The 55,385-nt window shown below is 65.6% G+C and carries 56 protein-coding genes (2 of these 56 only partly in view); 35 read left to right on the plus strand and 21 right to left on the minus strand.

The features are described 5' to 3' along the window. Together EJV47_RS20840 and EJV47_RS28940 are read right to left on the minus strand one after the other, a co-directional pair. On the minus strand, positions 1-1,179 hold the 5' portion of the coding sequence (locus EJV47_RS20840) for a PcfJ domain-containing protein (RefSeq protein WP_126695141.1). 129 nt of this gene lie to the left of the window's left edge; 1,179 of the gene's 1,308 nt are visible here — the first part of the coding sequence; the start codon lies at positions 1,177-1,179; its stop codon lies beyond the left edge, outside the window. Positions 1,180-1,488: 309 nt separating this feature from the next. Then, the gene (locus tag EJV47_RS28940; protein ID WP_279389069.1) at positions 1,489-1,611 is read right to left on the minus strand and encodes a hypothetical protein; all 123 of its coding nucleotides are present in this window, start codon (positions 1,609-1,611) and stop codon (positions 1,489-1,491) included. 467 nt (positions 1,612-2,078) lie between these two features. Here EJV47_RS28940 and EJV47_RS20845 point away from each other — a divergent pair, with 467 nt between their 5' ends. Genes EJV47_RS20845 through EJV47_RS20855 form a run of 3 tightly spaced genes read left to right on the plus strand, consistent with a single transcriptional unit; the run spans position 2,079 to position 4,065 of the window. After that, positions 2,079-2,477 (plus strand): NUDIX hydrolase, encoded by a 399-nt coding sequence (locus EJV47_RS20845; protein WP_126695221.1) that lies wholly within the window; start codon positions 2,079-2,081, stop codon positions 2,475-2,477. 12 nt (positions 2,478-2,489) lie between these two features. Continuing rightward, positions 2,490-3,107, plus strand: a complete 618-nt coding sequence (locus tag EJV47_RS20850) for a hypothetical protein (protein ID WP_126695142.1) — start codon at positions 2,490-2,492, stop codon at positions 3,105-3,107. A 55-nt stretch (positions 3,108-3,162) separates the two neighbouring features. Then, positions 3,163-4,065: a histone deacetylase family protein gene (locus EJV47_RS20855; RefSeq protein ID WP_126695143.1), complete on the plus strand. Its 903-nt coding sequence runs from the start codon at positions 3,163-3,165 to the stop codon at positions 4,063-4,065. A gap of 274 nt (positions 4,066-4,339) precedes the next feature. Here EJV47_RS20855 and EJV47_RS20860 read toward each other — a convergent pair whose 3' ends face one another. Both EJV47_RS20860 and EJV47_RS20865 read right to left on the minus strand, forming a co-directional pair. Next, positions 4,340-4,903, minus strand: coding sequence for a cupin domain-containing protein (locus EJV47_RS20860; protein WP_126695144.1), 564 nt, complete (start codon positions 4,901-4,903; stop codon positions 4,340-4,342). Between the two features lie 225 nt (positions 4,904-5,128). After that, positions 5,129-5,959, minus strand: a complete 831-nt coding sequence (locus EJV47_RS20865) for an AraC family transcriptional regulator (RefSeq protein ID WP_126695145.1) — start codon at positions 5,957-5,959, stop codon at positions 5,129-5,131. A gap of 192 nt (positions 5,960-6,151) precedes the next feature. On the opposite strand from EJV47_RS20865, the gene EJV47_RS20870 reads away from it, so the two are divergent. Further along, complete coding sequence (locus EJV47_RS20870; RefSeq protein ID WP_126695146.1) at positions 6,152-7,192, plus strand: hypothetical protein; 1,041 nt, start codon at positions 6,152-6,154, stop codon at positions 7,190-7,192. Positions 7,193-7,257: 65 nt separating this feature from the next. Here the strand turns inward: EJV47_RS20870 and EJV47_RS20875 are convergent, their stop codons facing one another. Then, positions 7,258-8,226, minus strand: coding sequence for an alpha/beta fold hydrolase (locus EJV47_RS20875; protein WP_126695147.1), 969 nt, complete (start codon positions 8,224-8,226; stop codon positions 7,258-7,260). A gap of 60 nt (positions 8,227-8,286) precedes the next feature. Beyond that, the gene (locus EJV47_RS20880; protein ID WP_126695148.1) at positions 8,287-8,886 is read right to left on the minus strand and encodes a TetR/AcrR family transcriptional regulator; all 600 of its coding nucleotides are present in this window, start codon (positions 8,884-8,886) and stop codon (positions 8,287-8,289) included. A 98-nt stretch (positions 8,887-8,984) separates the two neighbouring features. Between EJV47_RS20880 and EJV47_RS20885 the strand changes: the two genes are divergently transcribed. Beyond that, positions 8,985-9,404 (plus strand): DUF3592 domain-containing protein, encoded by a 420-nt coding sequence (locus EJV47_RS20885; RefSeq protein ID WP_126695149.1) that lies wholly within the window; start codon positions 8,985-8,987, stop codon positions 9,402-9,404. A gap of 100 nt (positions 9,405-9,504) precedes the next feature. On the opposite strand, the gene EJV47_RS20890 is transcribed toward EJV47_RS20885, so the two are convergent. Then, positions 9,505-9,972, minus strand: a complete 468-nt coding sequence (locus EJV47_RS20890; RefSeq protein WP_126695150.1) for a MaoC family dehydratase — start codon at positions 9,970-9,972, stop codon at positions 9,505-9,507. 66 nt (positions 9,973-10,038) lie between these two features. After that, on the minus strand, positions 10,039-10,836 hold the full coding sequence (locus tag EJV47_RS20895) for a LexA family transcriptional regulator (RefSeq protein ID WP_126695151.1): 798 nt from the start codon (positions 10,834-10,836) through the stop codon (positions 10,039-10,041). 151 nt (positions 10,837-10,987) lie between these two features. Here EJV47_RS20895 and EJV47_RS20900 point away from each other — a divergent pair, with 151 nt between their 5' ends. The 12 genes from EJV47_RS20900 to EJV47_RS20955 all read left to right on the plus strand — a co-directional run bounded on the left by EJV47_RS20900 (position 10,988) and on the right by EJV47_RS20955 (position 25,873). Next, positions 10,988-11,395, plus strand: a complete 408-nt coding sequence (locus EJV47_RS20900) for a YbjN domain-containing protein (protein ID WP_126695152.1) — start codon at positions 10,988-10,990, stop codon at positions 11,393-11,395. A gap of 152 nt (positions 11,396-11,547) precedes the next feature. After that, positions 11,548-12,276, plus strand: a complete 729-nt coding sequence (locus EJV47_RS20905) for a PspA/IM30 family protein (protein ID WP_126695153.1) — start codon at positions 11,548-11,550, stop codon at positions 12,274-12,276. A 28-nt stretch (positions 12,277-12,304) separates the two neighbouring features. Beyond that, positions 12,305-12,538: a hypothetical protein gene (locus EJV47_RS20910; RefSeq protein ID WP_126695154.1), complete on the plus strand. Its 234-nt coding sequence runs from the start codon at positions 12,305-12,307 to the stop codon at positions 12,536-12,538. 95 nt (positions 12,539-12,633) lie between these two features. Next, positions 12,634-13,275, plus strand: coding sequence for an OB-fold-containig protein (locus tag EJV47_RS20915; RefSeq protein ID WP_165903856.1), 642 nt, complete (start codon positions 12,634-12,636; stop codon positions 13,273-13,275). A gap of 189 nt (positions 13,276-13,464) precedes the next feature. After that, positions 13,465-15,627, plus strand: a complete 2,163-nt coding sequence (locus EJV47_RS20920; protein WP_165903857.1) for a flotillin family protein — start codon at positions 13,465-13,467, stop codon at positions 15,625-15,627. A gap of 168 nt (positions 15,628-15,795) precedes the next feature. Next, complete coding sequence (locus tag EJV47_RS20925; protein ID WP_126695156.1) at positions 15,796-16,227, plus strand: endonuclease domain-containing protein; 432 nt, start codon at positions 15,796-15,798, stop codon at positions 16,225-16,227. A gap of 39 nt (positions 16,228-16,266) precedes the next feature. Continuing rightward, entirely contained in the window at positions 16,267-21,288 is a 5,022-nt protein-coding gene (locus EJV47_RS20930; RefSeq protein WP_126695157.1) for a DNA repair ATPase, read from the plus strand. A 2-nt stretch (positions 21,289-21,290) separates the two neighbouring features. Beyond that, on the plus strand, positions 21,291-21,695 hold the full coding sequence (locus EJV47_RS20935; RefSeq protein ID WP_126695158.1) for a DUF3592 domain-containing protein: 405 nt from the start codon (positions 21,291-21,293) through the stop codon (positions 21,693-21,695). Positions 21,696-21,737: 42 nt separating this feature from the next. Then, positions 21,738-22,097 carry a DUF3592 domain-containing protein gene (locus tag EJV47_RS20940; protein WP_126695159.1) on the plus strand — a complete coding sequence of 120 codons (360 nt, stop codon included), beginning with the start codon at positions 21,738-21,740 and terminating at the stop codon, positions 22,095-22,097. Between the two features lie 76 nt (positions 22,098-22,173). Then, positions 22,174-22,599, plus strand: a complete 426-nt coding sequence (locus tag EJV47_RS20945; protein ID WP_126695160.1) for a DUF3592 domain-containing protein — start codon at positions 22,174-22,176, stop codon at positions 22,597-22,599. Positions 22,600-22,632: 33 nt separating this feature from the next. After that, positions 22,633-23,013 carry a DUF3592 domain-containing protein gene (locus tag EJV47_RS20950; protein WP_126695161.1) on the plus strand — a complete coding sequence of 127 codons (381 nt, stop codon included), beginning with the start codon at positions 22,633-22,635 and terminating at the stop codon, positions 23,011-23,013. Positions 23,014-23,113: 100 nt separating this feature from the next. Beyond that, positions 23,114-25,873 (plus strand): T9SS type B sorting domain-containing protein, encoded by a 2,760-nt coding sequence (locus EJV47_RS20955; RefSeq protein WP_126695162.1) that lies wholly within the window; start codon positions 23,114-23,116, stop codon positions 25,871-25,873. 102 nt (positions 25,874-25,975) lie between these two features. Here the strand turns inward: EJV47_RS20955 and EJV47_RS20960 are convergent, their stop codons facing one another. Continuing rightward, positions 25,976-26,260, minus strand: a complete 285-nt coding sequence (locus EJV47_RS20960) for a DUF3060 domain-containing protein (RefSeq protein WP_165903858.1) — start codon at positions 26,258-26,260, stop codon at positions 25,976-25,978. Here EJV47_RS20960 and EJV47_RS20965 point away from each other — a divergent pair. Then, positions 26,232-26,426 carry a hypothetical protein gene (locus EJV47_RS20965; protein ID WP_126695164.1) on the plus strand — a complete coding sequence of 65 codons (195 nt, stop codon included), beginning with the start codon at positions 26,232-26,234 and terminating at the stop codon, positions 26,424-26,426. The genes EJV47_RS20960 and EJV47_RS20965 overlap by 29 nt on opposite strands. A 92-nt stretch (positions 26,427-26,518) precedes the next feature. Here the strand turns inward: EJV47_RS20965 and EJV47_RS20970 are convergent, their stop codons facing one another. Together EJV47_RS20970 and EJV47_RS20975 are read right to left on the minus strand one after the other, a co-directional pair. Next, on the minus strand, positions 26,519-26,824 hold the full coding sequence (locus EJV47_RS20970) for an antibiotic biosynthesis monooxygenase family protein (RefSeq protein ID WP_126695165.1): 306 nt from the start codon (positions 26,822-26,824) through the stop codon (positions 26,519-26,521). A gap of 43 nt (positions 26,825-26,867) precedes the next feature. Further along, positions 26,868-27,341, minus strand: a complete 474-nt coding sequence (locus EJV47_RS20975; RefSeq protein WP_126695166.1) for an SMI1/KNR4 family protein — start codon at positions 27,339-27,341, stop codon at positions 26,868-26,870. A 148-nt stretch (positions 27,342-27,489) separates the two neighbouring features. Here EJV47_RS20975 and EJV47_RS20980 point away from each other — a divergent pair, with 148 nt between their 5' ends. Continuing rightward, positions 27,490-28,890 (plus strand): MATE family efflux transporter, encoded by a 1,401-nt coding sequence (locus EJV47_RS20980; protein ID WP_126695167.1) that lies wholly within the window; start codon positions 27,490-27,492, stop codon positions 28,888-28,890. Between the two features lie 205 nt (positions 28,891-29,095). Continuing rightward, the gene (locus EJV47_RS20985; protein WP_126695168.1) at positions 29,096-30,961 is read left to right on the plus strand and encodes a serine hydrolase domain-containing protein; all 1,866 of its coding nucleotides are present in this window, start codon (positions 29,096-29,098) and stop codon (positions 30,959-30,961) included. 241 nt (positions 30,962-31,202) lie between these two features. Here EJV47_RS20985 and EJV47_RS20990 read toward each other — a convergent pair whose 3' ends face one another. Continuing rightward, complete coding sequence (locus EJV47_RS20990; protein WP_126695169.1) at positions 31,203-32,744, minus strand: RNA-directed DNA polymerase; 1,542 nt, start codon at positions 32,742-32,744, stop codon at positions 31,203-31,205. A 31-nt stretch (positions 32,745-32,775) separates the two neighbouring features. After that, on the minus strand, positions 32,776-33,219 hold the full coding sequence (locus EJV47_RS20995; protein WP_207895947.1) for a hypothetical protein: 444 nt from the start codon (positions 33,217-33,219) through the stop codon (positions 32,776-32,778). 204 nt (positions 33,220-33,423) lie between these two features. Here EJV47_RS20995 and EJV47_RS21000 point away from each other — a divergent pair, with 204 nt between their 5' ends. Then, on the plus strand, positions 33,424-34,215 hold the full coding sequence (locus tag EJV47_RS21000) for a hypothetical protein (RefSeq protein ID WP_126695170.1): 792 nt from the start codon (positions 33,424-33,426) through the stop codon (positions 34,213-34,215). A 343-nt stretch (positions 34,216-34,558) separates the two neighbouring features. Here EJV47_RS21000 and EJV47_RS21005 read toward each other — a convergent pair whose 3' ends face one another. Continuing rightward, positions 34,559-35,500 carry a hypothetical protein gene (locus EJV47_RS21005; protein ID WP_126695171.1) on the minus strand — a complete coding sequence of 314 codons (942 nt, stop codon included), beginning with the start codon at positions 35,498-35,500 and terminating at the stop codon, positions 34,559-34,561. A 424-nt stretch (positions 35,501-35,924) separates the two neighbouring features. Here EJV47_RS21005 and EJV47_RS28945 point away from each other — a divergent pair, with 424 nt between their 5' ends. From EJV47_RS28945 to EJV47_RS21065, 12 genes are all read left to right on the plus strand, one after another. Next, positions 35,925-36,203, plus strand: a complete 279-nt coding sequence (locus EJV47_RS28945) for a DUF202 domain-containing protein (RefSeq protein ID WP_126695172.1) — start codon at positions 35,925-35,927, stop codon at positions 36,201-36,203. 870 nt (positions 36,204-37,073) lie between these two features. After that, on the plus strand, positions 37,074-37,379 hold the full coding sequence (locus EJV47_RS21015) for an STAS domain-containing protein (protein ID WP_126695173.1): 306 nt from the start codon (positions 37,074-37,076) through the stop codon (positions 37,377-37,379). A 377-nt stretch (positions 37,380-37,756) separates the two neighbouring features. Further along, the gene (locus EJV47_RS21020; RefSeq protein WP_126695174.1) at positions 37,757-38,092 is read left to right on the plus strand and encodes a hypothetical protein; all 336 of its coding nucleotides are present in this window, start codon (positions 37,757-37,759) and stop codon (positions 38,090-38,092) included. Positions 38,093-38,489: 397 nt separating this feature from the next. After that, a complete protein-coding gene (locus EJV47_RS21025; protein ID WP_126695175.1) occupies positions 38,490-38,882 on the plus strand; it encodes a hypothetical protein in 393 nt (130 codons plus the stop codon). Between the two features lie 456 nt (positions 38,883-39,338). Next, positions 39,339-41,888 carry an alpha-amylase family glycosyl hydrolase gene (locus tag EJV47_RS21030; RefSeq protein ID WP_126695176.1) on the plus strand — a complete coding sequence of 850 codons (2,550 nt, stop codon included), beginning with the start codon at positions 39,339-39,341 and terminating at the stop codon, positions 41,886-41,888. A 263-nt stretch (positions 41,889-42,151) separates the two neighbouring features. Next, positions 42,152-42,661, plus strand: coding sequence for a hypothetical protein (locus tag EJV47_RS21035; protein WP_126695177.1), 510 nt, complete (start codon positions 42,152-42,154; stop codon positions 42,659-42,661). Between the two features lie 142 nt (positions 42,662-42,803). Further along, positions 42,804-43,196, plus strand: a complete 393-nt coding sequence (locus tag EJV47_RS21040) for a SpoIIAA family protein (RefSeq protein WP_126695178.1) — start codon at positions 42,804-42,806, stop codon at positions 43,194-43,196. 64 nt (positions 43,197-43,260) lie between these two features. Further along, on the plus strand, positions 43,261-43,737 hold the full coding sequence (locus tag EJV47_RS21045) for a DinB family protein (RefSeq protein WP_126695179.1): 477 nt from the start codon (positions 43,261-43,263) through the stop codon (positions 43,735-43,737). A gap of 753 nt (positions 43,738-44,490) precedes the next feature. Further along, entirely contained in the window at positions 44,491-44,799 is a 309-nt protein-coding gene (locus EJV47_RS21050) for a hypothetical protein (RefSeq protein ID WP_126695180.1), read from the plus strand. A gap of 24 nt (positions 44,800-44,823) precedes the next feature. Beyond that, positions 44,824-45,111 carry a hypothetical protein gene (locus EJV47_RS21055; RefSeq protein WP_126695181.1) on the plus strand — a complete coding sequence of 96 codons (288 nt, stop codon included), beginning with the start codon at positions 44,824-44,826 and terminating at the stop codon, positions 45,109-45,111. A 126-nt stretch (positions 45,112-45,237) separates the two neighbouring features. After that, complete coding sequence (locus tag EJV47_RS21060; RefSeq protein WP_126695182.1) at positions 45,238-45,546, plus strand: hypothetical protein; 309 nt, start codon at positions 45,238-45,240, stop codon at positions 45,544-45,546. A 199-nt stretch (positions 45,547-45,745) separates the two neighbouring features. After that, complete coding sequence (locus tag EJV47_RS21065; protein WP_126695183.1) at positions 45,746-46,714, plus strand: SulP family inorganic anion transporter; 969 nt, start codon at positions 45,746-45,748, stop codon at positions 46,712-46,714. 19 nt (positions 46,715-46,733) lie between these two features. Here EJV47_RS21065 and EJV47_RS21070 read toward each other — a convergent pair whose 3' ends face one another. From EJV47_RS21070 to EJV47_RS21085, 4 genes are all read right to left on the minus strand, one after another. Beyond that, positions 46,734-47,120 (minus strand): DUF3037 domain-containing protein, encoded by a 387-nt coding sequence (locus EJV47_RS21070; protein ID WP_126695184.1) that lies wholly within the window; start codon positions 47,118-47,120, stop codon positions 46,734-46,736. Beyond that, positions 47,098-47,886, minus strand: a complete 789-nt coding sequence (locus EJV47_RS21075) for a HipA family kinase (protein WP_126695185.1) — start codon at positions 47,884-47,886, stop codon at positions 47,098-47,100. Before EJV47_RS21075 ends, EJV47_RS21070 begins: the two co-directional genes overlap by 23 nt. A 137-nt stretch (positions 47,887-48,023) precedes the next feature. Continuing rightward, positions 48,024-48,785: a hypothetical protein gene (locus tag EJV47_RS21080; protein WP_126695186.1), complete on the minus strand. Its 762-nt coding sequence runs from the start codon at positions 48,783-48,785 to the stop codon at positions 48,024-48,026. A gap of 65 nt (positions 48,786-48,850) precedes the next feature. Further along, positions 48,851-51,556, minus strand: coding sequence for an excinuclease ABC subunit UvrA (locus EJV47_RS21085; RefSeq protein WP_126695187.1), 2,706 nt, complete (start codon positions 51,554-51,556; stop codon positions 48,851-48,853). A gap of 111 nt (positions 51,557-51,667) precedes the next feature. Here EJV47_RS21085 and EJV47_RS21090 point away from each other — a divergent pair, with 111 nt between their 5' ends. Further along, on the plus strand, positions 51,668-52,660 hold the full coding sequence (locus tag EJV47_RS21090) for a hypothetical protein (protein ID WP_126695188.1): 993 nt from the start codon (positions 51,668-51,670) through the stop codon (positions 52,658-52,660). A 15-nt stretch (positions 52,661-52,675) separates the two neighbouring features. Then, positions 52,676-53,641 carry a carboxypeptidase-like regulatory domain-containing protein gene (locus EJV47_RS21095; RefSeq protein ID WP_126695189.1) on the plus strand — a complete coding sequence of 322 codons (966 nt, stop codon included), beginning with the start codon at positions 52,676-52,678 and terminating at the stop codon, positions 53,639-53,641. Positions 53,642-53,952: 311 nt separating this feature from the next. Here the strand turns inward: EJV47_RS21095 and msrB are convergent, their stop codons facing one another. From msrB to EJV47_RS21110, 3 genes are all read right to left on the minus strand, one after another. Beyond that, positions 53,953-54,417, minus strand: coding sequence for a peptide-methionine (R)-S-oxide reductase MsrB (msrB, locus tag EJV47_RS21100; RefSeq protein ID WP_126695190.1), 465 nt, complete (start codon positions 54,415-54,417; stop codon positions 53,953-53,955). A gap of 241 nt (positions 54,418-54,658) precedes the next feature. Next, entirely contained in the window at positions 54,659-55,192 is a 534-nt protein-coding gene (locus EJV47_RS21105) for a GNAT family N-acetyltransferase (RefSeq protein ID WP_126695191.1), read from the minus strand. A gap of 9 nt (positions 55,193-55,201) precedes the next feature. Next, on the minus strand, positions 55,202-55,385 hold the 3' end of the coding sequence (locus EJV47_RS21110) for a leucine-rich repeat-containing protein kinase family protein (RefSeq protein ID WP_126695192.1). 1,136 nt of this gene lie beyond the right edge of the window; only the last 184 of its 1,320 coding nucleotides appear in the window; its start codon lies off the right edge, out of view; its stop codon occupies positions 55,202-55,204.

The following is a 55,385-nucleotide window of genomic DNA, read 5'->3' on the forward strand; positions in this document are numbered from 1 at the left end:
CACTTCCAGCGTGAGGGCCCGGGAGCCATCGAAGGTGAGCGAGAAGATGCCGCTGCGCCCGCGCCGGCAGGCGTCGAGGTAAGAGGCCACGCAGTGCCGCAGGGCGCGGCCCTCGTCGATCAGCTCCCAGTAGCTCAGCAGCTGGGTGATGCGCACCTTGCACTTGCTGCCGCCGGCAAAGTTTTGCACGGCCATTGGCTCCCAGGTGGCACTCAGCGCCGGCTCGGCGTCGGGCTTGCGGTGCTCCTGCTTGGCCAGCTGCCGGTGCCACTGCGCCGTCTGCGCCAGCAGGCTCGGCATCGAGCGGCCCTTCAGGGAGAAGCCCGGCTGCGGGGGCTCGTCGCCGATGCCCACACTGCGCTTGCGGTGAATCCAGTCGCACACCGGGCCAAGCTGGTAGGGGTCGACCATGGGGCTGGCGGCGAAGAACTCCACCACCCGCAGCCAAAACTCGTCGTCCGGCTCCAGGCGGCGGCCCAGGCGGGAGTCGAGCACCGGTCCGAGCCACTCCGCGGGCAGCTCGCGGGCGGCGAGCTGGGCGTAGCGCAGGGCCTGCAGGAAGGTGTAGCCCGCCGGCGCCTGGCGCAGGTGGTGCTCCACCTTGCGGGTGAGCTTCACCGGCAGCCCGCGGAAGGTGCGCAGCGCGGCGCCCCGCCCGAGGCAGACGGTCAAATCGGCGATGTTGACGCCCCCGTCGTGGAGGCGGCCGCTGGTCCAGGAGTTGAGAATCCAGGCCGGCACGTCGCCGTATTTATCGAAGAGGTGGCGCACCAGACTTTCCAGCTGCCGAAACGGATTGCGGGAGCGGGGCTGCCAGTCGGCCAGCTCGCGGCAGCGGTGGCGCCAGAACGCGGCCACGGCCGCCAGCGCCGGCGCCAGCTCGGCGCGCCACAGCAGGGTGCTGCGCTTGGCGGCCAGTCCCCGCAGCAGGGCGGCGCACTGGTCGCGCTGCTGCCAGGTTTTGTCGTGGGCGCAGTGGCGGTAAAACTCGCTTAGCACGGAGTTTTCGCCGAAGTGGGCGTCGACGACCGGCAGCGGGCCGTGGACGCTGAACAGGTGCTCGACCTGCTCGGCGGGCGACATGCGGCGCCAGTCGAAGCGCCGGGCCGCGGCTAATACGATACGAGCTTGTTGGGCTTGCCAGGCGGCGTGTGGTAGGGGTTTGAGGCGGTTGGCCATTGTGCGGCAGTACTGCCCCGGCAAGGGCGGGTACTGGTTAGGATTTCAGACGAGGATTCATGGGCCTTGGAGGTGGGATTATGGAGCAGGAGTCTGAACGATTCGTACATGGCTGGTGCTTGGAAAAAGGACGTGAAGTTTTGGTCGGCAATTCACGCGGAATTAATTGCCGGAGCGCGGATATTTATTGCGGAAATAATTCAGGCAATATTTCCCTGGGCGACGAATTATAACGCCGCAAAACCAGAAATTAATTACCAGAAATCAGGCCCGAGGAACAGCCATCGGGCGCGGGGAGTGTTGCCGGAGTTAGCCGCGTTTTCGGGCGGCGGATTGCGGGCAACTGCCCAGCCGGATGCCCTCACGCCACTGCGGCACGAGGACCTGCAGGCAGGCGGCGGGACGGCGTTGGGCGTTGAGGTTCGACATCATGGCAGTAACGAATTAGCAAGCAGATGAAAAACAAAACGCCCGAATCTGGTGGGATTCGGGCGTTTCACTTGGGGGAAGCTTCTATCAGTAGAGCTTCACTCCGTGGTGTGCGCGCCGAACCCCGGCTGGACCTTATCCGCCTGCGGGCTGCTGGGCATCTCTAGGTACGAGGGGTTAATGTGGCGAAACATGGCGGGTGAAGTCGGTAGTTCGTTTGTTGTTTTGGGCTTTGAACGGGTCAAAGGTAGAAAGGTTATTTTTCACCTACCAAATATTTCAAGAAAAATTTTTAAATATTTTTTCGATCATTTAATCAACCCAGCATACGGCGCTAATCGTAGCGCTGATTTCTTCTACCACGCTCTGCTTTTCGCCGCATTATCTACCCTCGGATAATAACCAGCCTCCGTGGCCGGGCATTTTCGCTTATGTATCTTTAAGCGGCTTTTCCGACTCTACCCGGCGTGATGATAATTGACAAAATAGCCTGGCTGCACCTGCCCGAGGGCAAGGCCCTGCTGGCCCGCAGCCGCGGCCAGGATAGGTTTTACTTTCCCGGCGGCAAGCGCGAAGCGGGCGAAACCGACGAGCAGGCCCTGCTGCGCGAAATCGAGGAGGAGCTGACGGTGCACCTGCGCCCCGACACGCTGCAGTTTCTGGGTGCCTTCGAGGCGCCGGCCCACGGGCAGCCCGCGGGCACGCTGCTGCGCATGCGCTGCTACGCGGCCGAGTATGAGGGCACGCTGCAGCCCGCGGCCGAAATCGAGGAAATGGCCTGGCTCACGTACCACGACCGGCCCCGCGTGTCGGCCATGGCCCAGCAGCTGTTCGACTGGCTGCGGCAGCAGGGCCGCCTGGCCGATTAACCCGCGCCGCCGATGGATGAATCTACCGCTTACGAGCTGACGTTTGCGCTGCCCATGCTCGGTGGGCGCCGCGTCAGCCTGCAGTTGCTGACCGGGGCGCGCTGGCGGGACGGCCTGCGCACGGCGGCACCCACTGGCCAGCAGTTGACGGATGAGGATTACCGGCTGACTTTGTATGCCACGCCCGACGGCCGCTGCTACGGCGAAGTCGCCCACTACGAGCCGGTGGATTTGGAAACCGACTGGGATGAGGGCCTCAACGAAGAGTGGCACTGGGTAACGGCTGATACCTCCGGCTACCTCTTCCGCACGGTGGAGGAGGCTCAGGCTGCCTGGCACCACGTGCGCATCAGGTGGCACCGCGACACCGCCCCGCTCGGCTACGTACGCCTGACGCCCGCCGAGCGCACTGCGTTGCTGCACGGCCAGACCACCACGCGCCTGCCCGAGCAGTATGCCAGTCACGACGGGTGGGAGAGCGTGCAGCTGCCCGATGGGCGGGTGCTGCTCACCAACCCGCACCGCCGCGACAAAGCCCACGCCAGCCTCTATAACGACCACGCGGATTATCTGCGCGACAAGCAGGACTACGAGGATTTCCTGGCCTACGTCGACCAGTTAGACGGCTAAGTCCGCGGCCGGCCTGCTCCGCCCTCCTACCCTGCCGCTGCGTACACCCGCCCGTATGCCCTGCCTCGCCTCCTCCGACCGTTATTCCATCCACCTGCCCGACGGCCACCGCTTTCCCATTGCCAAGTACGAGCTGATTCGGGAGCAGCTGCTGTGGCAGGGCATTGCCCGCCCCGAGGACATCTACGACCCCGGTTTCTGCGCCGAGGAGGACATTCTACGGGTGCACACGGCCGAGTACTGGGGCAAGGTCAAGGAGTTGCGCCTCTCCCCCGCCGAGGTGCGCCGCCTGGGCTTGCCGCAGAGCCCGGACCTGGTGCGGCGCAGCCTCTCGTCGGCGGCGGGCACGGTGCAGTCGGCCCTGAAGGCGCTGCGCGACGGTATCGGCCTGAGCCTGGCCGGGGGCACCCACCACGCCTTTGCCGACCGCGGCGAGGGGTTCTGCGTGCTCAACGACCTGGCCATCAGCGCGGCGCGGCTGCTGCACCAGGGGCAGGCCCGGCAGGTGCTCATCGTCGACCTCGACGTGCACCAGGGCGACGGCACGGCCAGTATTTTCCGGGATGAGCCGCGGGTGTTTACCTTCTCGATGCACGCCGGGGCCAACTACCCGCTGCGCAAGGAGCAGTCGGATCTGGACATCGAGCTGCCCTTGGGCATGCCGGACGAAGCCTACCTGCAAACCCTGCAGGATACGCTGCCGGGCCTGCTGGAGCGCGTGCAGCCCGATTTTGTGTTCTACCAGGCCGGCGTCGACGTGCTGGCCACCGACAAGCTGGGCAAGCTGGCCCTCACGCCCGCCGGCTGCCGGCAGCGCGACGAGCTGGTGCTGGGCCTCTGCCACCGCCTGGGCCTGCCGGTGGCCGTGAGCATGGGCGGCGGCTACTCCGAGCGTCTGGCCGACATCGTGAATGCCCACTGCCAGACCTTCGCCGTGGCCTACGAGCTGTGGGGGTAATGTTTGGTGGCTAGCACTGCTCCAGCACTGCCTTTTTGCGGGCGCTTGCAGCCGTAGCGCGGCGCCATGTTGGTAGACAAGTGCCCTCTGCTGGAGCGAAACGAGCCGTAGCGCAGCGGCATGGCTTCGCTGAGGTTGAGCTGCCGTTTACGTCCACGCGGCACCATTGCCATACCGCTGCGCTGCAGCTCGGGTGTACTGCGGCGGCAGTTCTACCAATATGGCGCCGCGCTGCGGCTGTAGGGCCAACACTCTCCGGCGGGTGGTTTCCGCTTCAAGGCTGCACGGGTAGCGGCGGCCCCAGCTGCTCGATGCCGTGAGCCAGGGCCAGAGCGGCCCGCTCAGCCGCAGTGCCCCGGGGCTGACCGCTGGCAATCCGGCGGAAATAGTCTTCGAGCTGACCGGCGGGCTGCACCCAGTACAGCAGCTTGCCGGTGGCGGTGAGCTGCGTCCAGGTATGCGGCACCTGGCGCGGCAGAAAGATGGTAGCCCCGGCCGTCAGCTCGTGCCGCTCCGGCCCCACCACAAACAGGTAGCGGCCCTCCACCACGTAGAATACCTCGTCCTGCGCCAGGTGGCGGTGCAGGCTGGGGCCGCCCTTGGCCAGCCCGGTGTACTCAAACAGGGCCACGGCCCCGCCCGTGTCGCGGCCCGAGATTTTGATGTCGTTGGGGCAGTTGTTAATGAGCGTCTTCTCCTGAAAGCGGCTCAGTGCGGGCGGCACCACGAAGGCGGGCGTGGCCGCCACCGGGCGCGCCAGGGCCAGTGCAGCGCGGGCGGGCAAGGCCGCGGCCGGGGCCGCCAGCAGGCCCGTGAGTAAAAAACGACGACGATTCATGGCAGGCCAGTTGGTTGGTGACAGCACAAACATGCACTGCTGCGCGGCCCGGCCGTTGGTAAAATCCGGACATTCTACTCGCCGCCGTCCGCGCGTTCAGCCCCAAAATGAAGCTGCTCGCTGGCCCGATGGCGCGCGTTGCCCGGCAGGGCGTGCTAGCCGGGCTGCGCTGCTGGCGCCAGCAAAACGTTTCGCCACGCGGCGGGTCGGCCGTCCGGCATCGACTTAGCCCTCAAACAAGCCGAACCGCCGCTCCGGCGCCTGGGTATCCTGCCGAAAAAACGCGCTGGGCGAACTGCCGGTGAAGGCGTGGTAATCCTTGGCCAGGTGCTGGTGGTCGTGGTAGCCGCAGGCCAGGGCCACGCTCAGCCAGTCAAAATCGGGGTGGGCGTTTTTGAAGCGAAAGGCGCGGTCGAAGCGGACGATGCGGGCGTACAGGTGGGGACTGACGCCGAGCCGCTCCGTGAACTGCCGCGTGAGCTGCCGCGGACTCAGGCAGGCGTAATCGGCCAGGGCAGTCAGGCTGAGGCCCGAACTGGCGGGGGCCAGCAGCAGCCGGGCGGCCGCATCGGCTGGCAGCGGGGCGGCGCAGCGCGGTAGCCGCGTCAGCAAAAAGGCCTCGATGTGCGGCAGCATTTCGGCCCAGGTAGCCATGCCGCTCAGCCGGGCATTTAGCGCCCGCATCTCGGCGCCCCACACGGCTTCGGCGTCGACGTAGGTATTGGTGAGCCGGGCCTGCGGAATACCCGTCAGCCGCCACAGCGCGCCGGGCTGCAGCACCACCTGCAGGGCCAGGAAAGTGCGCCCCACGTAGCGGTGGCTCACCACCGCGTGCTGCCCGATGAGCACCGCCCGCGGCTTGGGCCGACGCGCCGGGCCGCCGGGGTAGGCTATGTGCTCGGCGTCGCGCGGGTAAAAGGCCAGGCAGTGCTCGGGCCGGGGCGGGTAGGCTTTGAACGGCAGCGCCCCCGGCCCGGCAAAAGCAAATTCAATCACCTGAATCAGCCGCACCAGCTCCCGCAACGGCGCGCTGGGCGCAAGGTCGAGTAAGGTCATGGGGCCCGGGAAGATGTGAGCGGCCAGCCGCCGCCGACTGGTACCAAGATACTAGGCCGCAGCATAGTCCGGATTGCCAGAAAAAACGCTACCGCCGCCGGGCTGCCCCCGTGTTGCCAGGGTTCGGCGCCGCAGCCGGCGAATAAGGCCGCCGTACCTTTGCGGCGCCCTGTTACCATTCACATCGACGCCATGCCCCTGCCCCACTTCGAAGACTTCGATTCCTCCCGCACGCCCCAGCGGCAGCGCGGCCTGGCCCGCCCCGGCCAGCCCGCCGAGGCTGCCGGCACGCCCGCCCAGCAGGCGTTTCGGGAGGCCCTGGAGAAGGTCGAGAGCCTGCGCCTGCAGATTCAGGACCTGGAGCGGGAGCAGCGCGAGGCCAAGCACAAGTACTGGCGCCAAGTGGGCCCGCTGGCCGATGCCGTGGTGACGATTCGGCGCGCCCTGTTCGGCCCCCTGGAAATGGCCCTGACCACCGGCTACTTCAGCCGCCTGGAGGAGCAGCGCATCGAGGAGCTGCTGTGGCGTAATGCCCGGGCCCTGCAGCAGCGCTTCGGCGAGGAAGCCGACGACTTGCTGCGGCGCTACGCCCCGCAGCGGCCGGCGCCGAAGTTTGAGGACGATGATGAGCCGCAGGATTCGGCGCCCCGCAGCTCCACGGCCCATGACTTCGAGCCCCACCACGAGCACCACGCCCATCAGCGCGGCAAGCGCAAAAGCAAGGAGGAGCGCGAGCAGGAAGCCACCGCCCGCGCCCTGCGGGCCGACCAGCAGCGCCTGCAGGCCGGCACCAAGGCCGTGTACCGCCAGCTGGCCCGCGCCAACCACCCCGACCTGGAGCGCGACCCGGAAGTGGCCCGCCAGAAAACCGAGCGCATGCAGCGCGTCATCCGCGCCTACGAGGCCGACGATTTGCACGCCCTGCTGCAGCTGCTGGCCGAAAGCACCGCCCTCGACGCCGACCAGGAATCCGACGAGCTATTGCAGCGCTACGTGCGCGCCCTGCAGCAGCAGCAAAACGAGCTAAAGCTGCGCCTGCAGCAGCTGCGCTACGGCGACAAAAACGCTTTTTTCGGCACTGGCAAAAAGCAGGAAGCCGAGCTGCGCCAGATCAAGCGGGAGCTGCGCGCCGAAGCCGAGTACCTGGAGCTGGTGCAACAAGCCATTCAGGATTCCGCCGGCCTGCGGCAGCTGCTACGCGAGCTGGCCGACGCCGGACAGGAGGAAATCTGAGCCAAGCGGTGCAGCTGATAGTCATTGCCAGGAGGCAGGCTGAAGCAAGGACTGCCAGTGCTACCTCACCCCTGCAGGAACGCCGCCACCTGCCGAATTACGCCTTGGTCGCGCATGATCCTGTTGTGCCCCAGGCCGGTGGTCGGGTGAAACTCGATACCGGGCCAGCTGCGGGCAATGTCCCGGGCCTCGGCGAAAGGCACGGACTCGTCCTGGCAGTCGTGGAGCAGCAGCACGCGGGCGGCCCGCATCCGGGCGGCGGCCTGGGTCAGGCTGAAGCTTTCGGCGTCGCGGCCGGTCTGGGAGCGGATATACTCGCCCATGCGCTGCACCACGGCGGCGGGCAGGGCCAGCAAATCGGCGAAGCGCTGGGCCACGGCGGGCGTGCTGCCCGGCGCACTCATCAGCACCAGGCGCGGCAATTCGCCCGCGGCGCGGCGGTTGAACTGCACCGGCAGCCCGGCCGTAGTGGCCGCCCCGAACGAGTGGCCCACCACGCCCCAGGCCTCGCCCAGGTAATCGGCCACGGCCTGGGTGGCGCGGCCAAACTCGGGCAGGGTGGTCATGCGGCCGGGCGAGTCGCCGTGGGCCGGGCCGTCGAAGGCCACCACGCGGAAGCCGGCCCGCACCAGGCCGTCGGCAAACACGCCCCAGAAGGCGGCGCGGTGCTCCCAGCCGTGCACCAGCAGCACCGTGCGCCGGCCGGCGGGGTTCCACTCGTACGCCGCCAGCGCCCCGCCCTCGAAGGGCACCCGGAAGGCCCGGGCCGTGGCCAGGGCGGCGTCTTCCCACTTCTTGCGCGGCAGCCGGCGCGGGGTGCAAAACAGGCGCCAGGCCGACCGAAACGCCCATTCCGTCGATACGGCCGCCAGCAGGCGGTACTTCAGGCGCACCCAGCCGATGCCGGGTGGCTCGGCGTAACGAAACTCGGTGGGCGCGGCGGGCAGCGGCTCCTGCCGGGCCGGCCATTGGTAAGCGGGCGAAAAGGTATTCACCATAACGGTAGCGGTGAAGGTGACCAGGAAAACGGGCATACCGCCGACGGGGGCGGCAATCGGCCCGGCGGCCCCGAACCCGGGCGCCGGGGCTCGGAATCAGGCTTGGGCCGGCGGCAGCAGCTCGGTGCGCAGCTGCCGCAGGATGTAGTGAAACTGCTCTTCGCCGTGCACCCGCGCCACCTGCAGGGAGCCGGCCAGCGTGGTCAGCACCTGGGCGGCCTTGCTGAACGGGTGGCCCGCGAACTGCAGGGAGCCGTCGGTGCGGCCGGCGGCCAGCACCCCGGCCAGCCAGTGCGTCAGCTCCCCGCTGAAGGTGCGCAGCTCCTGCTGCATCACGGCGGGCAGGGTCAGAAAATCGGCGGCCAGGGCCCCGAACAGGCATACCTGCGGTCCGTGGGCGGCGCGGTGGCGGTACACGTCGAGCAGGGCTTCCAGCTGCTGCGGGGGCGTCAGCTCGGTTACGCGCGGCAGGTCGCGCCACTTGCGCAGGCGCCGCAGCTGCCGCTGCACGATGGCCGCGCCCAGCTCCTCCTTGCTGGGGTAGTGGTAGTGAATGGCGGCCGGCTTCACGCCCAAATCCTTGGCAATGTGCTGGTAGCTGAAGGCATTGAAGCCGCGGGCCAGCAGCAGCTCCTCGGCTAGGTTGAGGATGCGCGTACGGGTGTCGAAAGCGGTGGCGGGGGCAGCAGGTGACATGGTGACGCAAGGATACTTACTTAGTAGTAAGTAAGCAAATAAATTATTGCCTAGTGCCCCGGCTCGTACTTAGCTTACCCGCCTCTTCCCCGATCCGTATGCACCTCGCCTTTCCCGCCGAAGCCGTCATTTTCCTGCTGATGGGCCTGTTTTTCATAGGCGCCTCGCTTTACGGCCGCCGGCTGCGCCGCGCCCGGCAGCAGCGCGGCCAGCTGGCCGACGCCACCATCGTGGCCCTAACGCCCTCGCGCCGCCTGTTCACGCCCAAGGTTCGTTTTGTCACCGCCGCCGGTCAAACCGTGGAAATCGAAACTGAAACGGCCGCCGACCCGGGCCAGTACGCCGTGGGGCAGACGGTGCAAGTGCTGTACGATACGGCCAACCCCGAAAACGCCGACCTCGCCGGCAGCCCGCCCGACAGCTACGGGTTCGGCCTGGTTATCGGGCTGCTGTTCGCAGCCGTCGGCCTGCTGCAGATGCTGGGCATCGTGCCGGTATTCGAGCAGTACGCGCACTAAGCGCAGGGCGGAAGTATTGTACCAGTCAGCTTATAGCAAAACAGCCGTGGCGCGAAGCATGCCTCCGCGCCACGGCTGTTCGTTGCTGTGCCGGCCGAACCTAGTCCGCGAAGTGGTAGAGGAACGTCACCACGCCGGTGTAAGCGGGCTTTTTCTGGTCCTTGATTTCCAGCGTCACGTCAATCTGAGCCTTGGCAATGCCGCGCAGGTTTTTCACCGACATCAGCCGGGTGCGCAGGCGCACGTCGCTGCCGGCGGGCACGGCCTGGTTGAAGCGCAGGCTCTCGATTTCGTAGTTCACCTGCATTTTCAGGTTCTCGATGCGCACAATCTGCCCCCACAGGTAGGGCAGCAAGGACACCGTGAGGTAGCCGTGGGCAATGGTGCCGCCGAAGGGCGACTCCGTGCGGGCGCGCTCCGCGTCGAGGTGAATCCACTGGTAATCCAGGGTGGCTTCGGCGAAGCGGCTGATTTGCTCCTGCGTGATGGTGAAGTAGGCCGATACGCCTAGCTCCTGGCCCTGAAGCTGTTCCAGTTCGGCCAGGCTGCGGATGGTGAGAAGACTCATGGGTTGGTGAGGAGGCGGCCGCCCCGCGGAGCGGCCCGGGAGAAAGTGGAACGGGCCGCCAAGATATTAGTCCTGCTCCTTATCGAGCCGGTTCAGCAGCTCCTCCACCTGTCGCTCCAGCCGGCTCACGCGCTCCTCCAGGGCCGAGGGCGGCCGCAGGTGGGTGGTAAACACGGCTTTCACCTCCCAGATTTCCAGGGCCTGCCCGAGGTCAAATTCCTGGGCGCCGTAGTCGGGGTTGTCGGCGCGCAGCTTGAGCTGCTGCTCGCCCAGGCGCTCCACCAGGCGGCGCACCAGCAACCGGCTCGGGGTGACGAAGGCGTAGATGCGGCCCGCGCGCAGGTTGGGCTCGGCGCGGTCGAGGCGGCGGCAGAGCACCACGTCCTGGTGGCGCAGGCCCTGCTGCTGGTGCTGCATTTCGGCTCCTTGGATTTCGAACGCGCGCGTGACCGGGCCCAGCGCGTGCGGAAACGTGAGGGCCGGCAGCGCATCCACGAAGCTCTTGTCGTGGTAGTGCACGATGTACTCTAGCAGGCGGTCGGCACGCACGAAGGGCGTGAGGGCGGCCGATTGGTCGGCGCGGGCTACGGGGCTGGCCTCGGGGGCCGGGGCAGCCTGCAAATCCTGCTGAAAGATGTCGAAGCCGTAAAGGTCGTTTACGGTCAGTTCTTTCGTTAGTAGCAGGTCAACGGAGAGGCCAAAATGCTGAGCAATCTGGATTAGCGTCTCCATTTTGGGCTCGGAGCGGCCCTCTTCGTAAGCGCCCACGCTGGGCCGGGCCAGGCCAAACAGTTCCGCAAAAGCCGCCTGGCTCAGCTTCTTAACCGTACGAATCTTGCGGATGTTGTTGCCGATATAGGACATTAGTCCGAAAAATTTTTACGCTCAAACTTTGAGCATAGCCAAAACTTTCAGTATTCTTGTACCGTAAAGCTACAAGGAATCCGGCTAGCCGCTTCTAACTGGCGCTGATAATTTGAGCACTGCTACAAACGCTGCCCTTCCGCATCTGCCTATGGCCAACTCCTACTTCGCTACCATTCACCGCCACCTGCTCACCCTGGGGTTCGACATCCGCCACGCCGACGAAACGGACGGCATTCTGGTAGTCGACAACCCGGAAATGGGCATCCGCAACCTGGTGCTGGGCTGCGGCGACCCGCTCCTGATTCTGGAGCAGTACCTGCTGGAGCTGCCGGCGCCCTCCTGCGAGGTGTACCAGCGCCTGCTGACCAAAAACCGCGACATCATCCACGGCGCCTTCGCCCTCGACGAGTCGGGCCGCAAGGTTATCTTCCGCGACACGCTGCAGATTGAGACGCTGGACATGTCGGAGCTGGAAGCCGTGCTGAACTCGCTCAGCCTGCTGCTCACCGAGTTTTCCGACGAGCTGATCGGGTTTAGTAGGGGCCTGGGGGCTTAGGGTCTTGGTGTCGTTCCGCCTCACCTCCACTCCCGCAGCTGTTCCCATCCCCAGCTTTATTATCCTGTTCATTTTCAACGCATCGGCTCCTGGCACTTTAGATTGGCTCAACCAAGCCCCTAAGACCCCAAGCCCCTAAGACCCCAAAAGCCATGAACATCTTCGCCCGCCTCTTCAAAATCGGCCAGGCCGAAACGCATTCGGCCATCGACCAGCTGGAAGACCCCATCAAAATGACCGAGCAGGGCCTGCGCGACCTGCGCCAGGACCTCGACAAGAGCCTGCACGCCCTGGCCGAAGTGAAGGCCATGGCCATCCGCAGCCGCAACGAGGCCGAGGGCTTCCGCGCCAAGGCGCTTGACTACGAAAACAAGGCCGTGCTGCTGCTGCAGCGCGCCCACAAGGGCGACCTTAACGCTGCCGAGGCCGACCGCCTGGCCAGCGAAGCGTTGGTGAAAAAAGGCGAGAACGAAGCCCACGCCACCCGCGCCGGCGAGGACCAGCAGAAGTTTGAAGCCTCCGCCGGGCAGCTGGACCAGAACGTGCAGACGCTCAAGCAGACCATCAGCCAGTGGGACAACGAGCTGAAAACGCTCAAGGCCCGCGCCGCCGTCAGCTCGGCCACCAAGACCATCAACAAGCAGCTGGCCCAGCTCGATTCCTCGGGCACGGTGGCCCTGCTGGAGCGCATGAAGGAGAAAGTGGCCGTGGAAGAAGCCCTGGCCGAGTCGTACGGGCAGATTGCGCAGGAAAGCAAGAGCATCGACCAGGAAATCGACAAGGCCCTGCAGACCAGCGCCGGCGGGCAAGCCGCGGCCGACCTGCAGGCCCTGAAGCAGAAGCTGGGCCTGACCGGCGCCCCTGACCAGCCCCAGCAGTAATTTCCGCCCCCTTCCGCCTTTCCCAGCTATGAAAGCTCCTTTTAGCCGCCACGAAAAGAATCTGCTGCTGATTGCTGCGGCGCTGCTGTTCGTCAGCAACTTCGCGCGCTTCGGCCACTGGTCGCATTCCAGCGTGGCCCCGACGCTGGTGCTCTTCGGCCTGACCTTCGGCATTGCCGCCATTGCGCAGTACCACAAGCGCACCAAGGCCGCCCCCCAGCCCCCGCAAACGCCGCCGCCCGGCCCGCCCCAACGGCCTTAACCAGTCGGGACGGGCGGCCCGGCAGGGTGGCCCGCGCCGCCTACGCTTTCGGCCCGTGGCAATCTGCTTACCTTCAAGCTGCCCCCGTTATGCCCATGACCGAACTTTTACAAGCTGCCCTTTCCCCGCCCAATCTGCCGGCCACCGGCCTGCTTATCTTCGTGCTGCTCTACTGGCTCACGGTTATCGTCGGCCTGCTCGATTTCAAGACTTTAGACATTGATGTGGACGCCGACGGGCACCACGACGTCGGCCACGAAGCCCACATGGGCGTGAGCTGGCTCAACCACGCGCTGGCCTTTTTCAACCTGGGGCGGGTGCCGCTGATGGTGTTTCTGAGCTTCGTGGCCCTGCCGCTGTGGGTGGGCAGCATCCTCGCCAATCACTACACCGGCAACCGCTCCTGGCTGCTGGGCCTGCTCTTCGCCGTGCCCCTGTTTATCGGCAGCCTGCTGGTGGCCAAGGTGCTGACCACGCCCTTCGTGCACCTGTTTGCCACCCTCGAAAAAGACCACGCCGACCACACCAACCCGGTGGGCAAAATCTGCACGGTGCTGCTGCCCACTACCCGGGAGCGGCTGGGCCAGGCGGCGGTGCGCACCGGCGAAGTAGCCCTGACCTTGAACGTGCGCGCCGCCTCGGCCGCCACCGAGCTGCGCAAGGGCGACACGGCCCTGGTCATCGATTACGACGCGGCCGGGCGCTGCTACCTCATCGAGCCCTATGAACTATCTTAAAACCGCCATCCGTGCCAGAACCATCCAAGCTTCCTGAGTGGCCAGAAACAGTGCTGCTGATCATCGAAATGTTGCTGACCCTACTGGAAAGCCTTGGGTAGCCTGGCAGTTGTACCGCCCACAAGCGTCCCGACTGCCCCACCAACTGTACTTAAACCTCCCCTCTCTCTGACCTCACTCCTACTCCTTATGCCTGCCCAACTTTCGCTGGCCGTACTCGTCATTCTCGGCCTCTTTTTACTCGGCATCATTGCCATCATTGCCCGCATGTACCACAAGGCCGCGCAGGGCGAGGCGCTGGTGCGCACCGGCATGGGCGACACCAAAGTGTCGTTCTCGGGCATCTTCGTGGTGCCCATCCTGCACCGGCTCGAAACGATGGACATCAAGCTGAAAACCATCGTCATCGGTCGGGCCGGCAAGGAAGGGCTGGTGTGCAAGGACAACCTGCGGGCCGACGTGAAGGTGAACTTCTTCGTGCGCGTCAACAAAACCCACGAGGACGTGATGAACGTGGCCCAGAGCATCGGCGCGCACCGGGCTTCGGACCCCGCGGCGCTGGAAAACCTGTTCGACGCCAAGTTCTCGGAAGCGCTGAAAACGGTGGGCAAGCACTTCGACTTCATCGAGCTGTACAACTCCCGGGAGCAGTTCAAGCAGGAAATCGTGCGCATCATCGGCACCGACCTGAACGGCTACGTGCTCGACGACTGCGCCATCGACTACCTGGAGCAAACCCCGCTCAACGCCCTGAACCACGACAACATCCTCGACGCGGAAGGCATCAAGAAGATTATAGCCCTGACCTCGGAACAGAAGATTCAGGCCAACAACATCGAGCGGGAAACGCAGAAGACCATCAAGAAGCAGGACGTCGAGGCCCAGGAAACCATTCTGCAGCTGGAAAAGCAACTGCTGGAAAACCAGGAAAAGCAGCGCCGCGAGGTAGCCAGCATCAAGGCCCGCGAAACCGCCGAAATTGCCAAAGTGCAGCAGGAAGAGCTGCTCAAATCGGAACGCGCCCGCCTGGCTACCGAGGAAGAGGTGCGGGTGGCCGAGCAAAACCGCGACCGGCAAATCCTGGTGGCCGAGCGCAACAAGCAACGCACCGACGCGGTGGAAACCGAGCGGGTGGCCCAGGCCAAAGCCCTCGAAATCAACGAGCGGGAGCGGATTGTGGCCCTGGCGCAGATTGAGAAGGACAAGGCCGTGGAAGAGGAGCGCAAGAACATTCAGGCCATCATCCGGGAGCGGATTGCGGTGGAAAAAGCCACCGTGCAGGAGGAGGAGCGCATCAAGGACACCCGCGCCCAGGCCCAGGCCGAGCGCGACAAGCTGGTAGCCATTACGGCCGCCAAGCAGGCTGCCGAAGCCGCTACGGTGAATACCGTGGGCGAGGCCGACATGGCCCGGCAGGCCGCCGAGCTGCGCGCCAAGCAGGCCCTCATCGACGCCGAAGCCGAGAAGGCCACGGCCGAGTTCAAGGCCCAGGCCATCCGCACCCTGGCCGAAGCCGAAGCCTCGAAAGCCACGGCCGTGGGCCTGGCCGAAGCCCAGGTGATGCAGGCCAAAGCCACCGCCCGCCAGAAAGAAGGCGAAACCCAGGCCACCGTGCTGCAGCTTACCGCTTCCGCCGAAGCCCAGGCCATCCAGGCCAAAGCCGCCGCCCAGGCCGAAGCCGACGAGAAGCTCGGCATCGTGGCGGCCAAGGTCAACCGCGAAAAGGCCATGGTCGACGTGGAAGTTATCGACGCCATGGCCGACGCCCAGCAGAAGAAAGGGCTGGCCGAGGTGCGCGTAAACGAGGAGAAGTTCGCGGTGGAGGCCAAGGGCATCGAGGCCAAGGCCGACGCCATGAAGAAGCTCGACGGCGTGGGCAAGGAGCACGAGGAATTCAAGCTGCGCCTGGCCAAGGACCAGGCCGTGGAGCTGGCCGAAATCAACATCCAGAAGGACATTGCGGCGGCCCAGTCGGGCGTCATTGCCGAGGCCCTGAAAGCGGCCAAAATCGACATCGTGGGCGGCGAAACGATGTTCTTCGACCAGATCATCGGCTCCATCACCAAGGGCAAGAGCATCGACCGGGCCGTGGGCAACTCCCAGGTGCTGACTTCGGTGAAGGACACCTTCTTCGCGGCCGACGGCGGCGGGGACTTCAAAACCAACATTACCCGCTTTATCAACCAGTTCGGGCTCAAGTCGGAGGACGTGCGCAACCTGACCATCTCGGCCCTGCTGCTGAAGCTGCTGAACAAGGCCGGCGACGAGGCTACCCGCAGCACCATCACCCAGCTGGCCAGCACGGCCCAGATGCTGGGGATTGGGGAGGCGAAGGTGAGTTCGTTGAACTAAGCTAAAACTAGCTCCCCTCCTCAGCTGAGGAGGGGTTGGGGGTGGTTGAAAGGCTAGAGCTAGAAAGCTAAAGGCTAGATGACGTTCAGGCGACTTTCAACCACCCCTAGCCCCTCCTCAGCTGAGGAGGGGAACTAGCCGTAGCGCTAATTTTTAGATTATATCCTTATGCCTGATACCGAACACATCCACAACCTCGGCCACAAGAAGGACGCGCGGCGGCAACTGCGCAACCACGCTACCACGGCCGAAGCCCTACTTTGGCGGGGACTGCAGCGCAGCCAGCTGGTTGGCCGCAAATTCCGCCGCCAACATAGCATCGGGCCGTACATCGTCGATTTCTACTGCCCGAGTGAGAAGCTGGTAGTAGAGTTAGACGGCGCGGCGCACTTCACTGCCAGCGGTGGGGCGTATGATGCGGAGCGTACAGCTTATCTGAATGGCCTCGGGTTGCGGGTGCTGCGGTTCGGGAATCGATTCGTCTTGCAACAAGCTGACAATGTATTAGCCGCGATTCAGGCGGCCTTTATTCTGGTTGCCGATAACGGGCAACGATTATCAACCACCCCTAGCCCCTCCTCAGCTGAGGAGGGGAACTAGTTTCTAGCCCTAGCTTCGCCTTTCAGGCTCCTGCCTCTCATGGAACAAACCGCCGCGCCCCAACTCGAAACCGGCACCTACGAAATCCTGCGCAACCGCCTCAGCAAGGGCGGGGCCGAGCTGCGCCTGCGGCTGGATAAGCTCAATACCGAGCGAAAGAAAGTCTTCGGCGCGCTGGACTGGCAGCTGCTGGGCACCGGGCGCATCACCACCGAGCACAACTGCGTGCCCATGGACATGGTGGCCCTGGGCGACAAATTCCTGTTCGGCTTCAACGTGCTGCTGGGCCTCAAAACCGAGGTGGAGCTGACCGATATTTTCGGGGTGTACCAGTACCAGCGGCCGGAGTTTCACCCGCTGGGCGTGGAATTGCTCAATGATAAGGCCTTTACCGAGGAGCTGCGCAACCTGTACAAGTACTACAAGAAGACGCGCTTCGTGAAGTTTGCCCAGCGTGGGGAGCACCTGTTCATGGTGTTTCGGGTGGGCAAGACGGCCAGCGACATCAAGACCTTCAAGTGGCTGGTGCAGGGCCAGACGCTGACCTACCTCGACAACCGCTCCGACCACGAGTACACCTTCCCGCCCCAGCACGAGTTCAGCTGGAAGCGCGCCACGCGGGATATGCACCGGGCCGGCAAGCACCCGCACATCAGCATCGAGGACAAGGTGTTTGTGGAGACGGTGGGCGGGGATTTGACCATCAAAGTCGAGGACAACACCAAGACCGGGCAGGGCATCTACGCCGAGCCCGTCGACAACAAGGACCAGACCCTGGACGACGCCGAAATCCACTACGCGGTGGTCGGCCAGCTGGTGCTCTTAAAGATTCGGCCCTATCAGGAGCAGCAGTTCCGCTACTTTCTCTACAACACCAAGCTGCGCCAGGCCCAGCGCCTCGATGCCCTGGCCGACGCCTGCGTGCTGCTGCCCGACGGCCACGGGCTGATTTTCCCGCACGGCTACTACCTGCAGACCGGCGACGGGAAGCAATTCGACCAGGTGCCGCCGGAGCTGGTGTTTGAGAAGCGCGTGGCGGCCCCCAACGGCGAGGATTTCCTGTACGTGTTCTTCCAGAAGGACAACGGCCTGTACCTGCTCCTCTTCTACAACCTCATCAGCCAGAAAGTGGCCGCGCCCATCGTTTGCCACGGCTACGCCTTGTTCGAGAACGGGGAGCTGTGCTACTTCCGCGCCGACGAGGAGCCCAAGAAGCACCACACCGTGCAGATCTGGCAGACGCCCTACACGGCCCCCGACTTCCAGCTGCCCGCCGCTCAGGACGGCTACCTGGGCAAGCTCGGCAACAAGGAAATCGTGCGGGCCATGGCCGAGGCCCAGGAAGTGCTGACGCTCATCGGCAAGGACGACTCCTACACCGGCCTCTACCTCGACCTGATCCGCCGCACCACCTCCCTTACCGACTCCTACCACTGGCTAACCGAGCCCGGCGCCGAGAAGCTGGCCGAGCCCCTGCAGGAAATCCGCCAGGCCGCCACCGCCGCCGTGGAGGAGTTCGACAAGGTGCAGCGCATCCGCCGTAGCACCCAGGAGCAAACCCAGCAGACGCTCGGCCGCGCCCAGGAGCTGCGCGAGCAAATCAAGCGCAGCGCCGATGCTACCGAAGTGCAGGCCTACGTGCAGCAGCTGGCCGACTTGCGCCAGGTGCGCGGGCAGGTCATTTCGCTGAAAGAGCTGCGCTACGTGGACGCGCCGGCCGTGGACCGTGCCGCCGAGGAATTGCAGGGCCTCTCGCAGGAAGTGGCCCAGCGCACGGTGGATTTCCTCTTGCGCGACGACGCCCTTACCCCGTACGCGGACCGTGTGCAGGCCCTGGGCGCGGGCATCGAGCAGCTGCCGACGGTGACGGAGGCCAACAAGCTGGAACAGGAGCTGAACGGGGTGGCCGCCGAGCTGGAGCTGCTCATCGACGTGGTGGGCAACCTGCCCATTGCCGACCCGACGCAGACCACCCGCATCATCGACAATATTTCGGGCATCTACGCGGGCTTCAACCAGCTGCGCGCCGCCCTCAAGCGCCGCCGCCAGACCCTGGCCGGCTCGGAGGCCCAGGCCGAGTTTGCCGCCCAGCTCAAGCTGCTCGAACAGTCGCTGGTGAACTACCTGGACCTTTCGGACACGCCCGCCAAGTGCGACGAATACCTCTCGCGCCTGATGGTGCAGCTGGAGGAGCTGGAGGGCAAGTTTCCGGAGTTCGACCAGTTTCTGAGCCAGTTGGCCTCGCGCCGCGAAGAAGCCTACGAAGCCTTCGAGGCCCGCAAGCAAAGCCTGGTGGCCGCCCGCAACCAGCGCGCCACGGCCCTGCTGCAAGCCGCCGAGCGGATGCTCAAAGCCGTGCACGGCCGGGTGAGCAAGCTGCCCAGCATTGCCGAAATCAACAGCTACTTCGCCGCCGACCTGATGGTGGAAAAGGTGCGCCGCACCGTGGACGAGCTGCTGGCCCTGGGCGACGCGGTGAAGGCCGACGACCTCCAGTCCCGCCTGAAAACCGTGCGCGAAGACGCCGTGCGCCAGCTCAAGGACCGCGCCGACCTCTTCACCGACGGCGGCCAAGCCGTGCGCTTCGGCCCGTACACGTTCAGCGTCAACACCCAGCCGCTGGAGCTGACCCTGGTGCTGCGCGACGGGGTGCTGCACTACCACCTCACCGGCACCAACTTCTTCCGCCCCGTCGAGAGCGAAGCCGTGCAGCAGGCGCGGCCCGTGTGGGAGCAGACGCTGCCCTCGGAAAACCACGATGTGTACCGCGCCGAGTTCCTGGCCGACCACCTGCTGCGCGCTGCCCAGCACCCCCAGCCCGCCACCGACGGCGCCCCCGCCGTGCTGTCCGTTGCCGAGCTAGAACGCCTCAGCTCCGCCGAGCTGCTCGGCTACGTGCAGCAGCACATGGCCCCGCGCTACGCCGAGGGCTACCTCAAAGGCGTGCACGACCACGACGCGGCCCTGATCCTGGCGGCCCTGGTGCGCCTGACCCGCACCGCCGGCCTGCTGCGCTACCCCGCCGACACCCGCGCCGCCGCCGCGCTCTACTGGCACCGCTTCGCCCCGACTGAGCAGAAAGCCCACTGGCAGCGCCAGATTCAGGGCCTCGCGCTGCTGCTGCAGGTTTTCCCCAACGCCCAGGAAACCGGCCAGCTCACCGCCGAGCTGCAGGTCGCCATTGAGCAATTTGCGCGGCAAACCAGCCTGTTTACTCCGGCCGAAGTAGCCGAAGCCGGCGAATACTTACTGTACGAATTGATTCAGCAGAGCAGCGCCGCCCCACTTACCGCGCCGCCCGCCGTCGGCAGCAGCCAGAGCGGGCTGGTCGAGGGCCGGGGCAGCATCCCCGTGGAGCAGGCCCAGCAGCTGCAACCGACGCCCTTCACCGCGTCCGCCGAAGCGGCCGACCTGTACGACGCCTTCCAGAAGCAGCTCAAGGAACGCCGCGCCGGTGAAACCTTCGAAGCCTCAGTAGCCGCGCTGAACCAGCAGCCGACCGCGCAGTTCCAGCTGATTCGGCAGTGGCTGCAGGCCTTCCGGCAGCAAACCGCCAGCCCCGCTCCCGACACCTACCGCGACGAAGCTGCCGTCTTGCTCGCCACCGGCGGCTACGCGCCGGATAAAGTAGTCCGCACGCCGCTGACCGAAGTGCTGCCCGACATGCGCGGCAACCACGCCCGCCTCACGACAAACAACGAAAAACAAACAACGAACTACGAACTAGATTTTCCGCAGTTCCGCCGCCGGCTGCACCAGTACCGCACGCACACGCTGCCGCAGTTTGAAGCCTACCAGACGCTGAAAAAGCAGCTGCTCCAGCAAGCCGCCGAAGACATGCGCCTGGACGATTTCCGCCCCCGCGTGCTGACTTCCTTCGTGCGCAACCAGCTTATCGACCAGGTGTACCTGCCGCTCATCGGGGCCAACCTGGCCAAGCAGATTGGTACCGCGGGCGAAGGCAAGCGCACCGACCTGATGGGCCTGCTGCTGCTGATTTCGCCGCCGGGCTACGGCAAAACGACGCTGCTGGAGTACGTGGCCAACCGCCTGGGCCTGATTTTCATGAAAATCAACGGGCCGGCCATCGGGCACGCGGTGACCAGCGTGGACCCCGGCCAGGCCCCGAATGCGGGCGCCCGGCAGGAGCTGGAGAAGCTGAACTTGGCCTTCGAGATGGGCGACAACGTGATGATTTACGTCGACGACATCCAGCACTGCCACCCGGAGTTTCTGCAGAAGTTCATCTCGCTCTGCGACGCCCAGCGCAAAATCGAGGGCGTGTACCAGGGCCGCAGCCGCACCTACGACTTCCGCGGCCGCAAGGTGTGCGTGGTCATGGCCGGCAACCCCTACACCGAAACCGGCGAGGTGTTCAAGCTGCCCGACATGCTGGCCAACCGCGCCGACATCTACAACCTGGGCGACGTGCTCACGGCCGGCTCGGAGGAAGCCTTCCGCCGCTCCTACCTCGAAAACGCCCTCACCAGCCACCCCACCCTGGCCCGCCTCGCCGCCCAGGCCCCGCAGGACGTACCCACCCTGCTGCGCCTGGCCGAAACCGGCTCGGCCGAGGGCCTGAGCTTCGAGGGCAACCACGCCCCCGAAGACCTCAACGAGTACGTGGCCGTGCTGCGCCAGCTGCTGCGCCTGCGCGACGTGGTGGCCCGCGTCAACGCCGCCTACATCAGCTCCGCCGCCCAGGCCGACGCCTACCGCACCGAACCGCCGTTCAAGCTCCAGGGCTCCTACCGCAACATGAACAAGCTGGCCGAAAAGGTCCGCCCGGTGATGAACGACGCGGAAATCGAACAGCTGCTGGCTTCCCACTACGAAAGCGAGGCCCAGACCCTGACCAGCGCCACCGAAGCCAACCTGCTCAAGCTGCGCGAGCTGCTGGGCTGGCTCACGCCCGAACAGGCGCAGCGCTGGCAGCAGATCAAGCAGACCTACCAGGAAAACCTGCGCAACTCCGGCGCCGGCCAGCTGCTGCAGATGCTCGACAAGCTGGAAAGCATTGCCGGCGGGCTGAGCGGGATTCGGGAGGCGCTGAAAGGGTAGCTATGGAGAAGGCCGATTGGATCTTTATCGGGCTCATGTTGTTTGGAGCCGTTTTGGTCACTGTTTCCCTTCTGCGAAAGCAGCTCCATAGCAGACTAGAGCAGGAAGGTCGGACGGCGGAAGGCACAGTTATCAGCATTGAATACGTCAGTACCCGCTCGGCTCATTATCACCCCGTAGTCAGGTATTGGACGCCTGAGCAGGAATGGATAACTGCCACCGCCATCTTTGGCACTCAATTTCCTCGTTTTCGGGAGGGCGACACTGTTAAGGTTCGTTATGATCCGGCCGAACCGACTAGCTTCACCGTGGAGGGCGCAGACTCTGGCGCAACGGCTTGGGTGTCCTTGTTCTTTGGTATCGGTATTATGTTCTATGCCTTCTTGCTGTACTTTCATCTGCTTTAGCTCTAGCTTATAAAAGCTGCCAGTAAAAGCTCGAAACCACCCATGTCCCTGCACCCGCTGACCGGCACCAATGCCCTCGTCTTCGCCCTCGGCCTGGGCCTGGTGCTGGCCGGCGCCCACTTGCTGCTGCACAGCAGCCAGCTGCGCCGCCGGGGCCGCCACACCTGGGGCACGGTCACCGATGCGACGCCGGCTGGCAGCCAGGTCACCTTTCAGATTCCGGACGGTGCAACGGTAACGGTGGCCTCGCGCTACCGCTTGGCCCCGGGCCGCGCCGTACCGCTCTATTACGCCCCCGAGCAGCCCGCCGACTTTGCCATCGATAGTCCGCTTTACCGCTGGGGTCCTTATTTTCTGCTTGCTCTGGGCCTGGGTATTATTCCCCTGGCCTGGCTGCTGTAATCCCCGGCTACTGGCCGGTGCGCAGTTGCGGCGCCGGCCAGTAGCCTCCCCCAAGCAACCACCGCCCGAAACGTCGATGCCCGTCGCTACGCCCCATTTTTCGGAAACCAGCTTTTCCGCGGCGCCCCTGCTGGTGCTTGGCAGTCTGCTGCTGGGCGTGGCCGCCCTGCAGTGGCGGCACCGGACCCGCATACGGCAAACCGGCCAGCGCACCACCGGCACTATCATCCGCCTGGAAACCGATGCCAGAGATGATCATGAATACTTCTATCCGGTGGTGGAGTTCGAGCACCCCCAGGGCGTCCTAACCCAACGCTACGTCTGGGGCGCTGCCGGCTCCGCCAGCTACACCGTCGGGCAGTCGGTAATCGTCTTTTACGACCCCGCCCGGCCCACCGTATTCGTGCTGGGCACCGTCCGGGCCGAGCCCACAACCTGGCTGCTGGCGCTGATGGGCCTGGGCCTGCTGCTCGGCGGCATCTGCGTGCTCAGCGCCGCCTAGCCGGATTCCTTTACATCATTCCATATCCTGCTTATGTCCCCAGTTCCCCTGCCCGAGCGACTAGCGTTTATCGGTATCGGGCTGGCCCTGATGGGCCTGGGCTACTCCCTGCGCCGGCAGTACCGCCGCCTGCGCCGGCACGGCACGCTGGCCACCGGCACCGTCGTCGACCACGACGACGCGCCCGTTGTGCAGTTTGGCCTGCCCGATGGGCGCCTGCTGAAAGTAAAGCCCGCCTACGGCCCCAGCGGCCACCACCGCGTCCTTGGCGAGGCCGTCACGCTCTACTACAACCCCGACGATCCGCAGGACTTCGTGCTCAATACCGCCGAGCACGCCATGATGCCCCACTTTTACCTGCTCTTCGGACTGCTGTTCGTGCTCGGCGGCCTGCTGGCCCCGCTCACGGACTAGCCGGCTGCTCCAGCCGCTGAACTTGCCCCCTGATTCCGACGGGCGGCGCCCATCAGGCCCTATTTTTGACGGGTTATCCGCCGAGCTTAATTCTCCGTCTATGCCCCTACGCTTACCCGGCTTTATATTCCTGCTCCTGCTACTTTTCGGCCTGTGGCACCGCCCGGCCGCCGCCCAGGCTCCGCCCTTCGACCTGGCCGTGCGCCTGGGTGCCCCGCTGGTGGCGGCCCAGGCTAGCAGCTTCACGCGGGTTACCGATGTGGCCGTGGATGCGGCCGGCAACAGCTACGTGACGGGCTACTATTCCGGGAGCGTGCAGCTGGGGCGCACCAACTTTATTACCATCAGCGGCGCCAACGAAATGTTCGTGAGCAAGCTCGATGCGGCCGGTAACGTGCTCTGGTCCCAGGTCGGCGGGAGCTTCAACGCGCATGTAGCCAGCTACGGCCTGGCCCTCGACGCGGCCGGCAACCTCTACGTGGCGGGGCAGTTTCTGAGCCCCACTGCCCTCTTCGGCAACACCACGCTGGTCAACGCCGACCCCACCGGCGCCTCCGGCGACGTATTCGTGGGCAAGCTCAATTCCACCGGCATCTGGCAATGGGCCGTGCGGGCCGGGGGCCCGGGCGCCGACCAGGCCCGCGACCTGGCCGTCGACGCGGCGGGCACCGTGTACGTGACCGGGCACTTCGCCAGCCCCCGCCCGGCTTTTGGCAGCACGGTGCTCGTCAATGCCCAAGCCCCCCGCACCGACGCTTTTGCCGCCCAGCTCGACGCCCAGGGCCAGTGGCGCTGGGCCGTGCGCGCCGGCGGCACCGGCGCCGACGAAGGCACCGCCGTGGCCGTCGATGCCCGGGGCAACGCCTACTTCACGGGCTCCTTCGGCGGCAGCAGCGCCGGCTTCGGCCCGGTCACGCTCACCCAGAGTGGCGTCAGCGCGGCCTTCGTGGCCAGCCTCGACGCCGGCGGCACCTACCGCTGGGCCGTAAGCGGGGGCGGCAACAGCAGCGCGGCCTTCGATGGCGGCCACGGCATAGCGGTGAATGCGGCCGGCGGCGTCTTCGCCACCGGACGCTTCCAGAGCAGCCCCGCCCGCTTCGGCCCCACCACCCTCACCAACGCCGGCAGCAACGACGTGTACGTGGCCAAGCTCGATGACCAGGGCCGCTGGCTCTGGACCAGCAGCGGCGGCGGCCCCGGCTCCGACGTTGGCAAAAGCGTGGTGCCCGACGCCTACGGCGGGGTGTACCTGGCCGGCATCTTTGATAGTCCGAGCGCCGTGCTGGGCGCCACCGCCCTCAGCAACACCGGCCTCCACTACGACGTGCTGGCCGCCCGCCTCGACGCCCAGGGCCACTGGCGCTGGGCCCGCAGCGGCGGCGGCAACAACCACGACGACCTCAGCGGCCTGGCCGTGGACGCGCAGGCCAACCTGTACCTGGGCGGCATCTACGAAAGTCCCAGCATCAGCTTCGGCCCGTTTACCCTGCCCGGTCAGCCCCAGCTGTTCAATGCTTCCGGCTTCCTGGCCCGCCCGGCCGCCACCAACACCGCCGTTATCCTCGGCGACTCCCTGCTCTGCGGGGGCGGACCGGTGCAGCTCACGGCCGGCGGCTCGGCCGGGGCCACGGGCTACCTCTGGAGCACCGGGGCTACCACCAGCAGCATCAGCGTCACCCAGCCGGGCCTATACTCGGTTACCGTCAGCTACGGCGCCGGCCCCAGCAGCACGGCCCAGTTCCGGGTGCGCCCCTTTGCCGGCCCCGCCGCCGTCAGCATCAGCGGCGACTCCCTGCTGTGCCCCGGCGCGGCGGCCCTGCTGACGGCTACGGCCCCGGGCAGCCCCAGCTACCTGTGGAGCACCGGCGCCACCACGCCCACGCTCAGCGTCACGCAGCCGGGCACCTACTCCGTCACCGTGCGCTACGGCGGGGGCTGCTCGGCCACGGCCCAGTACGCGGTGCGCGCCCTCAGCCTGCGCATTCAGCAATCTGGCGGTTTCTGCGTGCCGGGTAGGTCCGTCGGGCTGCAGGCGGTGGCGCCCGGGGCCACCGGCTACCAGTGGAGCACCGGGGCCACCAGCGCCTACGTCAGCGTGCTGCAGCCGGGCCGCTACTCGGTTACGGCCACCTTTGGCAACGGCTGCCAGCTCAGCGCCTCCACCACCCTTACCCGCCTCGACGCCCTCATCCAGGGCGACACCACTCTCTGCCCCGGCCAGACCGTCACGCTCACGGCCAGCCTGCCGGGAGGCGCTGGCGCCCTCACTCCATCGTGGAGCACCGGGGTAGTTGCCCCCAGCATCGTGGTCAGCCAGCCCGGCGTGTACTCCGTGCTTATCCCGTACGGGCCGGCCAACTGCGCCGCTACCGGCCAGATCCGGGTGCGGGCGGGTGAGCCCCTGCCCTTCTTCACCCTCGGGCCCGATACCACCATCTGCGAAAACGACGAGCTGCTGCTGCGCGCCCCCAGCCTCAACGTCGCCGGCACCCTGCGCTGGTCGGATGGCTCCACCGGCCCCACCCTGCGCGTGGGCGCCGCGGGCCGCTACAGCCTGGCCATCACCAACGCCTGCGGCGTCAGCATCGCCTACCGCCAGGTGGAGCGGCGCAGCTGCGTGTTCATTCCCAACGTCGTCACCCCCAACGGCGACGGGCAGAACGACCAGTTTGCCCCCCAGCAGCTGCCGCCCGGCCCCTGGACGCTGGAAGTGTACTCGCGCTGGGGCCAGCAGGTGTTCCGCAGCCCCGACTACCGCAATTCCTGGGGCCCCGATGCCGCGCCCGGGGTGTACTACTACCTGCTGCGCCAGGCCGGCACCGCCCGCAGCTACAAGGGCTGGGTGGAAGTGGTGCGCTGAGCCTCGGAAAGCCCTTCGGTTTGCTTCGCCCAAACACAGCCCCGCCCCTGATTCCGGCCAGAATCAGGGGCGGGCTTATAATTGGACAGGCTGCCTGGCCGCTTACTTGGCCTGCGCAATCCGGTTGTTCGTTCCCAGGTTATTGATAGTTGGGGTGGGGCCCCGCCAGGTTACCACGTTGTTGTCGCCGGTGACCTGGATGGACTCCACGTTTTCCAGCGTCACCACGTTGGTGTTGCCGATGATGTAAAACTCCTTGGCCTTGCCCGTAAACGTGGCCTGGTTGGCGTCTCCGGCAATCTGGATGTCCTGGCCGTCGACCTTGCGCGTCTGCACGGAGTTGTTGCCGGTGATGTAGATGCCCTCCCCGTCCTGGGCGCTGACCACGGAGCTGTTGCCTTCGTCGGTGATGGAAACGCCCGGCGTGGCTGCCGCAGAAGCGGGGGGCTTCTTTGGGCGCCGTAGCTACTTCGGTGGTGGCGGGCTGCTCCTGGGAGCAGGCGCCCAGCCCGGCCCCCAGGGCCAGCAGCAGCAGGGCGGTTGGTTTGCTTAGCATAGTGCGGTGTGGTGGTTGGCTGCCCTGTTCCTACGGCTGGCCAGCCCGGCGGTTTGCCCGGGCCCCGCGCCGCTGCCCGCCCCCTGGGCTCAGAGCTCAAACGTCTCGCAGTGGAGCACCGTGGGCTCCAGCAAATACTGCGCATCCGCCGGGTAGTAGCGCGCCCGCTCGTGCTGCTCCCCCGCGAAGCCCTTGATGCTCGCGTAACTGTCCCAGCGCGTGATGGTCCAGAAGTGGCACACGTCCCCTTCCAGGCGCCGCAGCACCTGCACGCCCAGGTTACCGGGCGTGTTTTTATAGTCGGCAATGCCGGACTGCTGCAGGTACTGCAGGTAGGCGTCGGCGTGGTGGGCAGCCGTAGTACCGTGCCAGATGCGGGTAATGACGGTGGGCATAAGCGTGTATTGTTATGGCCGAAAGGGCCGGCATCTAAACCAACTACTCCGTCCCGTACCGCTCGTTTATGTCCCTCCACATTCGGATAGTACGCAGCGTGAAAGCGACCATGTTAGGCGCGCCCATCATATCCTCATGCGTCCAGACGTAATCATTCCGTTCCTCATCAAACATCTCTTCGGGGTCATACCAGTCGTGACTGATGGCATACACCACCGTATTAGCCGGGTCGTCCAGGCTAATAAAGTGCCCACCTCCGCCTGCATCGTTGCCGATGCAAAACTTGCCCCGCAGTGGCCCCTCCCGTTTAGGAATGCCATATAGCCGATTGATTTCGATAAGCCAGGCTGCATCGGTAGCCACGCCCAGCCAGTCTTGTCCCGGCTCACCAGAAACTTCCCGCAGCTGCCGGATCAGCTCCTGCTCCGTGAGGTGAAACGCGCGGTAGTGCGCGGGCAGCACCACGTCTAATTCCTGCTCTAACCGGTCTAAATCAGCCGCGCTGAGGTAATGCATCGGTTGCGGGTTAATTCAGCGCGTAAGCTAAGCCTATTTCCTCCGCATCCGCATTTCTGGAATACCTGATACGGCTTTGCGGTCCGGGGTCGGGGCGCACGGGTGGGGTGCAACCCACTCCCCCGTTCCGCCCGTTAGCCGGCAAACCATGCCTGCTCCTAACGCCTCTGCCGCCCCCAACCTCACCCAAGGCCCCATCCTGCGTGCCCTGCTCACGCTGGCCGTGCCCATCGTGCTGGCCAACCTCTTGCAAACCGGCTACCAGCTCGTGGATGCCTATTGGGTGGGCCGGCTCGGGGCCAATGCCGTGGCCGCCGTGGCCGTGAGCTTCCCCATCAGCTTCCTGCTCGTGGCCCTGGGCTCGGGCTTCTCGGTGGCCGGCTCGGTGCTGGTGGCCCGCGCCTTCGGGGCCCGCGACCTGCCCACGGTCAACCACGTAGCGGCCCAGTCGCTGGTGCTGACCCTGTCGCTGTCCGTGCTGCTGGCCGTGGGGGCCTACTTCGCCTCGCCCCTGCTGCTGGGCCTCATCGGCGTCGGGCCCGACATCTTCGCCGAGGCCAACCAGTTTCAGCGGGTGCTCTTCCTGGGTTTGCCCCTGAACTTCGGCTTTCTCATGTTCCAGGCCCTGATGCGCGGGGTGGGCCAGGTACGCATTCCGCTCTACATCAACCTGCTGGCCCTGGCCCTCAACTTCCTGCTCGACCCGCTCTTTATCTACGGCGCCGGCCCGGTGCCCGGCCTCGGGGTGGCCGGGGCCGCCCTGGCCACCGTCAGCACCCAGGCCTTGTCGGTAGTGCTGGGCCTGGGGGTGATGCTGCGCGGCACGGCGGGCCTGCGGCTCCGCTTCCGCGGCTTCCGGCCCGATACCGCGCTGATGCTGCGCACCTTCCGCCTCGGGGCGCCCTCCTCGGTCGATTTGTCGGCCCGGGCGCTGGGGCTGTCGGTGATGACCACGCTGGCGGCGGGCTTCGGCACCACCGTGCTGGCCACCTACGGCATCGGCTCCCGGCTGCTGGCCCTGGGCATCATTCCGGCCCTGGGCATTTCGCTGGCCTGCTCCACGCTGGTGGCCCAGAACCTGGGCGCCCGCCGCCCCGACCGCGCCCGCCACACCGCCCGCTACGCCATAGCCACCAGCTTCGTGGGCTTGTTGCTGGTGGGCCTGCTGCTGTTCGCCGCCGCCCGCCCCCTGGTGCGCTTCTTCCTGGCCGGCGACGAGGCCGTGGCCACCGACGCGGTGGAGTTCGTGCGCATTGCCGCCGCCAGCCTGTGCTTTACCGGAGTGCAGCAGTCGGTGTCCGGCTCCCTGCGCGGGGCCGGCAACACCCTCGGCGCCATGCTACTCACCATTATCAGTACCTGGGTGCTGCAGTTCCCCATTGCCTGGTACCTGAGCAGCCACACCGCCCTGGGCTTCCGCGGCCTCTGGTGGAGCTTCGTGGCCGCCAACGTGCTGGCCGCCATCCTGGCCCTGCTCTGGTTTCTGCGCGGCAGCTGGCAGCAGTCCGACCTGCTCCAGCCCGAAGCGGATGCCCAGGTCGGGGGGTGAGGCGCACACCAAGGCCTCCGCGCACTCGCTCGGCTGTGCCGAGTGAGTCCTACGTAGCTCGGCTGTGCCGAGCAGCCGCCCGCGCCGCCTGCCCGACAGTCCCCCGGTCCGCTGCTCCCACAAATCCGCCCATCCCGCTTTATATACCCCAATTCTGCTATATATTAACCGGCAAAATCCACTTCGCTCATCCCCGCCGCTTATCGTGAAACGCTTACTCTTCCTGCTGCTACTGGCCGCCCTCACCCTGCCCGCCGCCCGCGCCCAGCGCCGCCCCGTCAGCACCATCCTCCAGCTTACCGACTCCCTGCAGCGCCTCATGCAAAAGGAGCACATGCCGGGCCTGCTGCTCACCCTCGTCGCCCACGATTCCGTGCTCTTCGAGGGCGGGCTGGGCCTGGCCGACGTGGCCCGCAAAACGCCCGTCACCGCCCACACGCGGTTTCGCCTCGGCTCCATTACCAAGAGCTTCGTGGCCGTGGGGCTGCTGCAGCAGGTGCAGCTGGGCCGCCTGAGCCTGCAGGACGAGGTGCGCAAGCTGGCCCCCGAAGTGCGCATCGACAACCCCTGGGAGGCCACCGACCCGGTGCGCGTCGTTCACCTGCTGGAGCACACCGCCGGCTTCGACGACATGCACCTCAACCACATGTACAACGTCACCGCCACCGACCCGCGCGGCCCCGCCGGCCTGGCCGTGTTCGAGCCCGAGCTGCGCTGCCGCTGGCGCCCCGGCGAGCGGATGAGCTACTCCAACCCCGGCTACCACCTGGCCGGCTACCTGCTCGAAAAAGCCAGCGGCCAGCCCTACGAAACCTACCTCGCCCAGCACCTGCTCACGCCCCTGGGCATGGCCGACGCCACCTTCGCCCTGCGCCCCGCCACCCTGCCCCGGCTGGCCCAGGGCTACCGCTTCGCCGACGGCCAGTACGAGCCCCTAACCCCCTGGCCCATCTACGCCGGGGCCGCCGGCTCGCTCAGCGCCTCCGCCGCCGACATGACGCGCTGGCTGCAGCTGTTCCTCCACGACCTGCGCCTGCCCGACGGCCAGGCCCTGCTCCCGCCCGGCACCCTCGCCGCCATCGAAACCGCCCAGACCCCGCTGGCCGCCCGCGCCGGCCTGCCCGGCGGCTACGGCCTGGCCAACCACGCCATGAGCCCCAAGGGCAAAGCCCTGTTCCGCGGCCACACGGGCGCCATCGACGGCTTCACCTCCGTCTTCGGCTACAACCGCGCCCTGGGCGTGGGCTACGCCCTCTCCAACAACGGCGGCGGCTCCTTCAAAGCCCTCGAAAAGCTCATCCAGGAGTTTCTGCTGCGCCACGCCCCCGCCCCGGCGGCCCCCGCCGCCGCCCGCCTCGATACTGCCGCCCTCGCCCCCTACCTCGGCCACTACGCCCCCGCCGCCCCCCGGCAGGCCATGGCCGGCCTCAGCGACTACCTCACCGGCGACCGGCAGCTGGTGCGCCGCGGCGGGCTGCTGCTGCTGCAGCCCCTCATCGGCGAGGCCGATACCCTGCTGCCCACCGGCCCGCTCACCTTCCGCCGCCCCGGCCAGCTGCTGCCCTCCCTGGCCCTCACCCACGACCGCGACGGCCGCCGCGCCCTCGTCTCCCCCAGCGGCTACGCCCTCGAAGCCAGCAACACCTGGTGGTGGCTGCGCCCCGCCCTGTTCGCCCTGGCCGTGCTGCTCATCGTCAGCAGCAGCATCGCCGGCCTGGTCTGGCTGATTCTGGCCCTGCGCCGCCAGGTGCCCCGGGGCCAGGTGCTGCCCCGGCTGCTGCCGCTGCTGGCCAGCCTCGCCCTCGTCGCCACCATCATCAGCTTCGCCCACCTCGTCGACAACATCTGGCTCAACGGCACCCTGCGGCCCGTCACCGTGCTGGTCAGCCTCGGGCCGCTCGTCTTCGCCGCCTGCCTCCTGGCCGGCCTGCTGCTCACGCTGCGCCGCTTCCGTGGCTTCCGCAGCCGCGTGGCGGTCGGCTACCTGCTGCTCACTTACGCCGCCCTGGGCTGGCTGGCCTTCGCCCTGGCCCAGTACGGCTGGCTCAGCTTGCGGCTGTGGGGGGTGTAGAAAGCTCTGTTCTGCCTTTTAGATAAGCGCCCCGGTGCGGCTGATGCGTCAGCCGCACCGGGGCGCTTGGTATTTCGAGTCTGTTACTGTAATTGGTCTGCTTAACTGCTAATGGGGTTTCTTAGCCGCTCTTGTAGCCTCTTCTTGTTTCTGTAAGTATGGCAAGTAGCAGTCAGCATATTTACTCTAGTCGCAGGTGCAAGTGCAGATAGCAGATGTCACAATCCACTTTATTACTATATCAGCTTATTATTACGTGTTCCATGATATCATCACGCTGCAAACCCACTTTAACTCCTTTGAAAAAAAACTCTCTTTCTTCTCTTGGCATATTTTCAGACGCTAACAAATAAGCTCTTTTTGCCCAATTATCATTAAGAGGAAAAGACTCTTTCAGCTCCCTGATCCAGTCTTCAGAATCATGATTTAAGCTAGCAAGCAATATTTCACGTTTAACAGCACCATTAGCACTATCAAACATTTTAATAAGTTCATGAAAATGATTTAGCTCTGCATTGTAAACGAATAGACTCAAAAGAGAAATTTTATAAAACTGATTAGATTCAACGATTTCATCTTTTAGTAAAGCCAAAACCTTATCACCAATATTTTTCCAATCAGATTCATAGTTTTCAGCACATGAATTAAGATAAAGACAAACATCGTTGATAGCAGGTATAAGTGCATCAAAATTATCTATTGAATAATCAACAGCATGAGCCAGACCAATTTGAGCAAGCCTCCTATACAGCCACCTTATTTTTTCATATTTTGGTTTTTCAACTTTCAAATACCCGTCTAACAAGACAACTACATCGACCTTTGATATCTTCGCCAAATCATCATCACTTATATCATTTATTCTAACCTTTGTATAAGAATCCCCATCAGCATAAGTATCAATTATTGATATTAAATCTTTTTCCGTCTGAGCACCAGCCTCTTCGGTTAGCATCGATCTACACTTGTCAATAAATTGTGACTTATTATAGATATTTGTTTTTTGATTTTGCAATACCAGCCTTTGTTGTTTATCTAATATTTCAGCAACTTGGTTAATTCGAATTCGTGCTTCTTTTTCAGTAGAACAGAAGAACACCATGTCATCAGCATATCTTTTAAATTTAATTCCTCTGGTAATAAAGCTATTATCAATTGGTATCAAAGACATTTCAGCGAACAGGTGAAATACATGTGGACCAACAGGAATACCCCTGGAATTTCTTTGAGTAATAGACACTATAAGATTTTTTATTAATCTAATCAACACAGGAGTAAAACCACAAACCCCTAATTGATTCTCTATTGTGTGAAGATATATTTGGTTGTAAAAATCCGATATATCGCACATAACTACATACTCATAATTAAGGGCCTCACTCCTACAGCTCTCCCAAAAACTACTCCAAGCTTTTTTATTGCTATACAATACCCCTGCCTCGGTTGGCTTGAATCGATAGCTAAAAACCACTTCTTCATATTCATTAACTCGTCTATTTTCTATCAAATGGCCAAACTCTTTAACAATAGCACCTAATAGAATACTATCAAATATATCTAATTGAGTAGCCACTCTATAAGATGTATTATCTTTAGGTATAATAAATCTCCTTGCTGGCCGCCATTTATAACTATCAATATCTAAATCTTTGCATAGCTCTATCAACTTAGCTTCTTTGTCTTTAACCACTTGAAGTTCATATGGCTTTGGAAAAAGATCAGTATCACTTTCTTTATGCAAGTGATTAACAGACCATTTGTACGATTCCTCATTCAGTTTCATATTCCAATATTTTTGAATTGCACTTATAAATTTATCTGCGCATGGATGAAAACCCTGCTCTAGGATTCAACAATGACCTATACGCAACACGCACATTATCAAGGGCTATACCAAGTTCACCCGCTCTCTCAACATCATAATTATCTGGATTTATCCAGAATTCAGACTTATGACTGCACATAGCAGCTAGGTTCTCATCAAAATGGCGCATTGATATTGCAGCTGCCGACCAATATTTCACTAGTTGGTCTTCTCTTTCAAAACTTCTTTCCCTTCCTCTATCTAAATCACGATAATATAAGCATGTTTCGTCAAGAGCTATTGATATTGCTCTCAAAGAAGCATCTTTTAACTCTCTTCTTTCTTTAGAAAGAGTTGCAATTGGCCCTAGTATTTTTACTAGACCATCAATAACAGCAGTTAGCATCAGACTTTTTTTAATGTTTGCAGCAATAATGGCAAAAATATCACTCATGTCAAATATTATCTCATCATAATTTTATCACAGCGTGAGTCGGTAACCTATCCTAAAGAAACGTCACATTTACTCTTGCGTCAGACACAAAACAGCTTGGCCACTAGACATGGAAGGGCTTTTGCATAAAACCCTGCCACTCACATCTGCACGCTATACCCCTACCCCACCTAAACTTGCACCCTCATTCCACCCCACTCCCCCATGCGCCCCTCCCTCGTCCTGCTCCTGATGCTCCTCCTCGCCGCGCCTAGCTTCGGCAAAAGCCTGGCGAGCATCGAGCAGGACCTGCTCCAGGACCTCAAGCGCATCCACTACTGGGCCGACTACGAAAACGCCCCCGACCACCTCAGCCTCCCCGATTCCGTGGAGCGCGCCAACGAGCGGTTCCGCCGCAAGCTGCTGCACTACGCCGCCACCGAGCCCGCCACCCTCACCGCCGAGTTCCGGCTGCTGCGGGCCGAGCACCTCACCATTGCCACCGCCCCCGACCAGCAGCTGCGCATCTACTCCTGGGACACCCGCACCGGCGGCACCATGCACTTCTTCGCCAACGTGTACCAGTTCCGCCGCGGCCCGGCCACCGTCGGCGCCCGCTGCCTGCCCCTGCCCGCGGGCCACACCGAGCCCGGCGGCTTCTACTCCGAGCTGTTTGCCGTGCGCAAAGGCGCGCAGACCTACTACCTGGGCCTCGCCCACGGCATCCACTCCTCCCGCGACTGTTACCAGCAAGTCAAGGTCTTCACCATCGAAGCCGGCCAGCTCAACCCCGACGCCCGCCTCATCCGCACCGCCTCGGGCCTCAAAAACACCCTGGGCTTCGCCTACGACTTCTTCTCCGTCGCCGACCGCCCCGAGCGCCCCGTCCGCCTCATCACCTACGATGCGGCCACCCGCCGGCTGCAGCTGCCCGTCGTCTGGGCAGGCGGCAAAGTCACCACCGGGCGCATCAGCTACCAGTTCACCAGCACCGAGTTCGTGAAGCTCAACCCATAAGCTAAGACTAGAAGCTAAAAAGCTAGTTCCCCTCCTCAGATGAGGAGGGGCTAGGGGTGGTTGACCTGACGCCAGAACGATGAAGTTTGAACGTCATGTCGAGCGAAGTCGAGACATCTCGCGTGCTGATGCCCAAGAGTAGTTTCTAGCCTTAGCCTTTCAACCACCCCCAACCCCTCCTCATCTGAGGAGGGGAGCTAGCTTCTAGTCTAACCTCTAAGCAACTGCGCAGTCGTCAGAACGCACCCCCTCTCCTTTTCGGAGAGGGGGCCGGGGGGTGAGGCGCACGTGAAGCGCACCCGAAGCGCACCCGAAGCGCCCCCGAGGCGCACCCGAGGCCCCCCTACCGCACCACCCACCTACCCTCCCCGTCCACCTGCTCCAGCACCACCAGCAGGTACGGCGCATCCTCCGCCCCCAGCCCGCTATAATCCGCCAGCTGCTGGTCCGTCTTGTGCTTCACCACCACGCCCTGCCCCGGCGCGGGCGCGGCCGTGCTCGTGGCGGCCGTGTAGTAGCGCAGGGTCAGCCCCCGGCCGCTGCGGTTGCCCAGCGTCGGCTGGGGCAGGCCGGCCTCGCGCCGGTCGTACACCAGCGTGGGCTTGCCGTACTGGGCCACGCCCCGGTACTCGGCCTTGCGCCGGGCCGCCGTCTTCACGATGCGGCGGTTGGCCTCGTACTGCGTCACCAGCTCCGGGTGCTTCAGCTGCTGGGCCGTCACCAGCGGGTCCAGTTGCTTTTCCAGCACCGTCGTAGCCTCCGCAAACAGGCCTTCCAACGTATCGGTGGCCGTGCTGCTGCTCGTCGTTACCTCCCGGGCCGCCCCTTTGGTGTCGGTCAGCGCCTTGATATCGGCCTGCAGCCCGGTACGTACCTGGGGCTCGTAGCCCGCATCGGCCAGGTCTTCAGGCCGGAGCGTCGCCACCGTCCCGTCGATTTTGCGCAGGTAGGCCAGCAGCTCGGCATCCTTGCTCCTGATCATTTTGCTCAACGGGTGCTTCAGCTCCCCCCGCAGACCGGCGTTGTCGGTCAACGCCACCACCAGCAGGCGCAGCACTTCCGCCCGCTGCCCGGCCTGCACTTTCAGGCCGTTGCGGTCCAGCGTAAGGCCCGTTGTGTCGTGGTCCTGGGCGGCAGCGGCAGCTTCGATGCGCGTCACTACCCCAGCCAGGGCGGTCCGTCCCGCGTCAATGCGCTTGATGGCCACCAGCGGCGCGCCATCTCCTTCGAAGAAGCGTAGCACCGCTTGGTACATGGCGAGTTGGTTCTGTTGATGAGTTTTCATTGTAAACGACTACTGTTTATGACATTTCGCCTTTCCACTCGAAAAGGCCGAACAAGTCTATCGGTCACGCCCTGCCTCCGTCAACGGCTTTCCGCCCAACCCAGGAAAACAGCGGCTCAACCGGTGGAAAATTCTTTCCAACTCCCTCAGCACGGTATTCCACCACCTCGCCGGCCGCTTCCACCATCATTCCGCACGTTCCCACCGTCATTCCGCACGTTCCCACCGTCATTCCGCACGCTTCCACCATCTCACCGCGCTTCTCCACCGTCATTCCGCACGTCCCCACCACCTCGCCGTGCCTTTCCACCGTCTCGTCGCGTGTTTCCACCATCATTCCGCAGGCTACCACCATCTCGCCCCCGCGGCAACCCTGCCCACCCGCCCCCGCGTAGCCCCTGCTACCACCGTCCCCGCCCCGTGCATGTCCCCCGAGCCCCGCCCCGATTCCACCCTCACCCTCAGCGACCGGCTGGCCCTGGAGCGCACCCGCCTTGCCAACGAGCGCACCGTGCTGGCCTACCTGCGCACCGGCATGGCCCTGGTGGTGGCCGGCTTCTCGCTCATCAACTTCTTCCGCGAGCACGTCTACGTCTGGTTGGGCGTCTGCTTCGTGCCCGTGGGCGTGGGCACCGTGCTGCTGGGCGTGGGCCGCTTCCGCGCCAAGCGCCGCCGCATCCGCGAGGCCATGCAACGCCCCTGAGCCCGCCGCTGCCCCCGCTCCTCTAGGCTGCCCGCCCGCTCCCTGCTCTGCCCATTGCTGGTATTGCCGAGCCTGCCCGTGCTGCGCGGCCAGGCCCCGCCCCTCAAGGCCCGGGACCGAACCCTCGGCGGCAGCGGCGACGACCGCCCCACCTGCGCCCTGCAAACCGCTGACGGCGGCTACCTCCTCGGCCCCAGCAGCGCCTCCGAACGCGGCAGCGACCAATCCGACAACCACCGCGGCCCCGCCGCCCCCCCGATTACTGGCTGCTGCGCCTCCACCGGCCGCCGGCTCTGGCCCCGAACCGTCGGCAGCAGCAGCATCGACGAGCTGCAGGCCGCCGTGGCCACCCCCAGCGGCGGCTTCCCGCTGGCCGGCCCCGGCTTCGGCGACCAATCCCAGCCCCGCCCGCCCGGCGGGGCTTACCGGGCGCCTGCCCCTGCCGGCCCGCGCCGGGCCTTTCAAACGCCAAAGCCCCTCCGGCAAATTGCCGAAGGGGCTTCAGAAGAGGGCTGGTCGCCACGGGTAGTCCCACACCTGAAACCACCCGAAGTTGCCGCATTACTGGCGGCCAGCCTCCCTGTCTTAAACGGGGCGCCCCCGGCCCGTGTGGCGCCATTACTACGCAAATGCCGCCGGGAAAAAGGCGGATTTTGCCCTGCGTAGTTGTGCCCGGCCCCGGCCCGCCCCACCGCCCGGCGCGGGCAGTTACCAGCCCCGAAGCCGTAGTTAGCGCAGGCTAAAAGCCGGGTTTACACGCTTACCCTTCGGCGCCAGGATGTGGAAATTTGAATCAAGTCGGCCGCTACCAGCCGGGCCCTGCCGCCCCGCTAAGCCGACCCGGCCCTCATCTTTTCCATCCGACCAGCCATGCCTACTACCCCCGCGTCCGCCCCAGGGCTTATGGCCCCCGCCACGCCCGTCGACCTGGACCTCGTCGATGCCCAGCAGCTGGCCCGGGAGCTGCGCCAGCAGCCCGCCTCCCCGCACCGCCCCCAGCTGCTGATCGACTGCAGCCAGCTCCAAAGCCTGCACACGCTCGGCGTCAGCCACGTCATCTCGCAGCTGCTGACCCTGCACCGCGCCGGCGCCGACATCTGGCTGCGCAACGCCAGCCCCCTGCTGCGCCGCTGCCTGCAGCTGCTCAAGCTCAACCAGCTGTTTCACGCCACCTGACGGCCGCCGGCAGCCCGCCGGGGTAGCACGGCGGTGGGCTGTACTACCACTATCGTCGAACGCAGACCAGCAAGCCCCCAATCCCGCCTTTCCCCCAACCCCAAGCAGCCCCGAGCCACCTGCCCGCCCAAACGCCCCGGCCCCCGCCGGGGCGTTTGTCATTTAATGTGCCCACTCCGTGCCCGCCGAAACGCCCCTCCCGATTCGCCGAAGAAATCCGCCCGGTGGCCGATAATCCGGCAGGGTTAAGCGACAGTTGCCCCCGGGCCGCGCCGCCGCGCCCCAGGCTGGCACCCGGCTTGCAAAAAGCCTGGCAAGCGGTTGGATACCTCGCCGCCCCTCACTTCACCCATCTCACCCCCAACCACTTGCTTGCCATGAAAGCCTCCCTGTTTTCCTTCGTTGCCGCCCTGGGCCTGTTTGCTTCGTCTGCCGCCTCCTTTGCCGCCCCGGCCGCCCCGCCCTTCAAAGACCGCCGCGAAACGAGCCGCTACGAGCGGGAGCGGGCCGAACGCGAACGAGCCGAGCGCGCCCGCCGCGAAGCCGCCGAGCGGGCCCGGCGTGAAGCGGCCGAGCGGCAGCGCCGCCAGGAGCTGGAGCGCCAGCGCCAGCTCGAAGCCCAGCGCCGCGCCGAGCGCGAACGAGCCGCCGAGCGGGCCCGCTGGGAAGCCCAGCACCGCAATGACCGCCACGACGACCGCGGCCGCCGCTAGTACCCCACCCCTGCCCAACCCCGCATCAGCCCCGGCCCCCAAGGCCGGGGCTTTTTCGTGCCCTGCCGCAAGCCCGCCACCTGCGGCGAAGAAGGGCTTGCCAACCCAAGCTGCAGAACGGTGCTAGGGCTAGTTCCCCTCCTCAGACGAGGAGGGGCTAGGAGTGGTTGAAAGATTAGAATTAGAAATTACTATCCGGCATCAGCACGCGAGATGTCTCGACAAGCTCGACATGACGTTCAGGTTTTATCGTTCTGACGGAAGGTCAACCACCCCTAGCCCCTCCTCAGCTGAGGAGGGGAACTAGCCCTAGTGCTAGCCTTAAACAACCCCGCTCAACCATAACGCTGCCCCCGCCCCGGCGTACCCCACGGAGTACCATTCCCCATCGTACGCCATGCCTACCCAGCCCCGCCCCCGCCGTGCCCTCGACCTCATTTCGCCCCGCGCCCACGCCATTACCGACATCATCTGCTTTCCCATCATGCTGGGGCTGGCCGCCTGGGCCGCCCGCCGCAGCAAGCGGGCCGCTGCCATCATCCTGGCCAATACCCTCGGCGAAGGTTTTATGATGAGCATCACCCGCTTCGAGGCCGGCCTGTTTCCCCTGGTCAGCTTCCGCACCCACGCCCGCGTCGGGCAGGTCGGCGGCCCCCTCTGGCTGGCCCTGGGAGCCCTCACGCCCCGCGTGCCCCAGCCCGAGCGCACCGTGCTCATCATCCTGGGCCTGCTCCCCACCGTGCTCAACCACCTCAGCGACACCTCCGCCCAGGACGAGCCCGCCGCGTAAACATGCGCCCCAGCGCCAAGAAACCAGGCCCAACAACCATTCAGAACCAACCCTTAAGCGTCATGCCGAGCCCGGCGAGGCATCTCGCGTGCTGACGCCGGGGAGCTAACAGCTAGTTTACCAAGCTGCAGAACGGTATTAGGGCTAGTTCCCCTCCTCAGTTGAGGAGGGGCTAGGGGTGGTTGAAAGATTAGAATTAGAAAGCTAAAAGCTAACTGACGTTCCAGAACGAGGTCAACCACCCCTAGCCCCTCCTCATCTGAGGAGGGGAACTAGCCCTAGCATCGTTCCGCGACTGGGGTTAGCTTAGCCGTTAGCTCCCCAGTAGTCGTCCGCCCCCCTTCTCCTTTTTCATGTCACGCATCACGCGAGGCCGGGCCGCCGAGCTTTTTATCCGCGTCCGGGGTCGTATCTTTATAAAAATATTCCGCAAGTTTCCCCGTCACCCACCCGCCCGTGAAGCGACTCTTATTCTACCTGCTGCTGCTCGGCAGCTTTAGCGCCGGGGCCGTGCCCCTCACCTTCCGCGTCGACATGAGCCAGCAGACGGTGGCGCCCACGGGCGTGCACGTGGCCGGCAACTTCCAGGCCGCCGCCGGCTTCGGCGCCGACTGGAACCCGGCCACCACCCTGCTCACCGACCCGGACAATGACCGCATCTACGAGGTGACGGTGAACGTGCCGGCCGGCACTTACCTCTACAAATTCGTGAACGGCAACGCCTGGGGCGGGGCCGAGCTGCCCCCCACCTCCTGCGGCGTGGCCGACGGCGGCGGCAACGTGAACCGCCAGGTGACCCTGGGCAGCACCGCCCAGCGCCTCACCGCCGTGCCCTTCGGCGGCTGCCCCACGCTGGTGACCTTCCGGGTAAACATGCGCGGGCAGACCGTCACCCGCGCCGGCGTGCACGTGATGGGCAACTTCCAGACCCTGGCCGGCTACGCCTCGAACTGGGACCCCACCGCCATTGCCCTCACCGACAACAACGGCGACGACATCTACGAGGCCCAGGTGGCCCTGCCCGCCCCCGGCCGCTTCTTCTACCGCTTCGTCAACGGCACCACCACCTCGGAAACCGTGCCCGCCACCTGCGGCACCGACGACGGCACCGGCACCGGCGCCCTGGCCCGCGTGTACAACGCCACCGCCGCCGTCAACGACGTGGCGGCCGTGTGCTTCGGCACCTGCCAGACCTGCGGCCCCTCGCTCACGGGCTACGCCACCCACTGGTGGAACGAGGCCGTGTTCTACGAAATCTTCGTGCGCAGCTTCTACGACTCCAACGGCAACGGGCAGGGCGACTTCGTGGGCCTCACCCAGAAGCTGGACTACCTCAACGACGGCAACCCCAACACGACTTCGGACCTGGGCATCACCGGCATCTGGCTGATGCCCATGATGGAGTCGCCGAGCTACCACGGCTACGACGTGACCAACTACAAGGCCACCGAGCCCGACTACGGCACCATGGCCGAGTTCGAAGCCTTTCTGGCCGCCGCCCACCAGCGCGGCATCAAGGTCATCGTCGACCTGGTGCTCAACCACTCCTCCGACCAGCACCCCTGGTTTCAGCAGTCGGCCAGCTCCGCGGCCAGCCCCTTCCGCGACTGGTACCGCTGGTCGAGCACCAACCCCGGCCTGGGCTGGTACCAGCGCAACGGCAGCTACTACTACGGCTACTTCTGGAGCGGCATGCCCGACCTGAACTGGCGCAACCCGCAGCTGAAAGCCGCCATGTGGGACGCCTCCCGCTTCTGGCTGCGCAAGGGCGTCGACGGCTACCGCCTCGACGCGGTGAAGTACCTGGTGGAAAACGGCTCGGTTATCGAAAACACGCCCGAAACCTTTAGCGTGCTGGAGGAATTCCACGACTCGGTGCGGGCCGTAAACCCCAATGCCTTTACCGTGGGCGAGGCCTGGTCGGCCACCCCGCAGGTGGTGCCCTACGTGGTCAATCAGCGCCTCGACGTGTGCTTTGAGTTCGACCTGGCCTCGGCCATTCTGAGCAGCGTCAACGCCGGCAACCCCGCCGCCCTACGCCAGCAGTTGAGCGTGGTCGACGCCAGCTACCCCAAGCTGCAGTACGCCACCTTCCTCTCCAACCACGACCAGAACCGCGTGATGGATTTGCTCGGCGGCAACCTGGCCCGCATGAAGCAGGCCGCGGCCCTGTACCTGACCATGCCCGGCGTGCCCTTCCTCTACTACGGCGAGGAGCTGGGCCAGACCGGCTCGGGCGTGGACGAGGAAAAGCGCAAGCCCATGCAGTGGACCAGCGGTGCCAATGCCGGCTTCACCACCGGCACGCCCTGGCGTAGCCCCAGCGCCAACTACCCGCAGGTGAACGTGGCCACCCAGCAGGCCGACCCGGCTTCCTTGCTCAACCACTACAAGCGGCTCATTGGCCTGCGCAACGCCCACCCCACGCTGCGCACCGGCTACCTGCTGCCCCTCACCAGCCCCACCACTTCCCTGCTCGGCTACGCCCGCGTGAAAGACCAGGAAGCCGTGCTCGTCGTGAGCAACCTGGGCAGCGCCGCCGCCACTAGCCCCGCCCTGAGCATGGCCCTCTCGACGCTGCCCGCCGGCAATTACCAGGTCACCGAGCTGCTCTCGGGCCAGAGCGCCGGCAGCCTCACCCTCGACGCCCAGGGCGGCCTGAGCAGCTGGACGCCCGCCAGCCTCGGCGCCCTGCCCGCCAACCAGACCTGGCTGCTGCGCCTGGTGCCCACCAACCCCACGGCTACCACCGCGGCCCAAGCCAACGCCGCCCTGCAGCTCTACCCCAACCCCGCCAGCAGCCAGGTGCAGCTGCGCTTCACGGCCCCGGCCGCCGGCCCCGCCCAGCTGCGCGTGTACGACCCGCAGGGCCGCCTGCTGCGCAGCGCCGCCTTCACCGGCCCCAGCCACACGCTCGACACCAGCACCTGGGCCGCCGGGGTGTACTTCCTGCGCGTGCAGGCCGGTACCCGCACCGCCGTGCAGCGCCTGGTGGTGACGCACTAAGCCCGCCCGGCAGACCACACGCAACAAAGGCACCCCGCTCGGGGTGCCTTTGTTGCATTCGGCCGCCTCACCTACCGGGCCTTTAGCGCCTCGCGTCGCGCTGGTTGAGGCCTGTGGTGTGCGGCGGCCCGCACAACGCCGCAGCGGCTACCCCGGCCGGAGCTATTACCCGCACTACCGCTGCCTACCCGTTGCGCCGCATGGGCGGGCTGCTCTATCTTCGCCGCTTTGATTTGCCTGCATTATCCGTCATTTCCTGCCCTATGAACTCGTTTCATCGCCGCATCCTGTCGGCCTCCCTGTTGCTGACGCTGAGTGGCGCCGCCTATGCCCAAACCCCGGACGCCCCGGCGGCTACTCCCGCCGCAGCCGCTCCGGCTGCCCCGGCCCCCGCTGCGGCCCTGCTCAAGCCCGACCAGGTAACCGGGGAGCATTACAAAACCTACCTCTACAAGCGCTACGCCGCCGACGAGCAGGCCACCAAGGCCATTCGCCTGTTTGCCCGCCGCCAGACCGGCGGGGCCGTGTGGCTGGGCACCGGGGCCGGCGTCATCGGCTTCGTGGCTTCGCAGACGGGCACCAAAACCGACCCGTCCGGCGGTACCACCACCGTTACCGTCACGCCCGTGGGCTGGGCGGTGCTGCTGGGCTTGTTCGGCGGCGTGGGCATCGGCAAGCTCGCCCGCTTCAGCAACGAGAAGCTCTACCTGGCCCTGGCCGCCTACGAGAAAGACCACGCCTTTCCGCACTACGTAGCCCGCCGCATCGACTAAGCCGCCGCCGCAAAAGCCGTTTTTCTCGGGCCGCCGCCGCGTTTCGAGGCCGGCTGCGGGCGGGGTATATCCCGCCGGCGGCCGGCCGCGTATCAGGCCGCAGCTACTTGCTTCTTGGTCACGCCCTTCCCCGGCTATCGGCATGGATGTTCTGTATGATACGCCGCCCCTGTCCATCTACCTCGACCGCGCCCACCACTGGCTGTACGTGGAGTGGAAAGGCAACCACACGGCCGCGTCGGCCCGCAGCGGCGGGGAGCTGATTCTGCAGCACTTGCGCAGCTGCGCCTGCCACAAGATGCTCAACGACAACAGCCAGGTCACCAGCGAATGGGAGGCCGGGGCGCGCTGGGTGGGCAGCGAATACTACCAGCAGCTGGCCCGCCTGGGCATGCGCCACGTGGCCTGGGTGTGCCCGCCCGACTGGGGCGCCCGCCGCTCCATGGAACTGGCCATGCAGTTTGTCACCCGCCCCGTGGTAGTGCTCTTCGACGACGTGGCTTCCGCCTACAGCTGGCTGGCCCGCCAGCGCTGAGCTGCCCAACCTTCGGCGCGGCGGCGCGGTTTAGCCGGCGTACGCCTACTCAAACGCCCCGCCCATGGACGCCACCACCCGCCAGCAGCTGCTCGCCCACCTCACCGCCCTGCTCGAAGAAGGCCACGCCCACGTCACCTTCGAGGCCGCTACCGCCGACGTGCCGGCCGCGCTGCTGAACCGCACCGTGCCCGAGCTGCCCTACTCCCTCTGGCAGCTGGCCGAGCACGTGCGCATTGCCCAGCACGACATCCTCGCCTTCAGCGAAGGCACCGACTACCAGGAGCTGCAGTGGCCCGCCGACTACTGGCCCGCCGACGAAGGCGACGCGGCCCGCTGGCAGGCCACGCTGACGCAGGTGCAGCAGGACCGCCGCCGCTTCCTGGCTTACCTGCAAGACCCCGCCCACGATTTGCTGGCGCCCCTGCCCCACGGCAGCGGCCAGACGCTGCTGCGCGAGGCCCTGCTCATTGCCGACCACAACGCCTACCACACCGGGCAGATTATCCTGCTGCGCCGCCTGCTGGGCAACTGGGAGTAGCCGGGGCGGCAGGTTTGGGGTGCCAGGCTCTTTGCTCGCCCTTGTGCGGCGTAGGGTCTCCGGCCCGGGCAGCCTTTCGCCACCCACGAGTTTATATGAAATTTTTTATGCAAATTATTGTACCGAAACCGCCCCGGTGGGCATCTGGGTGCGGTGGCCCCTATCAGCTTCAGCCATGCAATACATTCCTGTCGCCCCGAATTTTTCCCTTGAGGCTCACCCGCCTGCGGGGTAGCCCTGCCGCTGGCCCCGCGCCCCCGCGGGCAGCATACCGGCCTGCCCATCCACGGCCGCACCGGTCGGCGCCACCTGCTGCCGGGCGCGTGGCCGTAGCAGCCGCCCCGCTGCTCCTCTTGCCCCAGCAGGACCGTTAAACCGCGCCGGCACCACGCAAAAAGCCCCTCCAGCCGGTTGCCAGAGGGGCTTCTCAGATTCGGTTCGCCGCCCGGCCGGGTCCCACACCTGAAACCCGGCCTAGTTGCCGCATTTGGCGGCGAACCTGTGGAGTTAAACGCGGCTCCGGCCCCGCTGGCTGCGCCATAACTACGGGATTTGGCCTGCGCCTTACGCGGATTTTGCGCTGCGTAATGCTCCCCGCCACCGGCCCCAAGCCACGGCTTCTGCGCGAAATACGGAGCCGCCTTAACCCGTCAAAATGCGCCTTTGTACGGAGCAGTGCCAGTTCCCAATTCCCCATCTTGTATAGACTACCCGGCCGCGCTGCACTTTGCCCGTCATTCCCCTTCCCACGCCATGCCCGAATCAGTCCACTCCCCCCTGAACCACTGGTGCATCCTGCGCGTGTACGCCGAGCCCAACGGCCCCGTAGCGGCCCTCATCCTGGTCACGCACACCCGCCGCGGCACCGACGTGCGCGAGTTTGAGCTGCCCTACCTGCTGTGGGACTCCCTGGGCACCCGCGCCACCGCCGAGCTGGTGCTGCGTCACTACGCCGCCTGCCACCCCGAAACCGTGGCGCGCCTGGGCCGCTGCACCGTCAAACGCCGCATTACGGCGGGCCTGCTGCGCCATTACTACGAGCAGCACCGGCAGTCGGCCTGAGCGTCCGCCTTTCTTCTTACCGGCATGAGCAACTCCATTTCCTACTGCGTGCAAGCCAGCGCGGCCCCGCGCACGGCCATGGTGCGGGTGCGCATCCGCTGCCGGGCGGCCGCCGGCTCCCACCACTGGCAGCTGGAGCTGCCCCGCGCGCTCTGGACCTCCATGGGCACCGGCCCGGCCGCCGACTTCATCGCCGAGCAGTATTTCGACTCCTACCCCACCACGCGGGAGCTGGTGGGACCGCAGCACATTGCCTGGGCCGTGGCCACCTCACTGCTCGACGTGGAAACGCACTTTCGCCCCGGCACCTGAGCCGCGAAGCAAAATCCGGGTTATTCACCCCCCAAAACCAGTATAAAACCGGGACCCCGGCGCCCCGGCCTGCCGTTTACCAACGAGCCGGGCCCGCGGTTGCGGCCCCGTGTCAGCCTTTGCCCCATGCCTGCTTCTACTCCCCGCGCCGTTTTGCAGCTCCAGCTCGTGCCGGCCGGCCGCCGGTTGGATTTCGACCTGGCCCCGGACCACCACGCGCACGTGTACCGCCGCAGCGCATACCAGCCCTGGGAATGCATTGCCTACAACGCCCACAGCCCCTTTGTCGACCGCGCCGCGCTGCCCGTGGGGGCACCCACCGAGTACGTGGTGATTTACTACGACCCGGCCGGGCAGGTCACCGTGGCCACGCCCATTGCCCAGGTTGGGGCGGCCCTGCTGCCGGCAGCGCCCTGCGTGCTGGCCCTGCGCTAAAGGCGCCGCATCAGGCCGCGTGCGGGGCTTCTTCGGCGTACCTTTGCGGGTGCCAATGCCTGCCCCGACCGCTTTCACTTTCCGGCTTACTCCACCCTGCGAAAGGGCCCGCCTGCTCTTTGCCGCCGCTTCCCGGCCGAAGCGTGCGGCTTTTCTTTTGCCCTTTCTCAGCCTTTCTATGTTTGCCCTTTAGCCTTACCTGGCGCAGTACAAAGTCAACGTCAAAAACGAAATTCTGGCCGGCCTCACCACCGCCCTGGCCCTGGTGCCCGAGGTGGTAGCCTTTGCCTTGCTGGCCCACATCAGCCCGCTGGTGGGCATCGGCTCGGCCTTTGTCATTTGTTTGGTCACCAGCATTTTCGGCGGGCGGCCGGGCATGATATCCGGCGCGGCCGGCTCGGTGGCAGTGGTTATCGTGAGCCTGGTAGTGCAGCACGGGCCGGAGTACCTGTTTGCGGCCGTGGTGCTGATGGGCCTCCTCCAGATGGCCATTGGGCTGCTGCGCCTGGGCAAGTTTATCCGCCTGGTGCCGCAGCCGGTGGTGTTCGGCTTCGTCAACGGCCTGGCGCTGATCATCTTCATGGCCCAGCTGGAGCAGTTCAAAGTACGCGACGCCGTGACGGGCACCGAGCACTGGCTTACCGGCTTGGCCCTGGCGGTGCTGCTGGGCGTGGTGGTATCGGCCCTGGCCTTTGCCTGGGAAAACGCCAAGCGCATCCGGGCCCGCAAGTACCTCGACGCGGCCGGCGTGAAGCACTACGAAATCTACGGCCCGCTCTTTTTCGGCTCGGTGCAGGCCTTCACCGAGAAGTTTGACCCCGCCGCCGACCCGGCCGAGGTCGTCATCGACTTCCAGGGCAGCCGCGTGGCCGATATGTCGGGCATCGACGCGCTGCACAAGCTTACGGAGCGCTACCAGCGCCTGGGCAAAACCCTGCACCTGCGCCACCTCAGCCCCGACTGCCGCCAGCTGCTGCACAACGCCGGGGCGCTTATCGAAGTGAACATCCTCGAAGACCCGGTGTACCGCGTGGCCACGGAAGCGAAGGGCAGTGGCATAAGCTTTAGCTTGTGCTGGCGCGGTACGCGCCAAGGCGGAGCTGCAGCCGTGCAGACTATTCAAACGATATGGTCCCGAATTGCGGCCCTTGGCCGCAGCACAAGCTAAAGCTTATGCCACTCCTCCTCTACTCCACCAGCTGCGCGTGCAGCCGGTTTAGCGTCTCGGCCGCATCGTGGCAGAGGCCGGGGTGCACGGCGGAAGTCTGCACGATGGTGCTGCGGGTGGCCGTGAGCCAGCGGAACCGCTCGGCCAGGCCCAACTGCCCGATGGGGCCGCCTTCCTTCCTCCCGCGGCAGATTTTGTCGAAGGCGTGCAGGCGGGCCTGCAGCTCGCCCAGGTCCAGCTTGTCGCCGGCGAAGGCGCGCAGGCGGGCTTCGGGCAGCAGGTAGCGGCACTGCAGGAAGCCCTGGTCGCGGCAGTAGAGCACCACGCCCACGTTCAGGAACTCCTCGCGCTCCACGCGCGGCACCACGCGTAGCACGGCGTATTCAAACAAGTGCTTGTCGGGCATGGTCGGCTTCGGCGGTGAAGGTAGCGGAGGCGGCCACGCGGGCCGTCAGGAATTGCACGTAGGCGGCGCGCTGCTCGGCCGGCGTGCGGTCCGGTTCTACCAGCCACACGTCGGGTACCAGCGCCACGATGCTTTCGATGACCTCGGGCGTGAGGCGCGGGCGCAGCTCGGCGTCGACCTGCGGCAGCTCCGTGGCGCGGGGCAGCAGCACGTGGTCCTTGATCTGCGGAAACGGCCGGGGCTTGGCGGCCCAGTCGGGGCCGGTGTGGTGGGCGTACAGGGCCGCGCCGTGGTCGATCAGCCACAGCTCCCGGTGCCACATGAGCATGTTGGTGTTGCGGGCGGTGCGGTCCACGTTCAGCGTCAGCGCGTCGAGCCAGACGACCTGGGAGGCCAGCCGGGCATCGACGGCCGTGACGAGCGGATCGAAGGTGATGGCGCCCGAGAGGTAATGCAGGGCCAGGTTCAGCCCCTCGCTGGCGCGAAGCAGGTCCTGGATTTCTTCGTCGGGCTCGGTGCGGCCGAAGGCTTCGTCCAAGCGCACGAACACCAGCTCGGGCACGCGCAAACCCAGCGCGCGGGCCAGCTCGCCCACCACCAGCTCGGCAATCAGCGCCTTGGGGCCCTGGCCGGCGCCGCGGAACTTCACCACGTAGAGGAAACCGTCGTCGGCTTCGACCAGGGCGGGCAGGGAGCCGCCTTCGCGCAGCGGCGTCACGTAGCGCGTCACGTCGACGGTGCGCAGCTGGGGGGATTCGGTGGGCATGTTTTCTTGGATTCGGAGCGACAAAGAAACGGATGGCTTGACTTACGGTGCAGGCGTCGGGTTCCCGCAGAGGTGCGCAGAAGTTCCGCGGAGGTTGGCTACGCCTTCCTTCGGGTCGCAGAGCTGTTCTGACGGCATTAGCTTTTGCGGTACCACCCGTCCTCCCGCGGCTCGTCCTCCCACGGCGGGGCTTCGAGCAGCTGCCCGAGAAACCGGCCTTGTAACCGCTCCTGCACCTGCTGCCACAGCGCCCGGAGCGCGGGCACTTCCTGCTGCCGCCAGCTCCGGTCGTATACGTCCGTCGCGGTGCGGGCCAGCCACAGCTGATGGTAGATGACTTGCAGGCAGCGGCGGTAGTCGTCGGCGGCCTGGGTGGGCAGCTGCAGCTGCCGGCGCACGTCGCCACGCGCCAGCAGTATCGCCGCGCCACCCTGGCGCTGCAGGTGCGGCAGGGCAAGGAAGCGCGTGTAGGCCAGCTCGGCGTCGGCGTAGCGGCCGAGTTTCTCGCTCAGGCGGGCGCAGCTGAGCAGCTGGTCATCAGCGTTCGGGTCGCCGCGGCGGGCCCCGGCAGCCACGGCCCGCTGATAGTCGGCCAGGGCGCGGGCCGGCTGCTGCAGGTATTCCAGGCAGTAGGCGCGGTTGCGGTAGGCCCAGTAATAGGTCGAATCAAAGCTCTGGGCCTTGGTGTAGTCTCCAATGGCTTCGCCCGCACCCAGGGCCCTGCGCAGCGTCACCGGGCCGGTATTCATGTAACCGGCGCCGAGCTGGAAATAGTATTCGGCGGAGTCCGGCTGCTGAGCCCGCGCCGCGCCGCCCGCGGCCAGCAACCAGGCAGCCAACAGGAACCCACGAGCGGACGTGATGCGCCGCAGCGCGGAGGAAAGACGGGAATCGGGCATACAGGCTTAGGGGTCAATGCCCGCTCTAACGGCGCAAGCTACGCTGCCGTGTGCGTCGGCCCGCCTCAGCGGCTCAAAAACCGCTGCAGATACGGCGCCGTGCGGCTTTGCTTGCTCCGCGCCACCTCGGCCGGCGGGCCCTCGGCCACCACCCGGCCGCCCTCCTCACCGGCGCCGGGGCCCATGTCGATGAGCCAGTCGGAGGCGGCGGCCACGCGCATGTCGTGCTCCACCAGCACCACGGTGTTGCCCGCGTCGACGAGGCGGCGCAGCTGGGCGAGCAGGCGTTCCACGTCGGCGGGGTGCAGGCCGGTGGTGGGCTCGTCGAGCACGTAGAGCGTGTCGCCGCGCTGGGCCTTTTGCAGCTCGGTGGCTAGCTTGATGCGCTGGGCCTCGCCGCCCGACAGCTCGGTGGCCGGCTGGCCCAGGCGCAGGTAGCCCAGGCCCACTTCGCGCAGCACCCCGAGGGCGCGCTGCACCGGCGGCTCCTCGTCGAAGAACTCGTGGGCGTCGTCCACGGTCAGCGCCAGCACCTCGGCAATATTCTTCTCGCGGTAGCGGATTTCGAGGGTTTTGGCGTTGTAGCGCGCCCCCTGGCACACCGGGCAGGGCGCGTACACCGAGGGCAGAAACAGCAGCTCCACCATCACGAAGCCTTCGCCCTGGCAATTCTCGCAGCGGCCCTTGGCCACGTTGAAAGAGAAGCGGCCCGCGTCGTAGCGGCGCCGGCGGGCCTCGGGCGTGGCGGCGAAAAGCTTGCGCACGTGGTCGAACAGCCCGGTGTAGGTGGCCATGTTGGAGCGCGGCGTGCGGCCGATGGGCTTCTGGTCGACGCGCACGAGGCGGCGTATGGTCTGCAGGCCGTCGGTAATCCGCCCGGATTGGGAATTAATAATTAATAATGAAGAATTAAGAATTGGCTCTTCTGCTTCCGCCGAATCAATTATTAATTCTTCATTATTAATTCCTAATTCCGACGCCACCAGCTCCACCAGCACCTGCGACACCAACGACGACTTGCCCGAGCCCGACACGCCCGTTACCGTGGTCATCACACCCAGCGGAAACTGCACGCTCAGCCCGTCGAGGTTGTTGCGGCGCACGTCGGCGAGGCGCAGCCAGCCGGCAGGGAGCTTCGGGGCGGCTGCGGATGGGTCAGGTGCGACGGGCCGGTCGGCTTTCCTGGCCGAAGCGGCGGTGGTGGACGAGCCGGAATCGGCCGACGTGGTGGCTGCGGACGAGCCGGCCGCCTCGTTCGGGCGGACGCGGGCTGAAGCCCGCGCTACATCGGCGGCTTCCTGCCGGAACAGGTAGCGGCGCGTCTGGGAGGCATCCACCGCGGCGAGGCCTTCGACGGGGCCGCTGTAGAGCACCTGCCCGCCGTGCTGCCCGGCGGCGGGGCCCACGTCGACCAGCCAATCGGCCTGGCGCACCACGTCGAGGTTGTGCTCCACCACGAACAGGGTGTTGCCGGCGGCTTTGAGGCCGTGCAGGGCGCGCAGCAGGGCTTCGGTATCGGAGGGGTGCAGGCCGGCCGAGGGCTCGTCGAGCACGTAGACGACGCCGAACAGATTGGAGTAGAGCTGGGTGGCCAGGCGCAGGCGCTGCAACTCGCCCGGCGAGAGGGTGGGCGTGCTGCGCTCCAGCTGCAGGTAGCCCAGGCCCAGGTCGAGCAGCACCTGCAGGCGGGCTTCCAGGTCGCAGGTGATGCGGCGGGCTACTTCGGCCTGCTCGGGGTGCTGGGCGTCGTGCTTACGGCGGCCCTTGGCGGTGCCCTCGGCGTAGGGCCTGAGCAGCTCGGCCACGCGCTTGAGCGGCTGCCGGGCCATGTCGGCAATGTCGAGGCCGGCGAAGGTGACTGACAGGCTTTCCAGGCGCAGGCGCTTGCCGTGGCAGGTGGGGCACTCGGTGCTGAGCATGTACTGCAGGGCCCGCTTTTTCATCAACGGGCTCTGGGTGGTGGCGAAGGTGTGCAGCACGTGGCGCCGGGCGCTGGTGAAGGTGCCCATGTAGTTGGGCGGCTCCTTGCGCTTGAGGGCCCGCTGCGTTTCGGCGGGCGAGTAGCCGGGGTACACGGGCACTACCGGCTGCTCCTCGGTAAACAGAATCCAGTCGCGCTGCTCCTGGGGCAAGTCCTGCCAGGGCCGGTCCACGTCGTAGCCCAGCGTGACGAGGATGTCGCGCTGGTTTTGCCCGCCCCAGGCTTGCGGCCAGGCCTGAATGGCCCGCTCGCGGATGGTGAGCGTGGGGTCGGGCACCATCGACTGCTCCGTGACGGTGTAGATGCGGCCCAGGCCGTGGCACTCGGGGCAGGCGCCCTCGGGGGTGTTGGCCGAAAACGCCTCGGCGTAGATGATGCCCTGCCCGGCGGGGTAGTCGCCGGCACGGGAGTAGAGCATGCGCAGCAGATTCGACAGGGTGGTGACCGAGCCCACCGACGAGCGGGTGGTGGGCGTGCCGCGCTGCTGCTGCAGGGCCACCGCCGGCGGCAGCCCGTCGATGCGGTCCACGGCCGGCACCGACATCTGGTGGAACAGGCGCCGGGCGTAGGGCGACACCGACTCCAGGTAGCGGCGCTGGGCCTCGGCGTAGAGCGTGCCGAAAGCCAGCGAGGACTTGCCCGAGCCCGACACGCCGGTAAACACCACCAAGGCGTCGCGCGGAATGTCCACGTCCACGTCGCGCAGGTTGTGTTCCCGCGCCCCGCGCACCTGCACGAAACCGGAATTGGGGGAAGTAGCGGCGGCGGGACGTTGGGCAGAATCGGGCATGGGGGCAGACGTAAAAACCGGCTCAGTATACGGCATTGGGGCCGGCGGCGTCCGACCTCCGGGCCTTAACAACTGGCCTCGAGCCCCTAGCCGGCTTATCTTGCGCGACTTATGAGACGAAGTGTACTGGGTTCGTTACTGGTTTTGCTGGCGCTGGCCGGCTGCACCCGCCCGCCTACGCCGGTGCCCGTTGTCGTTTCGCCGTCTTGGCCGCCGCTACTGGTGCCGCTGCGCCAGCCCGTGACGGGACAGTTGCTGGACGCGGAAACCCGGCAGCCGGTAGCAGGGCAGTTTGCCTGGGCCAATGTGCCAGGGGAGCTGCAACCCAGCCCCAAGCCGGGGCCGGACATCTACCGCTCGTATTCCGTGGTGGCCGACGCGCAGGGCTATTTCGCGTTGGCGCCGCGGCTGCCCGCCGCCGATACCGGCAGCACCCTGATCCGTTTGGAGTCGGCCACGCACTTTGGCGAGGGGCGGTGGGCGCCTAGCCAGCCAGCCAAAATCCTTATCCACCCGTACTTTCGCTACCAGCCCGACAGCTGCCTGGCGGCGGCCGATTCGGTGCATTTCAACCCGCGGGCGCCCCTGGTCAGCTGGTGGCCGAGCCAGCTTCAGGCCTGGCTGATACACAATCTTGACGCGGCGCCCGGGCGTATGTTGCGTACTCTCCGGCTGCAACGCCGGCCCCTGCACGATGCGCCCGGCCCGCACCCCAGCATCCCGTTTCGCCTGCGCATCATGGCCGTCGACTCGCTGACCGGCGGCCCGGGCCCGGATTTGCTGACTGCAAACGTGGTCCTGGGCTTCCCACCATCGGGCGAGTCGTACTTCTTCGCCCTGTGGGATTACCAGATTCCGGTTCCGGCCGGCAGCTTCTACCTGGGGCTGGAAACACTGATAGCAGGTGACAAATTCTATGTCTTGCACCCGCTGGAAAACTACCGGCCCGTTGGTCCGTTTCTGCGGGCCCCCTGCGCCTTCGCCGCTACCCGCACCTGGACGCACCCTTACAACTCGAAGCAAGGCTGGCAGCGCCTGCCGGCGGCCCAGAACCCCTGGCCGCGCTACGAAAGCATTATTTCCCTGGAAATCAGCCCGCGCTAACGCCGCCCATTCCTGATGATTCACCGCGCCTGTTTCTGGCCGCTGCTGTTGCTACTGGCCGGCTGCACCCGCCCGCCCGTTCCCGCGCCCATTCAGGTATCCACCACGGTACCCGAGCGGCTCGTGCCGGTGCGCTACACCGTCGGCGGGCAGGTGCTCGATGCCGACACCCGGCAGCCCCTGGCCGGCATCCGGGTCAGCGGCCACGGCCACAACCTCACGACCGACGCGCAGGGCCGCTTCGCGTACGAGGAGCTGGCTGCCCGCGGGGCCACCGCGCCGCGGGAGCTGCGCGTACGCACGCCGCAGTACCTCGGGCAGGTGACGTACCAGCCGGGCCAGGCGCAGCAGCTGACGCTGCTGGTGCAGCGGCGCCAGCTGCCCCTGAAGGCCTTCAGCTACGAGCCCAACGGCTGCCTGACGGCCGAAGACCGGGTGCATTTCAATGCGCAGGCCACGCTCCCGGCCTGGCCTCCCAGCCAGCTCCGCGCCTGGTATATCGAAAACCACCAGGCCCGGCCGGGCGACACGCTCTACGCCATTACCCTGCGCGGGGCGCCGGCGCTGGATTTGCTGGACGGTGCCCGGGAGCTGATGCGCCTGCGGATTCTGGCCGTCGACCCGGTTACCCGCGGCCCCGGGGCCGATCTGCTGCTGGAAAACAAGCTTGTAGCCTTCCCCGCCGCCGGTCGGGCCTTTATCTTTTCCCTGCACGAGTACCGCATCGGCGTGCCCGCTGACGGCTTCTTCGTGGGGTTGGAGCTTTATATATCAGGGAATTTTGCCTCTTATCAGCCAGAGGAGTACCACCGTCCGCAGGGCCAGATGCTGCGCGCCCCTTGCGCTTATGCAGATTCCCGGAGTTGGACGAGCACCTGGAGGCCTGAAATGACCAGCCTGGCCTGGGAGCCGGTTCCGGCCGCCCATCGGTGCTGGCCGCTGTTTGAAAGCCTGATTAGCCTGGAAACCTGCCACCCCTGACCTCTTTTGCCGCAGCCGACCCGGCTTCCGCCACCAGCCTTCCACCCGCTTACCGCGGCCCGCTCGTCACGACGAGTAGCTTATTGCACCGCTACAACAGCTTACTCGTCACGACGACCAGGGCCTTGCAGCGCTACGACGGCTTACTCGTCACGACGACCAAGCCGTTGCAGTGCTACAAGGGGCTACTCGTCGCGACGAGTGAGGCGTTGCAGTGCTACAAGGGCTTACTCGTCACGACGACCAAGGCCTTGCACCGTTACAAGGGGCTGCTCGTCGTGACGACCTGCGGGAATCAAAGACGGGTTTGGCTAAAAATCAGGACTTTCCCCCTCGTCGACGCGCCGCAAGCTCACCGAGTTGATGCAGTAGCGCAGTCCGGCTGGTTCGGGGCCGTCGGGAAAGACGTGGCCGAGGTGGCCCTGGCACACGTTGCAGCGCACCTCCACGCGCTGCATGTGGTGCGAGTCGTCGAAGTGGTAGCTGATGACGTTGCGGGCCGCCGGCTGGGTGAAGCTGGGCCAGCCCGATATGGCGCGGTACCGAGCCGCCCTACCGCAACGCCTACTGCCGCAGCCGGCGCAGAGGTAGCGGCCGGGCTCGTAGCTGCGGCAGTAGGCGTTGCGGTAGGGCGGCTCGGTACCGCGCCCGCGCAGCACGGCGTACTGCTCCGGCGTCAGCCGCCGGGCCCATTCCGGCTCGGGCAGCTCCAGGCGCCGGGGCGGCTCGGGGTTGCTGTACTTGGCGTATTTAAGGACGTCGGCCCAGCGGAACATGAGGTTGGCAGGAGCTAGGAGCTAAGAAAGCTACGATTAGCTCCCCTCCTCAGATGAGGAGGGGTTGGGGGTGGTTGAAAAACCAGAGCTAGAAATTACTTGTGGCAGTCAGCACGCGAGATGTCTCGACAAGCTCGACATGACGCCCTTGTACGGCCGTGCAACGACTGGTCAACCACCCCTAGCCCCTCCTCAGCTGAGGAGGGGAACTAGCCGTAGCCTCTAGCTTTTGGCCTTAAGTCTAGCTTTTTGCTTCCACGGCCTTTGCCAGCACCTGCAGCGTGAGCTGCTGCCGGGTCTGGCCGGCGCCGTGTTCGGCGTGCAGGGGGCGGGTTTCGCCGGTGGGCCGGTAGCCGCGGCGGGCGTACCAGGCCAGCAGGTCGGGGCGCTCGGCCAGCACGGTCATCTGCACGGCGCTCAGGCCCTGGCGGCGGGCGTAATCTTCGGCGGCGGCCAGCAGCTGCCGGCCGATGCCCCCGGCCTGCCGCGCCGGGTCGACGGCCAGCAGGCCCAGGTACAGCAGCGGGGGCTGGGCTTCGAGGTACACGCTGCCGACCAGCGCCCCGGCCGCGTCGCGGGCGGTGAGGATGCGGGCCCCGGGCGTGGTCAGCAGCGCCTGCAGGGCCGGCGCGTCGGTGCGGGGGCCGCTGAGCAGGTGGGCTTCGTGGGTCCAGCCGGGGGCGGCGTCGGTGCCGCGGTAGGCGCGGTTGATGAGGGTTTGCAGCGCCGCAAGGTCGGCAGAGGTAGCCGGGGCGAAGTACAGGGCGAGGCTCATGCGACGGGTTCAGGCGGGGTGGGTGGCGGTGTGAATCAGCTCGTGCTCTATTTCGGCAAACAGCGGCCGGCGGGCCGTTTCGGGCTGCACGCAGCGGCGCTGCAGCTCCCAGAGCGGCGCGGGCACCGGCTCGGCGCAGTGGCTCAGCAGCTCCTCCAGCAGGCAGCCGAAGGCCCGCACTTCCAGCTGCTGC

This window comes from Hymenobacter gummosus, from assembly GCF_003970915.1.
Classification (GTDB): Bacteria; Bacteroidota; Bacteroidia; order Cytophagales; family Hymenobacteraceae; genus Solirubrum; species Solirubrum gummosum.

Coding starts and splice junctions, on each gene's coding strand:
- EJV47_RS20935 (WP_126695158.1), top strand. CDS start 21,291: ATGGAGAAGGCCGATTGGATCTTTATCGGGCTCATGTTGTTTGGAGCC.
- EJV47_RS20930 (WP_126695157.1), top strand. CDS start 16,267: ATGGAACAAACCGCCGCGCCCCAACTCGAAACCGGCACCTACGAAATC.
- EJV47_RS21040 (WP_126695178.1), top strand. CDS start 42,804: ATGGATGTTCTGTATGATACGCCGCCCCTGTCCATCTACCTCGACCGC.
- EJV47_RS20925 (WP_126695156.1), top strand. CDS start 15,796: ATGCCTGATACCGAACACATCCACAACCTCGGCCACAAGAAGGACGCG.
- EJV47_RS20880 (WP_126695148.1), bottom strand. CDS start 8,886: ATGTCACCTGCTGCCCCCGCCACCGCTTTCGACACCCGTACGCGCATC.
- EJV47_RS21020 (WP_126695174.1), top strand. CDS start 37,757: ATGAAAGCCTCCCTGTTTTCCTTCGTTGCCGCCCTGGGCCTGTTTGCT.
- EJV47_RS20860 (WP_126695144.1), bottom strand. CDS start 4,903: ATGAATCGTCGTCGTTTTTTACTCACGGGCCTGCTGGCGGCCCCGGCC.
- EJV47_RS21025 (WP_126695175.1), top strand. CDS start 38,490: ATGCCTACCCAGCCCCGCCCCCGCCGTGCCCTCGACCTCATTTCGCCC.
- EJV47_RS21085 (WP_126695187.1), bottom strand. CDS start 51,556: ATGCCCGATTCTGCCCAACGTCCCGCCGCCGCTACTTCCCCCAATTCC.
- EJV47_RS20910 (WP_126695154.1), top strand. CDS start 12,305: ATGAAAGCTCCTTTTAGCCGCCACGAAAAGAATCTGCTGCTGATTGCT.
- EJV47_RS20895 (WP_126695151.1), bottom strand. CDS start 10,836: ATGTCCTATATCGGCAACAACATCCGCAAGATTCGTACGGTTAAGAAG.
- EJV47_RS20850 (WP_126695142.1), top strand. CDS start 2,490: ATGGATGAATCTACCGCTTACGAGCTGACGTTTGCGCTGCCCATGCTC.
- EJV47_RS20945 (WP_126695160.1), top strand. CDS start 22,174: ATGCCCGTCGCTACGCCCCATTTTTCGGAAACCAGCTTTTCCGCGGCG.
- EJV47_RS21015 (WP_126695173.1), top strand. CDS start 37,074: ATGCCTACTACCCCCGCGTCCGCCCCAGGGCTTATGGCCCCCGCCACG.
- EJV47_RS20875 (WP_126695147.1), bottom strand. CDS start 8,226: ATGCCCGTTTTCCTGGTCACCTTCACCGCTACCGTTATGGTGAATACC.
- EJV47_RS20950 (WP_126695161.1), top strand. CDS start 22,633: ATGTCCCCAGTTCCCCTGCCCGAGCGACTAGCGTTTATCGGTATCGGG.
- EJV47_RS28940 (WP_279389069.1), bottom strand. CDS start 1,611: ATGATGTCGAACCTCAACGCCCAACGCCGTCCCGCCGCCTGCCTGCAG.
- EJV47_RS21080 (WP_126695186.1), bottom strand. CDS start 48,785: ATGCCCGATTCCCGTCTTTCCTCCGCGCTGCGGCGCATCACGTCCGCT.
- EJV47_RS20905 (WP_126695153.1), top strand. CDS start 11,548: ATGAACATCTTCGCCCGCCTCTTCAAAATCGGCCAGGCCGAAACGCAT.
- EJV47_RS20975 (WP_126695166.1), bottom strand. CDS start 27,341: ATGCATTACCTCAGCGCGGCTGATTTAGACCGGTTAGAGCAGGAATTA.
- EJV47_RS20995 (WP_207895947.1), bottom strand. CDS start 33,219: ATGAGTGATATTTTTGCCATTATTGCTGCAAACATTAAAAAAAGTCTG.
- EJV47_RS21045 (WP_126695179.1), top strand. CDS start 43,261: ATGGACGCCACCACCCGCCAGCAGCTGCTCGCCCACCTCACCGCCCTG.
- EJV47_RS20965 (WP_126695164.1), top strand. CDS start 26,232: ATGCCCTCCCCGTCCTGGGCGCTGACCACGGAGCTGTTGCCTTCGTCG.
- EJV47_RS21075 (WP_126695185.1), bottom strand. CDS start 47,886: ATGCCCACCGAATCCCCCCAGCTGCGCACCGTCGACGTGACGCGCTAC.
- EJV47_RS21005 (WP_126695171.1), bottom strand. CDS start 35,500: ATGAAAACTCATCAACAGAACCAACTCGCCATGTACCAAGCGGTGCTA.
- EJV47_RS20855 (WP_126695143.1), top strand. CDS start 3,163: ATGCCCTGCCTCGCCTCCTCCGACCGTTATTCCATCCACCTGCCCGAC.
- EJV47_RS20955 (WP_126695162.1), top strand. CDS start 23,114: ATGCCCCTACGCTTACCCGGCTTTATATTCCTGCTCCTGCTACTTTTC.
- EJV47_RS21055 (WP_126695181.1), top strand. CDS start 44,824: ATGAGCAACTCCATTTCCTACTGCGTGCAAGCCAGCGCGGCCCCGCGC.
- EJV47_RS20980 (WP_126695167.1), top strand. CDS start 27,490: ATGCCTGCTCCTAACGCCTCTGCCGCCCCCAACCTCACCCAAGGCCCC.
- EJV47_RS21070 (WP_126695184.1), bottom strand. CDS start 47,120: ATGCCCGACAAGCACTTGTTTGAATACGCCGTGCTACGCGTGGTGCCG.
- EJV47_RS20940 (WP_126695159.1), top strand. CDS start 21,738: ATGTCCCTGCACCCGCTGACCGGCACCAATGCCCTCGTCTTCGCCCTC.
- EJV47_RS21035 (WP_126695177.1), top strand. CDS start 42,152: ATGAACTCGTTTCATCGCCGCATCCTGTCGGCCTCCCTGTTGCTGACG.
- EJV47_RS20885 (WP_126695149.1), top strand. CDS start 8,985: ATGCACCTCGCCTTTCCCGCCGAAGCCGTCATTTTCCTGCTGATGGGC.
- EJV47_RS21095 (WP_126695189.1), top strand. CDS start 52,676: ATGATTCACCGCGCCTGTTTCTGGCCGCTGCTGTTGCTACTGGCCGGC.
- EJV47_RS20990 (WP_126695169.1), bottom strand. CDS start 32,744: ATGAAACTGAATGAGGAATCGTACAAATGGTCTGTTAATCACTTGCAT.
- EJV47_RS21060 (WP_126695182.1), top strand. CDS start 45,238: ATGCCTGCTTCTACTCCCCGCGCCGTTTTGCAGCTCCAGCTCGTGCCG.
- EJV47_RS20915 (WP_165903856.1), top strand. CDS start 12,634: ATGACCGAACTTTTACAAGCTGCCCTTTCCCCGCCCAATCTGCCGGCC.
- EJV47_RS20845 (WP_126695221.1), top strand. CDS start 2,079: ATGATAATTGACAAAATAGCCTGGCTGCACCTGCCCGAGGGCAAGGCC.
- msrB (WP_126695190.1), bottom strand. CDS start 54,417: ATGTTCCGCTGGGCCGACGTCCTTAAATACGCCAAGTACAGCAACCCC.
- EJV47_RS21050 (WP_126695180.1), top strand. CDS start 44,491: ATGCCCGAATCAGTCCACTCCCCCCTGAACCACTGGTGCATCCTGCGC.
- EJV47_RS20900 (WP_126695152.1), top strand. CDS start 10,988: ATGGCCAACTCCTACTTCGCTACCATTCACCGCCACCTGCTCACCCTG.
- EJV47_RS20890 (WP_126695150.1), bottom strand. CDS start 9,972: ATGAGTCTTCTCACCATCCGCAGCCTGGCCGAACTGGAACAGCTTCAG.
- EJV47_RS20865 (WP_126695145.1), bottom strand. CDS start 5,959: ATGACCTTACTCGACCTTGCGCCCAGCGCGCCGTTGCGGGAGCTGGTG.
- EJV47_RS20870 (WP_126695146.1), top strand. CDS start 6,152: ATGCCCCTGCCCCACTTCGAAGACTTCGATTCCTCCCGCACGCCCCAG.
- EJV47_RS20970 (WP_126695165.1), bottom strand. CDS start 26,824: ATGCCCACCGTCATTACCCGCATCTGGCACGGTACTACGGCTGCCCAC.
- EJV47_RS28945 (WP_126695172.1), top strand. CDS start 35,925: ATGTCCCCCGAGCCCCGCCCCGATTCCACCCTCACCCTCAGCGACCGG.
- EJV47_RS21090 (WP_126695188.1), top strand. CDS start 51,668: ATGAGACGAAGTGTACTGGGTTCGTTACTGGTTTTGCTGGCGCTGGCC.
- EJV47_RS20920 (WP_165903857.1), top strand. CDS start 13,465: ATGCCTGCCCAACTTTCGCTGGCCGTACTCGTCATTCTCGGCCTCTTT.
- EJV47_RS21105 (WP_126695191.1), bottom strand. CDS start 55,192: ATGAGCCTCGCCCTGTACTTCGCCCCGGCTACCTCTGCCGACCTTGCG.
- EJV47_RS21000 (WP_126695170.1), top strand. CDS start 33,424: ATGCGCCCCTCCCTCGTCCTGCTCCTGATGCTCCTCCTCGCCGCGCCT.